This is a genomic window from Vibrio chemaguriensis (assembly GCF_012275705.1).
In the GTDB taxonomy this organism is placed as follows: Bacteria; Pseudomonadota; Gammaproteobacteria; order Enterobacterales; family Vibrionaceae; genus Vibrio; species Vibrio diabolicus.
Window position 1 is genome coordinate 115,343 of record NZ_SHOE01000005.1, and the last position, 57,671, is coordinate 173,013.

Consider the following 57,671-nt stretch of genomic DNA (forward strand, 5'->3'; position numbering starts at 1 on the left):
TGCTGCGCCGCCGACCGTACCAATTATTTTATTATCATCCGTAGGAGCAACTTGCTCCGTTACTACCACGTCTTTACATACTTGGTGTGGATTTTTCACCGTTTCAGTCACCGCTTCAACCAAAGTAATGTTTGCTTGGGTTGGAGCTGGTGGCGTTTTGTCTTTACAGCCTGCTAGTACAGCAACAACTGCCGTTGCAATTGCGATAGATTTCATATTCATGATTTACATCCCAGTATGGTTTGCTTTGATGAGCGGTATAGTAAATCGCAATTAGGAAATCACATCAGGCGAAAACAAACCCTCTGTCATTAACGAGTAAAGAAACACTGTTTTATAAAAGGTACGTCAAGAAACACTCAACAGAATGTCAACTAAGCTAAAACCGTATCATTACTGATTATGGTTAGGCTTGATTAACCTATGAGGCTTATTTTTAAGCCAAGCTTAAAAACAGTTCGTCATCCGTTAAATACTTATGACGGTGACTCAGGTTACGCACGTGCATAAACATAAAGTCAGGAAAACCAGGAGCAATAATATTGTTTGGTTCCCAGCATACACCGCCAACAAACACATATCGCCCTTGCTTGTCATCTTCGTGAAGGGGGTTATTAAGAGGAGAAGAAAACTCTGCGCGACAACCTTCAATCACACAAACAATTTGTCCTTTAAAAAGGCCGATCACGCGCTTAACAAGATTTGCCTTGATGCCACATTTCCATGCTTGACGAGTGGCCATCTCATAGCCATATTTTCGGATCGCTTTCTTTTGCAAATGTACTACTAGGTTCATTTTGACTCCTGATTCAAGCAATTACGCGAAGCCCAAAGTCATAAAAGCAGATAGACGTCTATACCCGAGTGACCTCATGGTACATGGGAATAAACTACGTGATTAGACTGAGTTTAGTGTCTGATGAAAATACACCTTCCACGATGCTGTAACGTATCGATTTACACCAATCATAGGCACATAGCACATCAAAAAAACAACCTCATTTTCGAGTGCTTTCCTACGCTGTATCTGGTTACTTCTGCGTATTACTATAACGAAATCACCCTCTACGTTTGTCTATATAAATTTGTCGTAACGATAGAGGGTGCTTATCAAGAAGGAGGGATAACGCCTACGCGTCGATGAGATAGTTTTGACCTTCAGTTTCTAGACGATCAATCAGTTTACGACACTCATTTAAATCAAGAGGTTGCTCGAAGCGGCGCTTGAGGTTCATCAAAAAGAAGATATCTTCACACATGGCTTTCTCAGGTTCGTCACTGATTTTTGCGACTGGTGAACCATTGCACGTGACCATTTTGATCACGATAGAAAGTGGCTGGTAGGCTTCACCCGCTTTATTGACATAATCACCCATATCATTCGCAAGAAAAGTACCGATACCAAAACTCACCTGAATACGTCCTTGGAAGTACTCGCAAATATCTAACGCTTGTTCGAAGTTAAGTCCGTCTGTAAACACCAGCGTTTTTGTTAACGGGTCTATATTAAGCGACTGATAGTGTGCAATCATTTTTTCACCCCAGCTATAAGGGCAACCACTATCGTGACGTACACCGAAATACGCGTTACTTAGCTCTTCATCAAAGTCTTTAAGGAAGGCATCGATACCAATCGTGTCGGTAAGTGCAATACCTAGTGCACCGTTAAACATTTTTTGCCAACGTTGCAAAGCCACTTTTTGCGAATCTCGCACATTCACCAGAGCTTGATGGCCCATAAACCATTCATGAGCAACGGTACCGATAGGCGTTAAATTCAGTTCTTTTGCTAAGTGGTAGTTGCTTGTTCCTGTCAAACATTCCGGCACTTCCTGGCACAAATATTCCAACATGGTGCGCTGAGCTTGAAAGGAAAAACGTCGACGCGTCGACATATCAGAAAACTTAAAGTTAGTGATGTTACGACGTTTTAGCTCGGATTTTAGGTACCGAATTTTCTCTTCTAAGACGGTGGTAAATTGCGCTACAGGGATATCTGACCAACGCTGACGGCTACGAACTTCAGACACGATGCTCATGATGATCGTTTCGTACAAAATAGTATCTCGCCACAAACCATTGATAGTAATGCGTAACTGGCTTGAGCCATCAGCCATGGCTTTATTATGGAAAGAGACATCACTTTGTGGATTGAAACAGAAATGGCGCAGTGCATCAACAAAGTCAGGATTCAGGTAAGGCGCGACACGCTTAATATATTCGATTTCTTCTTGCGTAAATTGAATGTCTTGCAGTTTAAGAACTTCTGCTTTTACCTCTGGTAGCAGTTCAGAGAGATCTTCCTCGCTACGCACAATAAATTTGTATGACACCATCGCATCAGGGTAAAGCGCTGTTACTGCGCTCATCATATTGACTTTGTAGACATCAAAATCCAAAGCGCTTTGAATGATGCGGGAAGAAAATAGTTTGGTGGTCATTAGGTGCCCTTCTACACGCCCTTCCTGGGTATATAACTTTTTGTTACTAACTAATTTGCGTAAACAATAAACACCCATCTATAGTTTGTCAACTTTTGTTACTAACCACTCATTTTTATAAGGTTTTTCTGTCTAGAATTCGCACACAGATTGTGAATAAGTCAGATTAATTCGTAGATTTATACTCAAGGCGTACTATGAAGCACTACCAAAAACGTTTCGCACAACTCGTTACTTACCCATTGATTGACCACTTGTTATGCGCTAGATTACTTACAAATCAATATTAGGACCCAACCATGATCGTATCTGTCGACATTATTCCATTCAGGCTATCTGGCTGTGCCGATAAAGGACTGGAAGTGTTGTTGATTAAACGTTCAAATCCAAATCGGCCATACCATGGAGTCTGGGCACTACCGGGCGGATTTGTCTTTGATAAAGACTTAACCAGTGAAGGAGGACGCCCGGCCGATGAAAACTTTGAGGCGGCGCGTCGCCGAATTTGCCGCGAGAAAATCCATACCTACCCTCGTCATTTTAGCGAAGCGTTTATCGACGGTGATCCAAAGCGTGATCCAGAAGACTGGAGCTTAAACATTACGCACTACGCCTTGGTCGATCGTAACAATGTAGAGCAAATCAACAATGCTGGTGTACCAGAGTGCCAACTAAAATGGTTTTCGCTACAAGCTATACTCAATGGAGAAGAAACTCTCGCGTTTGACCATCAAAAAACCATTGAAAAAGCGTGGCAGAAGCTTCGTGCATCCATTGAATACACATCGGTTCTTTTGTTTGCATTAGACAAAGAGTTTTTGGTTGCGGACATCATTTCTGCTTATCAAGAGTTTGGTATTGATATTAGCCGAATGACGATTAAGCGCCGCTTGATAGATTCAGGCGTACTAAAACCTACCAATAAAGTCGCTTCTACCAACAAAGGCAAAGGTGGAAAACCCGCAATGGTATATACGCTGACTAGCGACGAAGTAACCTTTTTTCAAAACTGTTTGCGTGGATAAACGCAGGCAATCAGACAGACAAGGAGTCTGCCATGACTGTTCGAGTAAACTATCAAACTACAGCAGTGATCGACGTTGATCCAGAGAAAGGCTTTAGTGAGTTATGTCCAAATGAACTGCCCGTTGCAGGTGCGTTGGAAATCGTACCGGAGCTTCTGAGTAATCATGCCAAAGGCCGATTAAAACTGGTGAGCCGTGACTTGCACCCACCGAAAGCAAAATGGGATGCAGAAACACCAGCCAACATGCTTGAACCCGTCGGTCTACCCAATGTGGATATAAAATGGAACCGCCATTGTGTGCTTGGCACAACAGGTTCTGAACTGCTAGACGGTTTACCACCTGTTTTGGACTATGATTTTCAAGTTAATAAAGGCATGGATCCTGATGCGCATCCTTACGGTATTTTCTTCCATGATATTGCCGATACTAAAACGACAGGCGCACATGAATTTCTAAAATTCAACGGGATTGATACCCTAGTGATCGGCGGTCTCGCGCTAGATTTTTGTGTGAAGAAATCCGTCATGCAAGCACTGGATCTTGGCTACAATGTGGTGGTCAACCTTGCTTCAACTCGCGCAGTGCTGCCTGATAATGTTGAAAATGTGCTGACAGAGCTCAAGGATCAAGGCGCATTATTTGTCGAAAAAGCGGATGACATCATCGTAGAAAAATTCGCCTAGAGGCATGAAACAAATGGATAGGGATTTCACCATGCATCAACATGAAAAATTGAATTACGTTGAATTTGGTTCCACCAATATTAACGCTACAAAACAATTTTTTGAGCGTACCTTTGACTGGACCTTTATCGATTATGGTCCTGAATACTCTGCATTTTCAGGACAAGGGTTAGATGGCGGATTCTTCAAATCTGAGTTTGTAAACCAAACCGCAAATGGTGGCGCACTTTTAGTGTTTTATAGCTCAGATATTCAGGCCACGCAGATAAAAGTTGAGCAGCATGGTGGAAAAATTATCCGCCCTATTTTCGAATTTCCCGGCGGCTGTCGATTCCACTTCACCGAACCAAGTGGAAATGAATTCGCAGTATGGTCGGAGAGCCATTAGTACTTACCCCAACACCACTTCCACACCTAGCTTTTTGATTTGCTCAAGGTCGCTTTTCGGAGCGGCTTTGTCGGTTAACAACACCGATATTTCGTTGGTATTGCCAATTGAAGAAGGATAAATCTGTCCAAATTTACTGGAGTCCGTCAGTACGATGTTACGTCTATTCTTTGCCAGAATGGCCTCTGCGATGTCGGCACGCATCATGTCCCGGCTAGTAAAACCAGTGTCTTGGTGAAATCCGTCGATACCCAAGAAAGCCGTGCTGAAGTGAATGTTCTCAATACAGAGTTTGGTGAGCGGGCCAACGAGGCTCTCGCCTTGATGCTGATACACACCACCAAGCAAGATGATGTTGGCAGAGGTGTTACGGATGAGATGGGCGATGTACGCCGATGGGGTAATGATGGTCACATCGCCGCGTTCAGCTAAAGTGCGAGCCAAGAGCGCATTAGCACTGCCGCCCTCGATCAATACGGTTTCGTTTGGTGATACCAAGTCCGCCGCTTTATTTGCAAGTGATTGTTTAATATCGAAACGGACTTCTAATCGGGTATCAATATCATCACTTTGCAATGCGGTAGCTGCGCCGTGTACGCGCTTTAGATAGCCCTGTTGCTCCAGAAAATTCAAATCCTGCCTGATGGTCACGCCCGACACGCCTATAATGTCAGAAAGCTCCGTGACTTGAACGCGTTTACGATCATTCACTAATTGCAGGATTTCATTTTGTCTTGGGTTCACAGGCTCGCTCCTTATTAATGAGCTTGCAGTATACACCCGAATACTTTCATATGAAAGCAGCCTATGAACGATAGAAATAAGCTAAGTCGCGTTACACCGTAAGCTCAAGACGGTTGCCGTCCGGATCTAAGATGCAGCTTTCGTAGTAACCGTCACCTGTTTGTCTCGGACCGTCGATCCATTGGTAGCCATCATCTACTAAGGTTTTGGTTAATTGATCCACAGCCTGCTCTGATTCTAAAGCGAAGGCAAAGTGTGCTAATCCTGTTACCTGCATCGCATGAGATTTTTCACAAGCGGTCACGCCTTCCATCGACATTAACTCCAATCGTGCTCCACTTTCAAACGAAAGAAAGTAAGATGAAAACTGCTTAGTTGGGTTGTGGTATTTATCGTTAGACACCGCGCTAAAATATTTCTCATAGAAGGCTTTTAACTCTTCCAAACGCTCTGTCCAAATCGCGATATGTTCAATTTTCATTAGGATTCCCCTTAGCTCTTAACTGCGCTCAATCTAACGAGGAAAAGCAGCACAAAAAAGAGAGCAAATCATCACCGAGTTGTTCCTTTTTTATGTCCGAACTGCTCATCGATGAGTCATTAACTCTATGGTTGGAGTTGTGTTTGAGCGAAAGTGATGTCCATAATGGCGCAAAGTTTTACAGGATAAAATGATGGAAGAGATTTACTTCGCAGGCGGCTGCCTTTGGGGCGTTCAAGAATTTATGCGTCACCTTCCCGGCGTAATTAGCACCGAAGCAGGACGAGCAAATGGCACGACGGATAACACTCAATCCGAATACGATGGCTACGCAGAATGCGTGAAAACCCAATTCGACCCTGAACAAGTTTCGGTTGAAACTTTAATGGGGTATCTGTTTGAGATCATCGACCCGCACAGTGTTAACAAGCAAGGTGAAGACGTCGGTGAAAAGTACCGTACCGGTGTTTATAGCCAAAACGAGCAACACCTAACGATTGCTAAAGCGTTTATCGCAGCAAGACCGGATGCCGATAAAATCGCCGTAGAAGTGCTGCCACTCACAAACTACGTGCCAAGTGATGATGAGCACCAAGACCGACTCACGCGCTTTCCAAACGACTACTGCCATATCCCGTTAGATTTGCTGCATAAATATAGAAATTAATGGCCAGCTTTTATCACTGTTTCTATTATCTCAAAACTAAGAGGCGCAACGCCTCTTTTTGCATCCTAACCAGGGCTATTGATCCTCCTCCAGTTCATTTTCATGTCCAGTTATTTATTTCAAAATAACTGGAATATAAATCACATAATAAATTTTATAATATTCCGCATTATTAATGACGGCTATCACACTTAAGATTGAGTGATACAAAAGTATAGTTATTGGTTTTTTTTTACTATTTCCGAAAACCACTTCATTAATTAAATTTGACTCATTACTTCAGTACCAATGAGTCACAAAATGATTACAGAACTAACAAACGTCAATTTAATTAACGGCAACTTTCAAGCAAATAATAAAAAAGAAGTCTTTGAAGAGCTAGCACAGATGCTATTCGAAAATAATCGAATCAGTAGCAAAGAGGCTTTTTTAACCGACATCGAAGCACGTGAAGCATTAAGCGTGACTTCAATGGATGGCATCGCCTACCCACACGCAAAAAGCAAAGCGGTTACAGAGCCTGCAATCGCCGTTGGCGTAAAGCACGAAGGCATCGAGTATGGCGACGAAGAGGGAGTCAAACCAACCGTATTCTTCATGATTGCTTCACCTGATAACGGTACCGACCACCATATTTATGTTCTTCAAGAATTATTCGGAAAATTTAGCGAAGAGTTTATTGAAGATATTCATAACGCAAAAGACGAAAACCAAATACTAAATATTTTAATTAATTCATAAGGCGTGAAATTATGAGTACAATCACAGCTCAAGCTAGTAATAATAGCGATTTCAAAAAAATCCTAAGTACCATGAAAGGTCACCTTTTATTCGGTACTTCTCACATGCTTCCATTTATCGTTGCGGGTGGTGTACTACTGGCTCTGGCGGTAATGGCATCCGGTAAAGGTGCGGTTCCTGCAGACGGGTTATTGGCTGATATTTCTAATATCGGTATTAAAGGTCTGGTGTTGTTCCCAATTATTCTTGGTGGCTTCATCGGTTACTCAATTGCAGACAAACCAGCACTAGCGCCAGCGATGATCTCTTCTGGCATCATGGCTGACATGGGCGGCGGCTTCCTAGGTTGTATCGTCGCTGGTTTTATCGCTGGTGGTGTAGTTCTACAACTTAAGAAGATCCCTCTTTCTGCTAACATGACTGCGTTGGGCGCTTACTTCATCTACCCACTTGTTGGTACGCTTATCTCTGCAGGTATCGTTCTTTGGGGTATCGGTGAACCAATCAAGATCTTCATGGCGTCTATGAACGAATTCCTAGCTTCTATGGCTGGCGCTTCTAAAGTGGTTCTAGGTACGATTCTTGGTGGTATGACTGCATTCGATATGGGCGGTCCCATCAACAAAGTAGCAACGCTATTCGCTCAAACTCAAGTTGACACTCAACCATGGCTAATGGGTGGTGTTGGTATCGCAATCTGTACGCCTCCTCTAGGTATGGCACTAGCAACATTTCTATTCAAGAAGAAGTTCACTAAGCAAGAGCAAGAAGCAGGTAAAGCAGCAGCAATCATGGGTTCTATCGGTATCTCTGAAGGTGCTATCCCATTCGCAGCAAACGACCCTGTACGCGTTCTTCCTTCAATCGTTGCTGGTGGTATCGTTGGCTGTGTGTTCGGCTTCCTAACAGACGTACTGCTACACGCACCATGGGGCGGTCTAATCACAGCTCCTGTATCAAGCAACATCCCAATGTACGTTGTGGGTATCGCACTAGGCTCACTAACAACAGCAGTTATCGTTGGCTTCTGGAAACCAGTTGCTGAAGAAGAAGCAGAAGACGAAATCGTAGAAGCAGCACCTGCACAAGCTCAAGCGGCTCCAGCAGCAGGCGAAGGCGAGTACGACATCGTAGCAGTAACATGTTGCCCATCTGGCGTAGCACACACATTCATGGCAGCGAAAGCACTAGAGAAAGCAGGTGCAGCAGCGGGTCTGAAGATCAAAGTAGAAACTCAAGGTCAAAACGGTATCCAGAACCGCATCACTGACCTAGATGTAGCAAACGCGAAGCTGGTTATTCTAGCTCACGATATCCAAGTAAAAGACGCTCACCGCTTTGCAAAAGCAAACGTTGTTGAGTGTTCAACGAAAGAAGCGATGCGTAACGCAGCGACTCTTGTGAAAGCTTAAACCTTAAGCTCCTCCCCCTAAGAGCCCTTTCCCCCAAAGGGCTCTATTTCAAGTTTTTAAGTTTTAGTAATACCCCTGATTTTTTTAATTATACAACCCTACAATTTACAAGGCCTTAAAAATGAAATTCAAACCTTCCCTACTCGCTTGCGCAGTTCTCAGTGGTCTAGTCGGTCTGACAGGCTGTAACGACGACACAACCAACATTTATGAAGGCGGTGACACCAACCCTGCACTGCCGGATATTCCTGACGGCGGCAAGCCAGTATGTCCTCCAGTTGGCGATGGCGACTGTGATGACAAGCCAAACCCAGAAACACCTGAAATCGACATGGGCGTTCACATCCCAGTAGATTTCGCCGATATGGACGTAACACGCTACGTCAACCCATTCATCGGTACAGGTAACCTAGGCAACACCTACCCTGGTGCAACCACACCACACGGCATGGTGCAGCTTTCTCCTAACAACGGTTCTAACGGCTGGGAATACATTTCAGGCTACTACTACCACGACGCACGTACTTCCGGTTTCTCTCATACCCACCTTTCCGGAGCAGGTGCTGGCGACTTGAACGACATTCTCGTCATGCCAATCAACTCACGTTCGGATTTCATGATTGATGAAGGTTCGGCAACGCTAAACCTAGAAGCGTCTCGCTTCCAACATCGTGACGAGCAAGCGACAGCAGGCTACTACAAAGTCGATCTATTGGATTACGACATCAAAGCAGAATTAACGGCATCTGATCGCGTTGGTGTACACCGCTACACCTTCCCTCGTGATGAGAAGTCAGAAATCATCGTGAATACTGGCTTCAAAATTAACTGGGACTACACCTCAGATTCTTACTTGAAATGGGACAAAGACAACAACCGTCTTGAAGGTCACCGTTTCTCAGATGGCTGGGCACCAAGCCAAAAAGAATTCTTCGTAATGGAATTCGACCAACCAATCAAAAACGTTCGCTTTGCTTACTACGATAAAGAGCAAGGTCGTTACATGGACGTGCCAGAAGGCATTACGGAAATCGGTAACGAAACACGTGGCAAGTACCAATACGCGCGCGCTTACGTTGAATTCGACACATCCAAAGACGGCTTAACGGTTGAAGCGAAATTGGCGCTATCAAACGTTGAGATCGGCGAGAACGGCAAGTCAGGTGCTTCTCTTAACATGACAGAAGTTGCGGGCATGAACTTCGACCAAGTACGCGAAGCGGCAACGAAGAAATGGGAAGACGAACTCGGCAAGATCCAAGTCTCTGGCGACGAGGATTACAAACAGACATTCTACACCGCGATGTACCACTCGTACCTAGGTCAAACCATTCACTCTGACTTAGATGGTCGCTACCGCCAAGTTCACCAAGGTCGCAATGCATACCCAGATGGCAACACACCTTGGGGCGACAAGATCGATACGCTGAAAGAGTCAATCCGCACTGCCGATGCCAACAAAGATGGCAAAGCAGACTTCACGCGCTACGACACTTTCTCTTTGTGGGATACCTACCGCGCAGTTCAACCGCTGTCTTCGATTCTTGAACCTGACCGCCTAGCCGACGTGGTGCTGTCTATGCTGTCTTACGCTGAAGAAGAATGGGTGGACGACAAAGGCAACGTGCGCAAAGGTCGCCTGCCGGAGTGGACATTCAAAGGCAACGAAACCGGCATGATGATGGGCATGCACTCAACACCTGTGATTCATGATGTGTTGTCGAAAGGCTCACTAGAAAAACGCATGCTCGACCTTGGCTTCACAGAAGCGGAGCGCAAAGACGTTAAAGAACGTTTAGTTGAAGCGATGATCACAGACGCACGCGCCGCAACGAGCCAAGGCGTAGCATGGATCAAAGAGTACGAAGAACAAGGTTACGTGCCAGCGCAATTGCACGACACTCCACCAGATTCTTACGGCGGTCACTCACCATTTAAAGACTCTTGGACAGCATCTTACTCGCTTGAATACTCAATGAACGACTGGGCAATCGCACAATCGATCAAAGAAGTGTTCGGTGAAGAGGACCCACGCTACACCGAGTTCGCTAACCGTTCTAAAAACTGGCAAGCACAATTCGACTTCGGTGGTAAGCAATACCAAGGTTGGTTCAAAGCCCGTGACTACGATGGCGAGTTTATCGATGCTGGTTGGGTAGACCCAATCACTGGTCGCGCGGTGGGTAAAGACTGGCGTCCAGACATGTTCAACTGGTCATTCTCTGAATCGAACGGCTGGCAATACTCGTTCAGTGTTCAGCACGACATTCACGGCTTGATTGACCTGATGACACGCTTCGACAAAACACAAAACCCTGAAGCAGAACGCGGTGACTTGTTCGCAGCGCGCTTGGATGAGTACTGGTCAACCTACCCAGACCGCAACGCAGGCGACAACCAATTCCCAGTGTTCAACACAGGTAACGTTGGTCAGCACGTTCAAGGTAACGAACCAGATATCCACGTGCCGTACCTGTACAACTACGTAGGTCAACCTTGGAAAGGTCAGGCAGCCATCGCCGCAGCAACCAACATTTGCTACAAGAATACCGCTGACGGCATTTGTGGTAACGACGACTTCGGTACGCTCTCTGCGTGGTTCGTGTTCCGTGCACTTGGCTTCTACCCAGTGAACGCTTCTTCTGGCATCTACGAAATCGGTACTCCGCTGTTCGAAAGCGCGTCTATCGATGTCGGCAACAACCAGAAGTTCACCGTTACCGCGAAGAACGTTAGCCGCGAAAACATCTTCATTCAATCGGCTCGCTACAACGGCAAAGACTTCAACCGCACTTACCTAACTCATGACGAAATCATGTACGGCGGTGAGTTGGAGTTCGTGATGGGCGACAAACCAAATCAACGTTGGGGCTCTCTAGAGCAAGATCTTCCACCAGCACAAGGCATCGGTGAGTTCTTGCATGAAGACGAGATGCCAGCAGGTTCTCGTTAATCCCAATAGTGACAGCTCAGCCGGGGGAGCGCATCTCCCGGCTATCCCTACAAGCAAATTTTATAAGCAGTCCTTTAGAAACAGTCTCTTATAAACACTTTTTATATACGAATAACGACAAAACGGTATGCACATGTTTAAACGTAATCTTATCTCTTTGGCTATCCTGGTTGGTCTGACGGGTGGCTTGGCTGGCTGTAACAGCGACAACGATTCTTCCTCTTCACTGCCGGGCGATCCAATTGTTGATCTTGCGGTGTTGAAATACGTCGATCCTATGATCGGCACAGCGGCTTCTGGTCATACATTCCCGGGCGCGACGGTACCGGCAGGTATGGTTCAACTGTCTCCAGATACTTTCATCGGCTCTAACACTGATCACGAGTCAGGGCTTAACCCTTGGCACTCGGCATCTGGCTACTGGGATTCATCCAACTACGAAACTGGCGAAGTAGTTAACACTGACGTTCCGCTGTACGGCTTCTCCCATACTCACCTTTCAGGTACAGGCGCAACAGACTTAGGCGACATCTTGGTTCTGCCATACGCAGACATGGCGAACACACAACTGAACTCTTTCGACAAAGCCAATGAAGAAGCAAGCGCAGGCTACTACAAAACCAAGCTGAACCAAGGTCAAATCGAAGTAGAACTGAGTGCGACCAAACGCGTTGGTTTGCACAAATACACCTTTGCTGATGGCGCAGACCGTAACGTGAAGTTCGATTTAGGTCACACCCTAATGAACAACAACGGCAAGTCTTTGAAGAACAAAGTAGAAGTGGTGGACGAATACACCATTCGCGGTCGTAAAACCTCAACTGGTTGGTTCCAAGGGCAAGATCACCAAGGTCAAGACATCTTCTTCTACGCGAAATTCAACCAACCAATCGCCAAAGCACTGCTGGGCGAACAAGATCTAGAACCAACGCGCGAAATGCGTAATGGCGCGGTTTACTCAGGCGATGATCTTACCGCTTACCTAAACTTCGGCACAGGCGAAGAGCCAATTGAAATCCGCGTGGGTATCTCTCCTGTTAACTGGCAAGGCGCACAGAAAAACTTAGAAGCGGAAGCGCCAAGTTTCGACCTAGCAAAAGTAAAAGAAGACGCAGAGTACGCGTGGGCTGAGAAGCTCGCGAAAATCAAAGTAGAAGGTGGCACAGATGCAGAGAAAATCAACTTCTACACTGGCATGTACCACATGATGATCGCACCAATCGAGTTTTACGATGTGGATGGTCAATACGTGGATATGCTTGGCACGGTGCGCACACTGAAAGATGGCGACACACCAAACTACTCGATTTACTCAACGTGGGATACGTTCCGCGCCGTTCACCCAATGTGGACCATCATCGACCCAGACCAAGCCACGCTATACGTGAAAGACTTGATTCGTAAATCCAACGACGAGTTTGGTCTATTGCCGAAATGGGAAGGTCACGGCTCAGAGACCGGCACCATGATCGGCTACCCATCGGCAGCGATTCTTGGCGATGCGGTGACCAAAGGCTTGATTGATGCAGAGCAGGCTTACACGGCGTCGGTGAAATCAGCTCGATACAAACCGCATGAGTACCCACAGATTCATGACGACATCCTAAGCTCACTCATGGCAGGTCAGCTGAATTACCACGAGAAAGAACAGTGTGTTCGTTACCCGAACTGGAACTCAGTGTCGTACTCGTTAGAATTCTCATTCTACGATTGGACGATCGCAGAAATGGCAAAAGCCGCTGGCGATATGGACGCGTATGAAGAGTTCAAAGCTCGTTCTTACAACTCTTTGAAACACTGGGATGCAAAAGCAGGTAACGCAGATGGCACAGGCTTCTTCGTACCAACAGAGCTGAAAGAAGGCGACCCATGTGCACTGAAATACGCTTCAACTGACTTCGACCCTTACAAATCTGACGCGTTCTACTACACAGAAGGTAACGCGTGGCAGTGGCAATGGGCGTTCATGCAAGACTTAGACAAGCTGACTGAAATCATGGGCGGCACGCAAGGTCTGAACGACAAGCTGAACAACCTATTTACTGCCGATCCAAATGGCGGCGAAGCGCACCAAGACATGACAGGCTACATCGGTCAGTACATTCACGGTAACGAGCCTTCGCACCACGTCATCTACTTGTACAACCGTACTGAAGAGTCTTACAAGGCGCAGGAATATCTAGACCAAGTTTACGACCAGTTCTACAAGCCGACGCCAGACGGCATCATCGGTAACGAAGACGTAGGTCAAATGTCGGCGTGGTACTTGATGTCAGCACTGGGCTTCTACCAAATCTCGCCAACCGATCCAACCTACAGCATCGGCCGCCCAATCTTCGACAAAGCGACGGTAGACATTGGCTCTGGCACCTTCACGGTAACGGCTGAGAACAACGGTCCAGACAACATGTACATCAAAGAAGTAACCATCAACGGTAAGCCTCTGGATGTGTACAACACCTTCCAGCACAGCGAATTCAAAGCAGGCGGCGAACTGCACTTCGTGATGACGGCTGACAAGTCTGAAGCAATGCAAGCCAACCTAGGCGAATAATGATTTTGAGGGGACCTCGTGTCCCCTTTTCTCGTGGAATAAAAACAATGAAACTAAAAAGAACCCTACTCTCTACCGCAGTGTTAACCGCCATGCTTGGTCTTGCTGGTTGTGGCAGCGACTCTGATCCGGAAACTCCGGTTATCTCTACCCCTACTTTGGATTTCGTTGATACCTTGATCGGCACTAAAGGTCTTGGCAACGTTAACCCATCTCCAGTGATGCCAGAAGGTATGATTCAACCGTCACCAGATAACTTCGATCCAAACGGTTGGAATGGGAAAGGCTCGCCTGTTGAATACGATCCTGTGCACAGCCTGCTTTCTGGCTTCTCAATGACCCACATTTCCGGCGCAGGTAAAGGCGACCTAAACGACTTCGCATTCTTGCCATACACAGGCTTTAATACCGATGCCGTGACCATGGATAAAAGCTCGGAAGTGGCAGAAGTTGGTTACTACTCGGTTGACCTTGTTGAAACAGGTGTAAAAGCAGAACTGTCGGCAACCGACCGCGTGGCGTTCCAACGTTATACCTTCAAACCGGGTGAAGACCGCAAAGTACGTATCGATCTTCAACACGAACTGTTGGAACAATATGGTAACCACTCTCGCAGCATCTACTACAAACGCGTTAACGATAACACCGTTGTAGGCGCGCGTACCTCAAACGAATGGGGTCAATGGCAAACCGTGTTCTTCGCGGCAGAATTCTCTGATCCAATCATTGAAGAAAACCTGTACACCAAGCTTGCTTCTGAAAGCAAACTGACTCCAACTGACGCTACCGAAGTCGGCTTGGAAGATTACCGTGGTTACGCAGAGCACAAACCAATGCCGGGCGAACCAGAACCTGATCCAGAACGTTTGGCAAAACGCGCAAACGATGTCCTGACGCATTTGAACTTTGGCAAGAGCGATGAGCCATTGGTGGTCAAAGTAGCGATTTCTGGCACTGGCGTTGACGGCGCACTGAAAAACCTAGAAGCAGACACCAACGGCTGGGACTTCGACAACGTCGTACAACAAAACCGCGTGGCTTGGGAAAACATCCTTGGCGAGTTTGAACTGGAAGGTGGCAACAATGCCGACAAAACCATGTTCTACACCTCGCTCTACCGTACGTTCGTTGCTCCATTCCTATACCAAGATGTGGATGGCAAATACCGTGGCATGGATGGCAAAGTGCACCAAGCAGAAGACGGCTTAGTGAACTACTCAGTGTACTCAATGTGGGATACTTTCCGCGCCGCACACCCACTGAAAACCATCATCGACAAAGACCGCGCGATTGAACACGCACGCGATCTATTGAACAAATACCAAACGGGCGGCGTGCTGCCAAAATGGGAACTGCACTCGGATTACACCGGTGAAATGGTCGGTCATCCAGCGGTCTCGGTTATTGCCGATATCATGGTCAAACACCCAGAAGCCTTTACCGCAGCTGAGTTTGATTTGGCGTTGAAAGCCGCTGACGAAACGGTCAACTTCAACCTTGATAAAACTGAAAGCTGGGTGCCTTACCAAGACGCTTGGAACGGTGACAAACGCTTCACGGTCATGACGCGTCATAACGACTACCAAGAAGACGTCGGCTTTATTCCAGCTAACACCAAATGGGCGCCGGATTCTGGCGACAAACCGGGTTACGTGGAAGGCTTAAAAGTCGATAAATACGACGAGCTTGTGAACGAATCGGTGTCTTACGGTCTTGAGAACGCTTACTACGACTGGTGTATCGCTCAGATCGCTAAACTTGCAGGCAACGACCAACAGTACGACCGCTACATGGCACGTTCTGAATCGTTCAAGAACTACTTCGATTACAACCCAGAACAATACGGCAAACTGCAAGACACCAAAGGCAACGCATTGGGTGCAACGGGCTTTATGCGTCCGGCTTACATGAACAGCGGCAGCAAGGTTTGGGCAAACAACCTGAAAGCCGAATGTTTGGACGAGAACATGGCGCTGTCTATCCCAGACGGTATGGACTACAACACCTGTAAAGACCGCAAAGCACTCAACGAAAGTGACGTGTTCTGGCCTTACCGCGCCGAGCACCGTGGTGAAGACTTCACCGAAGGCAATACATGGCAATGGACATGGTTTGCACCGCACAACTTGAACGGTCTAGCTAACGTGATGGGTGGCGAGCACATCGACCGCACTGACTTCTCTCTTCCTGAAGACGTAACCGAACAAGGCAAAGCGGCATTCTTAGCCAACTTGAATGCGCTGTTTAATGCGGACTCCAACGCCGATACGAGCCAATCACACGACATGTCTGGCTACATCGGTCAATTCGTGATGGGTAACGAGCCTGATCACCACGTTCCTTACCTATACAACTGGACGGCGGAACCTTGGAAGACACAAGAAATTGTCGACCAAGCGATGAACGAGTTCTACCACCCAACGCATGAAGGTCTGATCGGTAACGAAGACGTCGGTCAGATGTCGGCGTGGTACGTGATGTCTGCATTGGGCTTCTACCAAGTCACACCGGGCGAAGCAAGTTACACCATCGGTCGTCCTTTGTTCGACAAAGCCGTGATTCCAGTCGCGGACGGTAAATTCACTATCACCTCAGAAAATAACAGCCAAGAGAGCATCTACGTGAAGTCGGTGACCATCAACGGCAAACAATTGAGTGACAACTTCAGCTTCGCGCACAGCGATTTGAAAGACGGTGGTGAGCTGCATTTCGTCATGACTTCAGACAAATCTGAAGCGATGAAAGCGCAGTAGTCGAGACCTATCCAAATAACGAAAGGGGGCATCTAGCCCCCTAAAAAACTTCACTTCAGTGGAACCATAAAAATGAAACTAAAAAGAACCCTTATCTCTACCGCTATACTCGCTGCCATGTTTGGTCTTGCTGGTTGTAACAGTGATGACGACAACAGCAAATCTGGTACACCATCCCTCGATACCACACTAACTCAATACGTCAATCCATTGATTGGTACAGGTGCAGATGGTCACACCTTCCCTGGGGCGGTTGTGCCTTACGGTTTGGTACAACTTTCTCCTGATACCGAAATGGAAGGCTGGGGCTCTGCTGCAGGTTACTTCGACCACGGTAAGCTGACTGAAATCCCAGTGTATGGTTTCTCCCACACTCACCTTTCTGGCACAGGCATTACCGACCTTGGTGATATCTTAGTTCTGCCTTTCACCAAGAAAGAAAACGCCGTTTTCAACACCTTCGATAAAGACAACGAAACCGCAGAAGCGGGTTACTACGCGGTTGAACTGAACAAAGGCGAAATCAAAGCTGAGCTAACTACCACGCAACGTGTTGGCTTCCACCGCTACACCTTCAAAGAAGGCACCACGCCACACATCAAGTTCGATTTAGACCACACCCTCAACAAAGGTCACTTCAACAACCGCACCATGAAGGGTGATTTAGAGTTCATCGACGCTTACACCATTCGCGGTTTACGTAGCTCGAACGGTTGGGCGAACAACCAGCACGTGTACTTCTACGCCACCTTCAACCAACCTATCGTCAAAGCCATCGCTTTGGTTGACGGCGCAGAAACGGAAATCGATGTAAACAACGACAACATCGACGCAGTGAAAACCATTGCTTACCTAGAATTCGCCCCATCATCAACACCGCTAGAAATCCAAGTAGGCTTGTCACCAACAGGCACAGAAGGTGCGGAGAAAAACCTAGAAGCAGAAGCAAAAGACGTGTCATTTGATACTGCGCGCGCTCAAGCCAACGACGCATGGCACCAAGAGCTTAGCCGCATGATGGTATCTGGCGGCACAGAAGATCAAAAAGAAATCTTCTACACCGCGCTTTACCACGCTTCTATCGCGCCAATGATTTTCCAAGATGTCGACGGTCAATACCCTGCGATGCGTACTCGCATTCAAAAAGACGCGGGCGACACACCAAACTACTCTGTGTACTCCATGTGGGATACCTTCCGTGCAGCGCATCCACTGAAAACCATTATCGATCCAGAACGTGCCGAAGAGTTTGCCAACGACTTGATTCGTAAATACGAAGATGGTGGCATCTTGCCGAAATGGGAACTGCACAGCCATTACACTGGCACTATGATCGGCTTCCCTGCGGTCTCTATCATTGCTGACGCGATGGCGAAAGGTTTGGACATCGACCCACAACTGGCCAAAGAAGCGGCTGAGTTTACGGTGCGTTACCACGAGGCATCTGAATTCCCAGATTGGACGGAAGACAACAACATCGGCGCAGCAAACGTTGTGCAAGTGAAGGTGTACGAAGAAAACGGCTTTGTTCATCACGGCTACTGGAACAGTGCATCTTACACGCTTGAGTTTGCATATGGCGACTGGGCAATGGCAGAAATCGCGCGCATGGCTGGCGATGTAAAACTGCAAGAAGAGTTTATGACTCGTGCCGACAACTGGCTTAACCATTGGGATGCAGAGACAGGCTTCTTACGTCCGAAAAACCACCCGCTGAGCTCATCACCAAACAAACCGCCTTTGGAGTTCAACCAACCAATTGATGAAGAGCGTTTGGATGAGTGTGAAATGGTTGAATGGCCTGAAGGCTCAGGTGTGATGAAAGAGAAATGCCCACTGCTACCATTCGACCCTTACTACGTGGACGAGTTTGCCTACACCGAAGGGAACGCGTGGCAATGGAAGTTCCAACCAATGCACGATTTCAACCGTCTGAAACAAGAAATCTACCAAGCAGACTTGGCACAAGGCAAAGACACCACGCCAGAGAAAGCCTTCCGTGAAGACTTGGACGAGCTATTCAATGCGCGTTCTTCAAACACAGGTGAAGAGCTGCCAGATCTAACGGGTTACATCGGTCAGTACATGCACGGTAACGAGCCATCGCACCACATTCCTTACCTATACGCGCTAACGGATGAGCCATGGAAAGCGCAAGAGTACCTAGACCGCATCATGTCAGAGATGTACACCAGCGAACCAACTGGTTTGATTGGTAACGAAGACGTAGGTCAAATGAGCTCTTGGTACTTGATGTCGGCCATGGGCTTCTACCAAGTGACGCCTGCGGATCCGGTCTACACCATCGGTCGTCCTATGTTTGATGAAATCACCATTCCAGTGGAAGGCGGCGAATTCACAGTCATCGCAGACAACAACAGTCCACACAACAAGTACGTGAAGTCCGTAACCATCAACGGCAAACCGCTGGATGCCAACTTCACCTTCAAACACAGCGAAATCAAAGTGGGTGGCGAGCTTCACTTCGTCATGACGGGTGACAAGCAAGAAGCGCTTCAAGCTCAGTAACGTTTTATTTAATTCGTGTTTAAAGAATAAACAGATAGATTAACTCAGAGGCAGGACGTAACTCGCTTCCTGCCTAAGGAATCAAGATTATGAACTTTACGAAAACCGCTATCGCCACCGCAGTGATTGCAAGTGTTATTGGTTTGGCTGGCTGCAACGATGACGACGATAACACCTCACCAAGCGTCGATACTTCCAACCTAAAATACGTCGACCCATTCATTGGAACCGGCTTTAACGGACACACCTTCCCGGGGCCTGTTGTGCCAGAAGGCATGGTGCAACTGTCTCCAGATACCGAGCTGATCGGCTGGCACTCTTCATCAGGTTACCACTTCGATAAAAAGACCCTATTTGGCTTCTCCCACACTCACCTATCTGGCACGGGTATGGGCGGCTTAGGTGACATTCTGTTCCTGCCGTTTACCGAAGATAAAGCTAAATACATCGAAGACAGCGACGACTACCGCGAAGCGATTTCGGTCAAGATGGACAAAACCTCTGAAGTGGCAGAAGCAGGTTACTACTCTGTGAAGATTGCAGAAAACGGCATCAAAGCTGAGCTTACAGCTTCTGAACGTGTCGGCTTCCATCGTTACACCTATCCGCAAGGTCAACCACAACGTCTGAAGATAGACCTCAACTCCATCCTTAACAGCGACTGGGGTTCGACCTCTCTGCGCAACAAACTGACGGTGAGCGAAGACGGTCATACCATCACGGGCGAGCGCGATGCAGCGCACTTCTCTGGCTGGGCGAAAAACCAAAAAATCTTCTTCTATGCGACTTTCGATAAGAAGATCAAAGACGTCTACATCCTTGCTAATGGTAAGCCTGTTGACGGCCTAACGGCAGAGCACGTTTCTGAATTGATTTACGATGACCAAGGTAATCCAGTTAAGCGTGTCAAAGCGGACGTCACTGCCTACATCGAATTTGAAGATGAAGGCTCACAAGAATTGAATGCGCAAGTGGCGTTATCTGCGGTTGACCCACAAGGCGCAGAAAACAACTACGATGCCGAAGCGAATGTCTCTTTCGATACTGCGCGTAACAACGCACGTGAGAAATGGGCAAAAGCACTCAACTTCTCAATTGAAGGGGGCACGGAAGATCAAAAAGAGATCTTCTACACTGCGCTTTACCACACCAAGATTGCGCCTATGGTGCATCAAGATGTAGACGGTCGATTCCGTGGCATGGGCAAAGGCTCAATTCGTGAAGGCGAAGGGGAATACTCCATCGCTTACGGTCAAGCAACAGAAGAACAGCCAAACTTCTCGGTTTACTCTCTATGGGATACCCAACGCGCATTACACCCACTAAAAACCATCACAGAGCCAACCCGCGCGGTGCAATACGCGAAGAACCTAGTTCAGAAGTACACTGAAAGCGGCTTGCTGCCGAAATGGGAGCACTTAGGTGACGAAACCGGCACCATGGTAGGCTACCCAGCGGTAGCAGTGATTGCGGATGCAATCACCAAATTCCCAGAAGAGTTTACTCAACAAGAGAAAGAGCTGGCACTGAAAGCCGCAATCGACTCTTCGACTTACGACAACTACCCAGCACTGCAAGCCGATTGGGATCAGGGCGTATTGGATCGCACTTTAACCAAGCACATCGACTACATTGAGAAAAACGGCTTCACGCCAGCTATCCAACGTGTCGATGGTGAGCCAGTATTTGAAGACTACACGGTTGAGTCTGTTTCTTACGGTCTGGAAAACGCATTCTACGATTGGGCTATCGCACAAATCGCCAAAGCGGCCGGTGATACTCAAGCAGAAGAGCAATACCTTGAACGCTCGAAAGGCTACAAGAAGTACTTCGATTACAACCCAACGGAATACGCAGAACATGGCGTGACGGGCTTTATGCGCCCAGTGATGATTGATGAAACCTTCATGACGCCATTCGACCCATACGGTACGGAACACGAGACAGGCAACTACACCGAAGGTAACGCGTGGCAGTGGACTTGGTTTGTACCGCATGACATCGCAGGCTTAAAAACCATCATGGGTGGCGATGCTGAGTTCCAGAAGAACCTAGAAGCCACCTTCACCGCAGAAAGCCAAGGCACAGAAACACCGGATATGTCTGGTTTGATTGGTCAAGTTGCGTTTGGTAACGAGCCTTCACACCACATTCCTTACCTATTCAACTGGACCGCAGAACCATGGAAGACACAACAAGTCGTCGACCACATTCTGGATGACATGTATTTCGCTGCGCCAGAAGGCGTCATTGGTAACGAAGACGTGGGCGCAATGTCCGCTTGGTATGTGATGTCTGCATTAGGCTTCTACCAAGTGAACGCAGCAGAACCGATTTACACTGTGGGTCGTCCGCTATTCGACAAAGCGGTGATTCCGGTTAAAGACGGTACGTTCACCATCACCACAGAGAATAACGCCGATGACAACATGTACATCAAGTCTGTCACCATCAATGGTAAAGCGTTGGATAACGGTTTCTTCTTCGACCATTCCGAGTTCAAACCGGGTGGTGAGTTGCACTTCGTGATGACGGGCGACCAATCTGAAGCGATGAAAGCGCCTCAATAACCTTCACTTGAAATGTGTTCCTCAGGCCAAATTAGTCTGAGGAACATAAGCTCAAATCAATCCCTTCCACTAATGACAGTGTCATTTCTGCTGCCGAAACTTCTTTGCAACCCGACGAATTTTGTCCGCACCACAACGGCGTAAATTCATCTCGGTTTTGCTTCTCCATAAGCGCTCTTAACTGGGTCATTTCAATGGAAGCATATGGGAATTTCGGCGCAGACTCACAGATGTAGCCTAGCTCCGACATCGCGCGATTCACAATGCCTCGTGCAGGCCGGCCCGAAAAAACATTGGTCACCGCCGTATGCTGCGCACGCTCACTGGCAATCGCATATCGATGTAAAGACGATGTTTTCGCCTCATCACACAACAAGTAGGCGCTGCCAACTTGAACAGCACTTGCCCCTAACTTCAGCGCGGCTTCTACACCATTTCTATCGGCAATTCCTCCTGCTGCAATAACAGGCAAATTCACGCGCTTGACGATTTGCGGTAACAACGCCATCAAGCCTAATTGAGTAGATAAATCATCCGATAAAAACATGCCTCGGTGTCCACCAGCCTCCAAGCCTTGGGCGATAATGCCGTCAACGCCTTTTGCTTCCAGCCATAGTGCTTCATCCACCGTGGTCGCTGACGAAAGGATCTTCCCGCCCCACCCTCTAATTCGAGCTAACAGCTCATCGTCTGGCAAACCAAAGTGGAAACTAATCACTGGCGGTGCAAATGGTTCAATCGCGTCAGCAATATCATGATTGAAAGGCATTCTTGTCGGAGCGTTTGGCTGAGCCTGTACGGTTGCACCAACTTCAGAAAAATACGGTTGCAGCGTTTTTTGCCACTCTTCGTGCTTGTTGGCGTCATATTCCGGCATTTCATGGCAAAAGAAGTTGAGGTTGAACGGTCGGTTGGTTGCCTGTTTGATAAGTTGAAGTTCTTTTACGATGGCGTCTTTGTTCAGCATTCCACAAGGTAACGAGCCAAGCCCGCCAACATTACTGACAGCTATGGTCATTTGGCTGTCTTGCACGCCGGCCATTGGCGCTTGAATAATCGGTAACTCTGTTCCCAAAAGTGTATTAAATACCTTGTTTATCATGATCTTTCCTTGAAAACTTAACCTTTACCTGTGATGGCTCTGCGCCATAGTTATCCAGACTAGACTTTCACATGATTAACCACTTATAAAGTTAAAGTGATGCATTTGTGCGCTATGCACTTTTGATAGAAATGACAAAGGGAGCCTATGGCTCCCTTGATGTAGTGGCGAACAAGAATTGAAATGGCTATCGTGCTACATCTGATTCAAGCTCTAATTCTGCAACAGAAAGCATGGCAAACTCTTCCTCGGCGGTTGCTGCAACCAATTTGTTGCGGCTGTACAACCCATAATAAACACCACCGATAAGAAACAATCCCATTGTCATGAAAAAGGCTGAGGGATCAAAAGCATAAACACCTGTCATTGCGATCAAAGAAAGCACCAGAGAAATACTCGAAGTAATTATCCCGCCAGGCGTTTTATATGGGCGAGCTAACTCCGGCTGTTTAATTCGCAATAAAATATGGCTCAAGGACATTAATGCGTACGATACAGTCGCACCGACAACAGCCATCGCCAAGATTAAGTCCCCCTCCCCCGTAAGAGAAACCAAGAACCCAAAAACGCCCGGAACCAAAAGCGCACGAGAAGGCACTTTTTTGTCACTGGTTAATGACAAAGTTTGCGGCAAATAACCCGCGCGGGAAAGCGCAAACACCAAGCGACTGTAACCATAAATGATAGAGAAGAAAGAAGCGATAAGACCAGCCAATCCAAGTAAGTTCACGGCCATTGCTATCGTTGAATTGCCTGTAAGCTTCAGCGCGTCAACTAATGGCACCGCGCTATCGCCTATGACCTTTGAACCAACCGCACCAGCCAAAAGAACGACTACTAGAGTTGCGGTTAGTAATAAAAACAACATCGCACCAATGATGCCTTTTGGAACATCTTTTGCCGGATTTTTTGCTTCCTCTGCCGCTAAAGGTACACCTTCAACCGCAAGAAACAACCACATTGCAAATGGCAACGCCGCCCATACGCCATACCACCCAAACGGCAAGATTTCTGTTGCCTGAGCCGTCGCCGGAGCAATATCGAATAAGTTATTAACATCAAAGTGACCAATAAGCACAGCAGCAGTGATTAGAATAGCTAGCACAGCCAAACCGCTGATGACCATCATTACTTTGAGAGCTTCGCCAACACCTGCCATGTGAATAGCGATAAAGACGGCGTAGAAAAGTGCGTAAACAACAGGGCCATCGATACCAACCAATTCATTCACTGCTGAGCCAATAAAAATTACTATCGCAGCAGGCGCGAGCGCATATTCAATCAAAACTGATAAGCCAGTGAAAAAGCCACCTGTCGGCCCCATCGCCTGCCTTGCGAAGCTGTAACCACCACCCGCAGCAGGAATAGCCGCAGACATTTCAGCTAAAGACAATACTAGCGTGAAATACATTACTGCCATCGCGATAGCAGCAATAAGAAAGCCTCCCCATCCTGCTTGAGCGATGCCAAAGTTCCAACCGGCGAAGTCACCAGATATAACATACGAGACACCTAAGCCAGCAAGTAAAATCCAACCTGCGGTGCCTCTTTTTAGCTGCCTTTTGGCCAAGTACTCCTGATGTTTAGACATATTAAATCCTTCTACTTTGATGAAATTAAAAAGTTGTCACTGTGTTTATCTTCAACGCTTGCGCCACCTGGCTCATTGATGTCGGAGCGATCTTTCAGGTTCACTCCTGACAGTTGTAATTTTCGAGCCTCCTTGAGCAAGTAAAATGCGCGTTCACAGGCATCGTCATAATTGAGCCCCTGAGGGCGCACATTGGAAATGCAGTTTCTTTGGGAATCTTTAGAGCCTCGTTTAGCCCCCCAAGTGAGATACATACCCATGCTATCCGGAGAAGTTAGACCTGGCCTCTCTCCAATTAAAACCAGCACGACCTTAGCGTTAAAACATTCACCAACATCATCCCCTACCGCTACTCTTCCTTGCTTTACGATTGTGATAGGTGCGAATTTCCATTGATGTTCATCATCAGCGCTTAAAAGAGAAATCAATCGCGTAACAACAGGCACGGCATGGTTTTGAATTGCGACGGAAGAAAGTCCATCAGCAATAACAATCGCAAGATCAATGTCAGTGTTATGCTCATTTGCTATCGAGTTGAGCGTTTTCCAAGAAGATTCATCGAGCTGCCGTCCTAAATCGGGCCTTTGCAAGTACATAAGCCGATCACTCACTTGGCTGCTCACTACCACTGGAGGCTCTAAGGTATTTTCAAGAATCGAGTAAGAGTCCGACAAACCAGCAACGAGAGACTCAATATTCAAACTGCAATGCACTGCATCCATAGCTTGGGCATGATCCAGCTGAAATGAGAGTAACTCGTTGGTTGGTACACTGTTTCCGCTGCGACCCAGAGCGATCCGAGCAGAGGTGAAGTCGCGTAACTTGCCCCAAGGGTTGTGTGTGACAACTTCAGACTCGTCTTGTGTGGACTGAGAAATGGTGATCACTTTACCCATGAGAATACCCCTTATTCAGTTGATTAATTGCTCCCGAAAACGAGCGAGAGATTTGCTCACTTAACCGAACGTCTTGCACGCTCTCGAAAATCTGCATCTCCATTAACCATTGTTCAAACTCTGGTGCGGGCTTCAGACCGAGTACTTTTCTTGCGTAAAGGGCATCGTGAAATGAGGTAGTTTGATAGTTGAGCATGATGTCATCAGACCCTGGAATACCCATGATGAAAGAGCACTCGGCCACGCCTAACAGTGTCAGCAAATTATCCATGTCATTCTGATCGGCATAGGCATGATTGGTGTAACAGATGTCGCAACCCATGGGTAAACCAAGCAGCTTCCCACAAAAATGATCTTCAAGCCCAGCACGAATGATCTGTTTGCCATCAAACAGGTACTCTGGGCCAATAAACCCAACAACTGTATTAACCAACAAAGGATCGAACTGTTTCGCGACAGCATAAGCACGAGCTTCGCAAGTCTGTTGATCGACCCCATGAAATGCATTCGCAGACAACGCTGTACCTTGTCCGGTTTCAAAATACATCACATTGTTTCCTACACTACCTCGATTCAAAGACAACGCGGCTTCATGGGCCTCTTTCAAAATTGATAAGTCTATTCCGAAGGTATCGTTCGTTCCTTGCGTGCCGCCTATCGACTGAAAAACGAGATCGACTGGTGCACCCATTTCAATGGCTTCGATCGTGTTCGTTACATGAGTTAACACACAAGACTGAGTCGGTATTTGATAGTGTTGAATCACCTCATCCATTAAGTTCATTAACTTGATAGCTTGAGGCACATTATCTGTTGCCGGATTGATACCGATAACCGCATCGCCATTTCCGTACATCAGACCATCAAAAATGGTCGCTGCGATACCGTTGAGAGAATCAGTGGGGTGATTCGGCTGTAAGCGAGTAGACAGGCGACTCGGCAAACCAATCGTATTCCGAAAAGCCGTGACAACTTGGCATTTTTTAGCAACGAGAATCAAATCCTGGTTGCGCATAATCTTACTGACTGCGGCCACCATTTCTGGTGTTAAACCTTGACGAATTTTAGCCAACGTTTCACCATCGGCTTCTTCACTCAGCAGCCAATTTCGAAAATCTCCGACCGTCAAGTGCTCAATCGGTTTAAAGGCTTCAAGGTCATGCGTATCGATAATTAGGCGAGTGATATCGTCGCTTTCGTATGGAATAACCGCCTCGTTAAGAAACGTTTTAAGTGGTAACTCAGACAGCGCCATTTGTGCGACTACACGTTCTGCCGCTGACTGAGCACAAACCCCAGCTAACGCATCGCCTGATCGCTCCGGTGTCGCTTTCGCCATCAAGTCAGCTAATGACTTAAAGGTATAGACTTTACTTCCTTGTTGCCGACGATAAGTTGCCGTCATTGCTCTTCCTCTTCACTATTTGGTTCGCTTTTTGCTGAACTATCAATAAGCTTTAAGAAAGTATTGCCAAATGTGTTCCGTAGCGTTATCAAAAACTGGCAACATTTATAAAACACTAATAAACAATGAGTTACATAAAAACTGCTCCAACATGACTCACAAAAAAGGAATGAGCATCACAAGGATGAGTGACCAAACACCCCAAACCGCACCAATGCTGTGCATCCATCACACAAAGGATGCAAACCAACAAGCTGCAAGCCTAATAAACTGGCAACAGGAATACGATCAACTCAGCGATGGCCGATTTTTAGGTCAAATTCGAGAACGACGATTTCCCAATTTCCATGTATTTCGTGAAGACAGTAACCGCTCACTAAGACAGCAATGCAGGGTTGAAGAGGGAGGAATTTGGTTGGGCTTGAGTGCGGAAAATAAGCCGCTACACCTAAATCACAGTCAGTTTAATGCAAGCCAGCTTTTGCTTAGACAAGGTGGCGCTGATTTTGAGTTAATGACACCGGAGCAGTTTTCTATCTATGGAATAGTACTCGACAGAAAACTGGTTCAAATCATAGAAAAACAGCTTGAGCTTGGGAGTATCCAAAACAACACATTGCACTTAACGGGTTTGACGGAAAAACACATTCAACAACTTAAATACTACTTAGGCACGTTACTTGGTTCCGCCGAGCCAAGATGGTCTGAAACCACACATCAAGCAATCTTAAAAGATATTGTGCTGGAGTTGTTCTCACTCAGTTCACTGCACACGAGCCATCCGATATCAATCTCTCATCGTCAACACGTGATGCACCGTATAAAACAACAGCTACAGGATCTAGACTACCGTACACCGATAACCGTCAGTGAACTGTGTGACGCAGTACACGTCAGTCGTCGCACACTACAGTACACCTTTGAACATTGCTGTAATACTTCCCCAAAGCAATTCATACACCGAATTCGGCTGAATCAAGTACGTAGAGTGCTACAAAGCCCTGAAGATAATCGAACAATTGCAGAAATCGCTTTTGACTTTGGTTTTTTCCATCTCGGGCAGTTCAGTCAAAGCTACAAGCGGCTATTTGGTGAGACGCCAACTGAAACGAGAAAATGGGAGTCCAGCAAATAAAATGACAGGCAGTATATTCTTTCAGATCCTGCGTTGGGGCCATGTTATGCAGTCGCAATGATTTGCTGAAACTTAGCATGAAGCTCTTCAAGTGCCGCTTCAACATCCGGTTCTGCACGGCTCAAGTGCGAGATTAACGTCATAAAATAGCAGTCAAAAATCAGCGGTATTTTTCCCTCAAGGACGGAGCTTCCGTTTACAGATTGAAACAAAGCTTGGTTAAACGACTGATAATAATCCAAATCCCAAATCACTTCTTTCAACAAAGCTCGGCTCAACTCGACGTTCGCAAAATAGTAGCGATAGTATTTCTCCGTCAGCGCCAAACCAATGTCGATAGCTGTCTTACCTTCCACACTGACTAGCGTCTCTTGGCTGATCTGTTGCAGTTGCGTCAGCATCCCTTCGCGCAAAATCGACAGTTTGGTCGGGAAGTGGCTGAACACCGTACCATCGGCGACTCCTGCTTCTCTCGCAATCTGCCTTGTGGTCGTCATGTCATAGCCATTCTGAGCAAAAGATGCCCACGCGGCTTTTAGGATTTTGTCTCTGGTTTGTTGTCGCTTCGTCATTGATGTATCTGCTTAATGAGCCTGAAAGGATCATACCTTGAGCGGCTGACATTGACAAATTGAGCGCGCTCAATTATAAAAATGAGCAAGCTCAATTTTATATAAAAACAAAAGGAATCGCTCATGTACGTATTAAACAAACTAGGCCAAGGATTGATTTTCTTGCCGACCATATTCTGCTTTTCTTATATTTTAAGACCAATATTGATGGTGATTCTCATCCCAGGTGGGATCGCACTTTTGGCGTTAATCGGTGGGGCAGAAGTCAGAGCAGAACTCAAAGCCATGCTGCTTGAGGAGCTTTTTGGGGTCAGTCCATCGCACACCACCTCGAAAAAGGCGTGAGTGCGCGAGAAACGTTGGCAAGGTTAAGCAAAAAACAAAACGCGCAGGTATCGAGATATCAATACCTGCGCGATATAGATGTTCTGAAAAGAGGACTGGCGTTAGTCAGTATTCATGTTCTGACCGATTCGCCATAAAACGCCACTAGGGTCAAACAAACAACATTCGCGCATGCCCCAAGGTTGCTCGACCAGCTCAGTCAAACGCGAGCCAAATTCCTCATGGCCCACTTTGGATAAGTGCTGATGCCAGCTTTCTGCGTCTTCTACGAGCAAGTGCATCATGAAGTTGTTGCCGTGTTCTGGCTCATAAAAATTCTGTAAAAGGAACGCGCAGCTGCCTTGAGAGAAGTACGCCACATCACCGAAGTCTGACGCCATATCAAAGCCTATCGCCTCATAAAAACGTTTTGAGAGCGCGTAATCTTTCGCTGGAACAAATGATTTGATTTCAACAATATTGAGGTTTTCCATTTCCAATTTCCTAAGCCCTTTTCCATCAAACTGACTGACGTAATCACGCTCTACGCCTTCTATTCGCCTTGCGTATTTTGCTGCGATGGTAGTGGTACACACTCTACCATTTGCGTTTGTAACCACGTGATGAATTTATGTTCGAGTTCTGTACGCTTTTTATCTTGGCTCAATAAAACATAATTGCAACCTGATAGCACAAAACCAAATGGCGCGACCAAATTACCGCGCTTAATATCGTCCATAACAAAAGGATACGATCCCATCGCCGCGCCTAAGCCATCCACCGCGGCTTGTATGCAAAAATAAAAATGCGCAAATGATTGCTAAGTGCTGCCGTTGAAGGTTTCACAACGTGTTGATTGCTGCCAATCCGCCCAAGCATGTGGTGCGGGATTGGTCATTTTCGGCGCGATGCTGGGCTTAAAGACTTAATGCGCTTGCGATCAGATTTCGACCATAAAAAATGCGGCTACTAGAGCCGCATTACAATCCACAAACCTTCGGTCTGATAAGTGAAACGTTTATTGAGTGATAACGGTTAGCGTATCCCAATCAATCGTGAAGCGAATTTGTGCCTCAGTGTAGTGGCTTGTTGTACCTTGATCGTACCAGTTGCACGCATTGCGAGAGAAACCTTCTTCAACTTCTTTCATGCCAGCTCGTGCGATCATCTCCGTTTTTGGCTCTTCTCCGCGCTCAAATTCTGGTGTGAACACGTACTGGAATTTCGGTTTGAAACCGTAGATCAAACGCGGCAAGTTCTCTTCTGGTAATAGGTTTTCGTTTGAACAACCAGTGTAGTGGTAAACGCCCGCCCATTTACCGTAGTACTGGTAGTCGTTGGTGTAAATTTGGCTAAGAGAGGTGGTCCACTTAACGCCCATACCGCGTTCCATGGAAGCCTTTGGTTTGGCTGCGGTGACGTAATCCTTACTTGAGTAGCGAGACGTATAAGCCACACCGAGATCGGTCGTCAACGAGCCAGAAAAACTTGGTGCTGAGCCCGGTGTTGCAGTCGCGGTTAAGCCGATAGACGGAGCAACCGTGGTTGTCGATACGGAAACATCATTGGCTTCGTTTTGCGGTGAGTAATCCTCACTAAATACCGGCGTGCCACCAGCTTGATAGATACTGTAGTCGAACGCGACTGGATAGTTTTGAGTAAAACGGTCCACAATCGCAGCATCGTAAGTGTGTTTTACACCCGGATTACCTGGTACATAACCATTCCCTAGAGTGATCACGCGAGCCGCTTTTTTGTCGTTCTTTGAATTATGGAATAACTCAACCAGTAACTTCATTTGCACACGGCTACCACGAAACGCGTACGGGAAAAGCTCAGGCTCGCTTTGCATCACGACCTCATAGCTTTTCTTCACGTAACCTTCTAGCGCGATGTCATCAATCAAGACACTTTCTACAACCTTGTTATCAGAAGCAGCGGCAGTAGCGGAAATCCCTAACATTAAGGGAAGCAGTATTTTCTTATTCATTATTTTATTACCTTACTTGGGAACAGTCCCAATTTAAGCTAACACATTGAACAAGTAGCGACAATCAAACGAAAACGATTCACATTATCAATAATTTGACCTACACCCAGAAATGAAAAAAAACAGCCAACTTACGCTGGCTGTTTCGATGCAGTTAATGAATGACCCGTGCGTCCCCTTTAAATAACTGAGACAAATCGATAGTGAATATTGTCACTGTCGGACGTTTAGGCAGAGCATTTTCGATCGAAAACTCTGGCCCAGCTGGAACGAGGGGGAAGTGAATAGCCGTCGGCCACGTTGACGAAGCTTCATTACCGCTCGGCTCAGATATTGAGAAAGAAAACGCAGGTAAACGGGTCATAACACTTACCTCAAATGACTGATTCGCGGGCTCAAGCGAGCCCGCTTAGGTTTTGCAATGTTATTGTTGTTTTAACACTTACTTAATCACTAACGATTGGTAACGTTAGATATCAAGTTCTTTGTCTTCAACGTGGTTGGTGATCATCGCTTCAGTGGTGATCATCAAGCCAGCAACAGACGCTGCGAATTGAAGCGCTGAGCGTGTTACTTTCGCAGGGTCCAAGATACCCATTTCGATCATGCTGCCGTATTCACCTGTTGCAGCGTTGTAACCGTAATCGGCATCACCCGCTTTGACAGCATTCGCCACAACTGAAGCTTCGTCACCTGCGTTGGTTGCGATTTGACGAAGAGGCTCTTCCATTGCACGTAGCGCAACTCGGATACCCACGTTTTGGTCATCATTGTCACCTTTTAGATCCGCCAGTTCTTTCGCGATCTTAGTTAGGGCAACACCACCACCAGCAACAATACCTTCTTCAACCGCTGCGCGAGTAGCGTGTAGCGCATCGTCCACGCGGTCTTTCTTCTCTTTCATCTCAACTTCGGTTGCAGCGCCGATCTTGATCACCGCTACGCCGCCAGAAAGCTTCGCAACACGTTGTTGAAGCTTGTCTTTATCGTATTGAGAGGTGGTTGTTTCGATTTGTTTTTCAATCGAAGCCACACGATCAGCAATCGCGCTTGCTTCTGCTGCGCCACCCACGATGGTTGTTGTGTCTTTGGTGATGGTCACTTTCTTCGCACTACCTAGTTGCTCTAGCGTTGCTTTTTCAAGCTCTAGGCCGATTTCTTCAGAGATGACCGTACCTGCGGTTAGTACCGCAATGTCTTCCATCATCGCTTTACGGTTGTCACCAAAACCAGGTGCTTTCACCGCCGTCGCACGCACGATGCCGCGCATGTTGTTCACAACCAATGTCGCTAGCGCTTCACCTTCGATGTCTTCAGCAATGATCAATAGCGAGCGAGAAGATTTCGCCACTTCTTCTAGCACTGGCAATAGCTCGCGGATGCTGCTGACTTTTTTGTCCACCAATAGGATGTAAGGGTTGTCTAGCTCTACGCTGCCATTTTCTTGGTTAGTGATGAAGTATGGCGACAAGTAACCGCGGTCGAATTGCATACCTTCAACCACAGACAATTCGTTGTCTAGACCTTGGCCTTCTTCCACCGTAATCACGCCATTGCGACCCACTTTTTCCATCGCTTCTGCAATGATTTCACCGATCGCGCGATCGCTGTTTGCAGAAATGCTACCCACTTGGGTGATGGATTCTTTGTCGCTGCATGGCTTAGACATTTCACGTAGTTTCTCAACCGCCGCTTCAGTGGCTTTGTCGATACCACGTTTTAGGTCCATTGGGTTCATGCCAGAAGCTACCGCTTTAAGACCTTCGTTGATGAAAGATTGCGCCAGTACAGTAGCCGTCGTTGTACCGTCACCCGCTTCATCATTCGCTTTGGACGCCACTTGTTTCACCATTTGTGCGCCCATGTTTTCGAACTTGTCTTTCAGTTCGATTTCTTTCGCTACCGACACACCATCTTTGGTAATGGTTGGCGCGCCGTAAGATTTATCAAGCACAACGTTGCGGCCTTTCGGGCCTAGTGTTACTTTTACTGCGTCCGCCAGTAAGTTCACACCTTTCAGCATTTTTTGACGTGCGTCATTAGCAAATAATACGTCTTTTGCAGCCATAATTATCTCCTCAAAAACTACTACAAAAATAATTACTCAACGATTGCTAACACATCAGATTCGGACAGAATCAAGTATTCTGCGCCGTCAATTTTCTCGGTTTTCACGCCGTAACCGTCATTGAAAATGATTTGGTCGCCCACTTTGACTTCCATCGCAGCGCGTTCGCCATTTTCGAGGCGTTTACCTAAACCAACAGCAATGACTTTCCCGCGGTTTGATTTTTTCACCGACTGAGAAGTTAAAACGATTCCCCCTTCAGATTTATTTTCCACCTCTTGTCTTTCAACAATTAGCTTGTCATTTAAAGGACGAATTTTCATTTTTAAGTGCCTCCTACTTGGAACCAAAAATAAAAGACAGAATAAACATCAAGATGGATTTGCGAGTCGACCGCTCGCTTTCGATGAGAATAATAAGGTCGAAAAATTGGAGTTCAAGAGGTGGATTTCATAAAAATTTTTTATTGAATTGAATAAAATCTTCTATCGAAACTTTTGACATTCACGACCACTTAAAACCTCTTTATGATGGAAAATGTGTTCAATCAAATCTAGAGTGGTTACATACTCTTAAAAAGGATAATCAAACAATGAAAAAGGTCGTATCTCTGTTTCTTGCAACATTGTGCGTTGGCTTGCTTTCTTTCAGCGTTGCGGCTTCTGAGCGTGCTGAGCAAGGGTGGCAACTGATTGAGAAAGGCGCAATGATTGTCGATGTACGCACGCCGCAAGAATTCTCTGAGGGGCATTTAGACAATGCGGTCAATTTCCCTTTATCTGATCTTGATAAACATTTCCAAGACGTCGATAAAGATCAAGCGATCGTGTTGTACTGCCGCAGTGGTAACCGCTCTGGTAAAGCGTATCAATATTTGCAATCGCAAGGGTTCACGAATCTGCACAATGCAGGTGGCTTAGAAGAACTGCAAGACGCAAAATAATCATCTCTGTTCTAATTTCAAAAATAAAAGTGCAGAGGGCGTTGCAGACTTATTGCAACGCCCTCTGTTACTAAATAATTCTCTTCCGCTACTACTCTATTTGGGCCCGGCCTCAAACTGAGTCAGGTTATCCGATATCTCAAGCCACGGCGCTTTGGACGCGACAAAAATATGGAAATTTGGCTTGTGGGATGGAGCATCATCCAAGACACCTAGGCGAATATTGACAATCCCATTGTTCTTTTTCGAATACAGGCTCGATCCACAATGGCGACAAAAACATAACATGGTATTTTCGCTTTTCTGATAAGTTTGAATATCCTCTTTTCCTTGAGTAATGAGCAACTTATCCAAAGCAATACCGCCCGCCGATGAATAGTCAGAGCCAGTAAATTTTCGACATTCCGAGCAATGGCAATTTCCCATGTACTTGAATTCATCTGCCACTTCCAATTTCACCTTACCACACAGACATGAGCCTTTGAGTACTTCCATTTGAGTCCCTTTTTGTTATGAATCTAATTGAATTAGACGAATACACCGACACCATGCCACTGCAATGCGAAAAATTAAAGGCAGGTAATACAGGTTTTCAAAAATGAAACGAAAATGTAAAACACTCTACTCAGAGGAAAGATAGGTGTGCTCAGAACGTGAAAGCCCAAGCTATTGTCGATACAAAAACACCAAGCAAGACGCTTGGTGTTTTCTTAATATTTTGTCTAACACAGTCATCGCTCTTAATAAGAGACGCCGTGTTGAGAAAGTGTAGTGCTTAGAAAATGCAGTGCTTAGTAAAGCTGGTGGCTTCGTTTGCACTCCAGTCACCTTTTGGCTTATCTTTCAAGTTCTCACACCATTGCTCGCTGCCCACACCATCTTGAAGAACACAGTGCTTCGCAAAGTCTACTGCATTGTCTGCTGTCCATTCTGTTTTTGGCTTATCGCGCATGTCGTTACACCAGCCTTCAGTGCCCACTTCATCACTACAAGCGGTTAAAGCAGAAGCCGCCAACATCAGCATGACTAGTTTTTTCATAAATTTAAGGTTCCAGTTGCAAACAATATTAAAATAAAACTCAATCGCTTCAACAAATGCCCATTCAACGGTCTGAACTAAGCAGTCACTTGTTGAAGTGACTTTTGTATCAACTATAACGAAATTATCAGTCTACGTGTTAAGACACCGAAAAATTATTGAGCCAAGCTGCGTAAATGACACCATAAACACCTATAGGCAGCGCGCTTGCGTTAATGCGCTGATCTTAGAAGACCCCGTGCCAAAACATGATAAACGTAACTCTAACGCCATTTGCTCAAAGTGCTCGACCACCGCTTGAGTGCTTATGGTAGCCGCTTTCAAAACTGCGCCCGCTTGCCCAACGAGATTGGCGCCCAAATGTATGGCTTTCGCCGCTTCAAGTCCGTTATGCACACCACCTGAGGCGATCAAAGGTAATGTAGGATACTGTGCTCGTATTTGAGTCAAACATTTTGCCGTTGGGATGCCCCAATCGCGGAAAAGTTCGGCTGCACGCTGCATTTTCGGGTTATCTTGGCAATAGCCTTCAACCGCGCTCCAACTTGTGCCACCCGCGCCCGCTACGTCAATGGCATCCACACCGGCGTCAACCAATCGCTGCGCAACGTGACCACTAATACCAAAACCGACTTCTTTAATAATGATCGGAACATTCACGCGAGATTTAAGCTGCTCGATAGCGTGTAAGACCCCAATCCAATTATGGTCGCCATTTTTCTGAAACGCTTCCTGCATTGGGTTTACGTGTACAAACAACGCATCCGCTTGAATGGATTCAACCGCACGCTGCGCATTATCAAGTTTACCTTTGTCGCGCAATTGAGCGGCTCCAAGGTTAGAATAAAGCGGCACATCTTTGGCTAAATCACGAATGGTTTTGCCTAGACCTGCGTGTTGGCGATCTTCTAAGCTAATACGCTGCGAACCCACGCCCATCGCAATGCCTAATTCACTGGCAGCTTCAGCCAAACGACAATTGATCACTTCAGCGTCTTTCGCTCCACCTGTCATTGAGCTAATCAAAAACGGCAGCGCCAGTCGGTGGCCAAGAAACTCTGTCGATAGGTCGATCGCCTGAAAGTCACATTCTGGCAGCGCGCAGTGTTCAAACTCGACAGACTCAAAGCCCGCCGTTTTATGCTTCATGCTCATGTCATGATGTAAAACAGCGTCTAGATGTAAATCTTTTCGGTTAGTTTGCGGAGCCATAATGTCACCCTAAAGTAAAACAGTCGCGCAGTATTGCGATCCTTATCAGTAACGTCAATGCGAATTTTCTGAATTCACGAGATTACTTTTCCGAAACCAGTAATGAATCACGACTTACTCTGACATTATAGGAAGAGAAACTCGCCTTCCGTTTTAAACAAGCAGGCGAGTGTTTCACGAAGTTGAAGTAATCAGCGTGCGAGACACTACGATAAAAATGGGCCGCATACTTCTCTAATTTACTTTGCGCTTTCTGACAGAATCAGAGACACAACGGTGCTTGTGGTGGTTGGAGTAAACTGCTCAGGATCATCACAGAATTGAATTTTCCCTTTTTCTTCAACGTGAAACAACGGTACTACCGAGTTCCCTTTGTGGTGCGCTAAATAGTCTTGATACGTAAAGTTGTCGCTCAATTTCGTGTGTTTTATCTCTGCACCGCGGCTCAACAAACTGGCCAGCTGGGTATAGCTTACGTTACCGCCCATCAGCAATTTACCGTGGTACTCCTGAGCCACGGAGTGCTTCTCGCTACCATTGCCGTTGGTTTTCACTTTTTGCAAGCAGTGAACTTTATCTTCACCAAACTCGTCGACAAATTGCATGCAAGCCATAATGTTGAAATGCTGGTCAGGCGTTAATGCAACGACTTGTCCCACCCCTATCAGGTTCAAATTGTCATCTGCGTGACTAGAAATCGGATTCCCGTAGTAGTAATCCAGCCCCAACATACGAACTTGACTGATGTACTCCCAGTTAGAATCGGTCATCAATATGCGGCGGTCATAGCGTGCCAACGCTTGACCAATTTCTCTGGCTACTCGGTTAGCACCAATCAACAAGAAGCCGCGTGGCGCTGGCTCCGCGACGCCCAACATCAATGCGACAGGACGTGCCGTTGCACTTTGTAAAACAACCGTTCCGATGATCACCATGAAGGTCATAGGTACCAGTAAAATCGCTTCATCAATACCGTATTCGGTCAATTTGATCGCGAAAAGAGAAGAAATAGAGGCAGCGACAATACCGCGCGGTGCAACCCAAGACAGAAACAGTTTATCTTTAAGTCTCAAGTTACTGCGGATGGTTGAGAGGAAAATCGACAACGGGCGCGACACCAACTGCATAAATACAAACAGCAATAACGCGCCACTACCCAGCGCAGCAAAATCATCCAAGCTAATGCGTGCAGCAAGGAAAATAAATAGGCCGGTGATCAGCAATATGGTCAAGTGCTCTTTAAAGTGCAGAATTTGTTGAATATTGATGCCCTTTGCGTTGGCAAGCCACATACCCATTACAGTAACCGTGAGTAATCCGGCTTCAGACTCAATATGGTTGGAGACGGAAAATACGCCGAGCACGATCATCAAAACCGCAAATGGCTGCAAGTATTCCGGTAGCCACGCACGGCGCATAATCGTTGCGACTGCTGCGCCGGAGGCCGCACCAAGAATGACGCCCACGGCAATGAGCGTCCCGAACACTTCGACGCTATTTATCGCGCTGTGCGATACGATGAACTCATAAACCATCACAACAAAAAGCGCACCGAGTGGATCAATCAAGATCCCCTCCCAACGCAAAATATTAGCAAGCGTACTGTTAGGCCTTACCGTCCGAAGAAGTGGCACGATCACCGTCGGACCTGTTACCACGGTTAAGCTGCCGAACAACATGGCGAGCTCCCAAGTAAAACCGAGGAAATAGTGCGTCGCAATACTGGTTGCTGCCCACGAAATGATGGCCCCGATGGAAACGATACTCCAGACTGAGCCACTCACACCGCGAATTTCTTTAAAGTTTAGGGTCAAGCTGCCTTCGAAAAGAATCACCGCAACCGCCAATGAAACCAACGGAAAGAGCAAATTCCCTAAAATCTCATCTGGATTTAACCACTGCATAAATGGCCCGACAATCAACCCAGCTAGCAGCAAAAATAAAATCGCTGGTAAGCGCAATCGCCATGCCAACCACTGACAACCTAAACCAATGACCCCAACCGCTGATAGAACCAGCGCTTCATTACCCACTTGCATTAATAATTTACCTGTTTTGTCTTTTTTCGCGTGAATGCGCTATACCCAAATAACCTCGGGCGTGCGGTTCAATAAGCATGACTTAGCATGCAGACTAAACGGCTTACCTTCGACTCTTCGACAGCATGCCTCTGAAATACACATTTTTGAGGTCACTTGGGTATCGCATCAGAATTATGAATATAGTTGAACCCCAATGACTTAACGACTCATTTCTGTTCATCAGGTCTTAAAGTGACATACAAGTATGTCGCTTCGTCGAATTCATCATTACGCATTGAGTTTCATTATGTAGAATGATTCTTAAAGAAAGCGCGGAACCTAGCACTATATGAAGCTAAGGCAAAGCGCTTGGACTAAGCTTTAGCGTACGTGCTCAAAGTTAAGAATCGTGTGTCACGCGACGTACGCAAGGAGAAATGGATTGTACGTAATACTAGCACTATTCATGGCATTGCTCGCCATCCTCATCGGAGTGAAAGCCGCCAACCGAGCAGCACTTTTAGAAAAAGAGCTAACCAAACTTCGTGAAGAGGTAACATCACTGCGAGTCAGTCTAAATAAGGACTCGAACCAACCAACGCGCCAACAATCCAGTGTTGAAGAGGTAACAAAAGAGGCAAACTCCTCATCCTCTAAGGAGCATGACCCGATTACCGACCGAGCATCTTATCCAAACGCAACACATCAAGCTCAATACCAGACAAGCGAAGTTCAACTGGACGTTTTTAGTCAAGAACAAGAGTCTATATTGCCAAGTAGAGTGCAGAGTCTGTTTAGCAACATTCAAGAAAACTGGTTGGTTTGGGTGGGCGCGCTGGCAATGCTAATTGGTGGGGGGTATCTCGTACAGGTTATTGGTAGTCACATTGAGTTTTCGCCACTTATGCGTGTGTCCTTTGCGTTTGTACTCTCGTTACTTATGGTGCTTGTTGGCGAATGGTTCCACCGCAAAGAACAACAAAATCCTCAACGAGCAACACGAGCCCAAGGCTTTACTTATGTGCCTGCCGCCGTTACCGGAACCGGGCTAACTGGCATTTACTGCACGGTTATCTTTGCGTTTGTTGTTTATCAAATGCTGACGCCTAGTGTCTCGCTTATCATCTTAGCCGCTGCTGCATTTTGTAGCTTGGCTCTATCTTTACAGCAAGGACCATTGATGGCGGTGCTTGGTCTGATTGGTGGATATACCGCACCGTTATGGATTGGTGGAAGCGAGCCTAATTACTTCTTATTAGCTGGGTATATCAGCGCGATCTCGGTCGCGGCAACATTGCTAATGCAAAAAGTGCGTAGTGCATGGATTTCTCCAAGCATCGCGCTTCCACATGTTGTTTGGATGCTGTTGCTCATTGAAAGCATGCCGCTTGAGACGCTTTTTTCTTGGCTGGCTATTTATCTCTCAATTACTCTTTATCTTATTTTCGCCGTTCCAAGACTGGGTTGGACACTCAATCCTCGTTCTCATCACTGCCAGAATAAGTGGACAAATCCGCCGACCGCTACCTCTCTCGCGATTGCGTTATTGACCTTTTCGGCTGTCACTAGAATGCCAGAATTGGACACACTGCACATGGTGTACTGTTATGCGCTGCTCGTTGCGACAGTATGGCTCCCAGCGGTTCGCACAGGTTGGTCATTGCGCGTATTTTTGCCTTCCATATTGGTCTCTGCGACCGCACTTGTTATCCTCACTGTCGCGTTTGACGCTTTGTATATGCCAGAACATGGTGCCAGTATCTTACTCGCATTGGCCACCAGTATTGCACTGATCTGCTGTCGAACTTATTGCCAGTCACTCAGTGACCGATCGCAACTCAGTGGCGTGCTTCTGTTGGTACTGGCTCCAGCAATGAGTTTGATTACGTTGTTTTATGTCGACGAATTTATGCAAGGCTACCTGTGGCACTGGACTGCATTCTGCGCATTGGTGACCGTTTATTACGTTGTACTTGGTCAGCGCTTACATTCGCTAGCATTGGAATGTTCTGCCGTCATGCACGCTTTAATCGTAGGCATCGCCTTTGTTTGGTTAAGCGATACCTGGTTGACGACAGCAATCTCGATACAAGTTGCGGTAATGGCGTTGCAGACGCAATCAGGGTTATTTCGCCCCGCAAGTTGGGCGATTAAAGTGGCGATGGGGATACTGGTCATCCGCCTCACACTTTTACCCTTCATCCCTGAATGGCAACCCGTAGAAGCAGGACATTGGGCTTGGGTTATTGTGAGTTACCTACCGTCTCTCATCATCCTGCTCTATGCTCGAGCCACGCTAAAGCAAGTGGACCTCGAACTGACCAACTGGTTTGAAGGCGCATTTTTGCATGTATTCTTAATGGCGCTATTCACCCAAACCAACTACTGGTTAACTGGGCAGTACGGCTATTTGGGACACCTTGATTTCACAAGCGCCATCGTTTTTGCTAACCAAGCGTTGGTTATGGGTTTGGTGTACAGATACCGTAGCCAATTTGCACAACGCTTAAGCCGCATCTATGAAGCCTACAGCTACCTGCTTTGGTGTGCCTTCGCATTGCTGATAATTTTGCTTAATACGGCAGAGTCGCCATTGGTGACTGACAACGTCTCAGCCCAAGCTCTTCCCGTCATTAATATGCTAAGCGTCGGCTGGTTGCTGCCAGCTTGCATCCTACTTATCGCAACCTTTAGAGACTGGAATACGTTACAGGTTCATCGATTTGCGGTTGCTAGCCTAGGCTTTGCACTTGCTGCTATTTGGTTAGGTATGTCTATCCGTCAATTCTGGCAAACCACATCCATGATGTTGTACCAACCGACCAGCATGGCAGAACTGTTCAGTTATTCAGTAGCAGGTTTGCTCGTGGGTGGATTGCTTACTTGGCGCGGTGTGACACACAGAGGGTTGATGATGCAGCGCGTGGGTCTAGTGGTTTTAGCTTTTGTCGCACTCAAAGTATTCTTATGGGATGTTAGTTCTCTGGATGGGTTCTGGAGAGCAATCAGCTTCTTAGGTTTAGGAGCATCTTTAATCGCGCTTGGGTGGTTATTCCAGAAATTGAATCGCTCGGTGGCAAAAGCACTCGAACCATAAACGAATTAAAGAGAGATTCCCGACAATGCACCGTTCTCGTTATTGGGGGGCGATAGCGATGCAAAGCCGGGAATCATTGGAGTGTTCGTTATTTTAGCAACGCAACAACCGTATGACGACGCACGTTTGCTTGTGCATTCAACGCTTGAAAAGTCGAGGTAAACTCACCAGACTTCTGCACAAAACCATCCAGTTTTGCATTCACATCATCCACAGAAAGCTGCGCGGTTTTATTTTGAATTGAGCGCATTTGAGTATTCAACTCTCCATGAAATGCTTTCGCTTCCTGCAAGCTCGTTTGCACTTGTCTTAGGTGCTGGTTCACTTTGGCAATCGTCTGTTTCATGCCATCGCGTGATGCCAAATCAAACCCAAGTTCTGCAATACCATCTGGCTCTGACTTTAGATTCAGAACGTTCGGCTGGCCCGCAGGAAAACGGTGCCCTTCGCCCGTGACCATCACTTTCTGCTGCATTTGCTGATAAGCGTTGTCTCTGGCTTCAAATAAAATGCTGCCATCGTCAGCTAATGAGGCACGCATCCCTAAAGCAATCAAGCTTCGGTCAAGCATTTTGACAGTTCGAGCACCATCGGCTTGTCCATCGAACTGAATCATTACCGCTTGACCCTGAGGGAAATCCAAACGAATTTGCTCAGCCTTGTCACTTAAGCGATGCACGTTCAAGCCAGGAATAGAAAAGCGACGAATGTCTGCTTTATCTAGCTTTAAATGCAGTTCGTTGTTGAGCACTTTCTGGCCGTCGAAACGAGCATGCTCCACAACGTTCTGAATGGTGGCTTTAGAACGAACCAATGTATCCTGCAAGCCAGGTACATTTTGCACGCCTTGATTCACCGCTTGCGTCAAACCACGTTTAATTTGAGTCAGCTCTTTGCCAATCACCTGCAACGATTTCGATGCGATCTGCACTGCCGTCGCTTGCTGCTGACCTTGGGTCAGTTGAATCCCAGAGACAGAGTAGGCTGACGCAGTGTCAGCCTGAACTTGCGCCGGGCGCGGTTTAATTGCAGTACTTGAGTCTGCAGAACGGGTCGGCATGATAGAGGCTTGTTCTTGCCCACCCAAGCGTATGCTATGGGGTCTAACCTCTACTGTACTCATTACCATAAAAGAACTTCCTAACCTTATAGACGGTCAAACAACGATAGATCATTGATCTTTACATAGCTCGCTTGCGTTGCTTGCAAAGCCGCCATGTAATTGCTCAAGCGTACCGATGCTTCACCGTAATCCAGAGCTGAGAGGTCACCTGATACTTTATCGACGAACAGTTTATTCTCACCATGAGCACCGCCAACCAAATCTAGGTTATTGTGTCGGCCACCAATCTCCGTCATCGTGCCAAGTACGCTTGCCAACGTATCATCAATGGCACTCAGGCTTGCGTCCACTTCAGCTTGGAAATTCGGACTCGGGTTCTCAAATTCCGTAATTAGATTATTAATTTGATCCAGTACGTTTTTGCCGCCACCAAGGTCCAAAATATCCTTTGCCGTCATGTTGGAATCCATCGTTACGCCTTTCGCAATCGTCACGACACGTTTATCGCTGTTGCCCTCGATGACATAACTACCGCTTGCACTGTTTATAGCAGGGGTGTCAGTTTTGGTGCCTGAAAATAGGTAGTGCCCTTCTTCATCCTGAGCATTGAAAGACGACTCAATTGAATCACGATAGCTCTTTAGCTCCGTGATCATACCGGTACGGTCTTGATCAGTCAGTGAGCCATTCGCGCCCCATAATGCAATATCACGCATGCTCATCAGGCTCTCTTTCACTGAATCTAAATGTGTTTCTTGACTCGAAAGCGTGGTTTTGACGTTTGCGATATTGTTTTGATATTGGGCGATGGCGCTGTTTTCACGATCCAAATTAAGCAGCTTAATCGATGCCATTGGATCGTCAGATAGTTTAGTTAGACGCTCACCTGTCGTCATTTGTTGTAGCACGTGCCCCAGACCTGCATTGTTACCTTGCAGGCTTTGCAGCATCATTTGGCTAAATTGATTGTCACTGATTCGCATCTGGGTTTCCTTTAGAATAACTGCAATACAGAATCGAACAGCTGATTCGCTGTGCTGATCACTTTCATGTTGGCATTGTGTGCATTAGCAAACGTCATTAAGTTAGCCGCTTCTTCATCACTGTTAACGGCACTCACATTGTCACGAGCCGCATGTGCTTGCTTGTTCATGGCTAACTTAGCTTGGTAATCAGCGTCTGCTTGGCGTGCTTTAATCGCGGTTTGACCCACCATAGAACTGAATGCGTCATTCAAGCTCACTGAGCCATAGCCAGTCACAGAAACAGGCTTGTTGCTTAAATTAATCAACGACTGCAATACATCCGCATTACCTGGCGTACCATCACTTGAAAACGCAAGCTCACCTGGAGTCAACTCAGTGATATCCAAACTTGCCGCTGGGTTGGCAGGGTCGTAACTGAACAATGGTTTACCTGGGTTACCATTTAAATCTTGTCCAGTAGCGAGCACAGCGTTGTATTCATCCGCTAATGCTTTCGCCATGTCATTCAAAGCCAATTGGTTTGGTTTTAATACATCGGTTTGATAATCGTTAATCGCACCTAATTTGCCACCAAGAGAGTCACCAATCGCAAAACTTTGGCTTGAGAATGTTACGTGTAAGTCTGCTACGTAAGGGTCACTAGGGTCTGGAACGGCTGCGAGTTTGCCATGGTCCGTGCCCATCACAAGTGGCTGACCAGAGGTCAACGTTACCTGAACACTGCCGTCAGGCTGTTCTGTTGTTCTGATTTCGATGGTTTGAGATAACTCGCCGATCAATTTATCTCGTTCATCCATAAGTTGCGATGGGTTGCCGCCTGTTCCTTGCATTTCAACCAGCTGCTTGTTTACCTTCGCGATGTTTTCCATGAGGCTATTCGCGTGGTTAAGTGCCGCATTACGCTGATCGCTCATATCTTTATGTTGATTGTGCAAAGACTCGGTCAGCGTATTAAAGCGGCGTGCCAACGCTTCAGATTCGTTGATGATTTGTTGACGGTAAGGGATCGACTCAGGCTTAACCGTAGCATCGTTAAGCGCAGCGTTTAGAGAGTCCAAACCAGCAGAAATACTGAAGCCATCGGCCCCTAGCGTATTTTCCAATTGGCTCATGTTGCTAGTGTAACCAGAAGCGTACGCCGCCATACTGTTAGTTGACCACGTTTGCTTAATCAGAAATTGGTCTGTAACGCGGCGAATGCTGGTGACCTCTACCCCTAAACCAGGGCTTAAGCGGTTGGCTTTTCCGTCATCAACTGATGCCATCAACGCTTGTTGACGACTGTAGCCCACAGTATTCACGTTCGCCACGTTTTGTGCCGTTACGTCTAAGGCCACGCGGTTCGCGCCTAAACCTGAAAGGGCAATATTAACTAGGTTCATTTACAGCTCCATTTTCCTGATCAACGGCTGAGAAAACGCGGTAGTCATACCGGCCTCACCGAGCACCTGTTTTACAGAGGCGACGGCTTGAGAGGCGGTATTAAATAAGCTTGAGTTCCCCTCAATCTCGTTAGCATCAAGCTGTGAGATAGATTCAGAATTCGCACCTTTACCATCGTTTGCAGATGAGATGTTACGCGCAGCATCAAAGGCGACTTCGCGCATAGAGGGGCTAAGTTGCTGGATGAGCATATTGGCAATGCCGGAGCTCTGCTTTTTTGCCAGTTCCATTGCCAGTTGCCCATCGTACATATCGCGGAAAACACCTTGCTGCTGGCTTGCAAACGGGCTGTCTTTATCCGCTAGAACATCGCTGCTGCTGCGCATTTGACGCAGCACCATTTGTAAAAACATCGCCTCAAATTGACCCGCCACTACTTCAAGCGCGCCTTCCTGATCTCGACTCTGCTTGATGTTGGCAAGTGCGCTGTTGTCGTGATACAGCATCGAATTCAGTTGAGTTTGTTCATTGGTACTGTCTAGTTTCATCCTTAACTCCTTAAATCACGACCAATTCAGCGTTCAATGCACCCGCTTCGCTCAGTGCTTGCAGGATAGACATCAAGTCAGTAGGTGTGGCACCTAAGCTGTTTACCGCAGTCACAATAGTGTTGAGCTCCGTGCCTGGAGGCCAAATTACCATTTGAGCTAAATCTTCGTTCACATCAAGATCCGTTTGGTTAACGACTTTCGTATCGCCATTTGCAAACGCATTTGGCTGACTGACTTGTTGTGATTCAGAAATTCGCACGGTTAAGTTGCCATGGCTCACTGCTGCCTCACTCACTTTGACACTCTTACCGATCACGACCGTTCCCGTACGAGAGTTAAAGACAATTCGAGCCGGCTTGCGGCCTTCCACGACGCTCATTTCTTCAAGCATCGACATCATCACTACGCGCTGTTGGGTATCTTTTGGTGCACGCATATCAATGCGCGCTTTATTGATCGCAACAGCAACGTTAGGCCCAAAAGTGTTGTTGATTTCACGCGCGATATTTTTTGCCGTTGTGAAACTTGGTTTACGCAGGTTTAAGGTGACTTCATCACGCTGGTTGAAATCAGTTTTGATTTCTCTCTCTAACGTCGCACCATTCGGGACGCGACCTGCCGTTGGTGTATTAACTTCGACTTTGGAGCCACTTCGCCCTTCTGCTGATAAACCGCCCACCACGACGTTTCCTTGTGCAATGGCATACACTTCACCATCAATACCGCGTAAAGGCGTCAACAATAGCGTACCGCCACGGAGGCTTTTCGCGTCACCAATTGAAGACACGACCACGTCCAAAGTTTGTCCAGGGCCCGCCATTGGATCAACGGTTGCTGTCACGCTCACAGAAGCCACATTTCGTAGCTTAGGGTTCATACTGTCATCAATTTGAACCCCAAACTGACGAAGCATGTTGGTAATAGATTGAGAAGTAAATTTCACTTGGTTTCGGTCACCCTGGCCAGCTAAGCCAACCACCAAACCATAACCAACCAATTGGTTTTCTCGAATGCCGCGTACATCGACCAAGTCCATGATCGGAATTTCCACTTCAGCATGTGAAGTGGTTGGTAATCCCAAGGTCAACACCAATAGGAAAGACGTAAAGAAAGATTGCATTGTCTTCATTAGAAAGGTACCCATGGGCTGTTGAAGAATTGAGTTAGCCATCCGGCTGCGTTGCTGTCAGCCAAAGCTCCGCGACCCGCGTAGGTAATTCGTGCATCAGCAATTCGTTGAGAAGAAACTTGATTGCTGCGATTAATATCATCCACACGAACAATGCCAGTGAGACGAATAAACTCATCTCCCTGGTTAAGGCGCAGCCATTTTTCGCCACTGATACGCAATACACCATTAGGTAACACCTCGTGTACCGTTACGGTGATAGCACCTTGCAGCTTGTTACCCTGTGAGCTTGAAGCGCTGCCATCAAAGTTGCGGCTGCCATCGACACTAACCCCTAACTCATCGAACGTTTTCGTTCCTATGGTCGGCGCCGCGAAATTAACCGCTGAGCTTTTGCCAAACTTCGTACCCGCTTTTTTGCTCGATGAGGTTTCTTCTGATAGTTGAACCGTTAACACATCGCCAACTCGGTAAGCACGACGATCCTGAAACAGGGTCATCGTGTATTGGTGACGATAAAGGCTACCAGACTGGGTTTCCGGCAACGTGTAATCGAGCGTTGGTGGTGCGTATTCCTCGGCATTTGGCTCAGGCGGAATAAATTCCTGACGGCCGGCACATCCCACCAGCAACACGGCGGCTACTGCCCAACTCTTAGAAAGCCATTTCATTGCTTTTTCCTTCATCATCACCAATTTCATACTTACATTGATTGCGAAACAAACTTCAGCATGTCATCTGCAGCAGAGACCACTTTCGCATTCATCTCATACGCACGTTGAGTCGTGATCATGTCGACCATCTCTTCCACTACTTGTACGTTTGAACCTTCCAATGCACCTTGCTTGATGAGGCCTGCGCCATCTTCACCAGCAATCAGTTCATCTGCCGGGCCGCTGGCTTCCGTTTCACGGAACAAGTTACCACCCACGGCCTCTAAGCCTGCTGGGTTAATGAATTTTGCGAGCGTGATTTGACCAAGCTGCTGTGGCGTTGGATCGTCCGCCGTCGTTGTTGTTACCGTGCCATCAACACCAACAGAGAATGAAGAGGCATTATCTGGGATCTGAATTTGTGGCTCTAACGGCAAGCCTTGGCTATTAACCATCAAGCCTTCAGAGTTGACATGGAACTGACCATTACGTGTGTACATGATCTGTCCATCCGAGTTTTCGATTTGAAAGAAACCCTGTCCCATAACGGCAAGGTCCAACTCTTGTGTTGTATTTTGAGTGTTACCTTGCGTAAACACTTTTTGCGTGCCGACTACGCGAACACCGCTACCTAGCTGAATACCACTTGGCAATTCGTTAACTTGATCTACTTGAGCACCAGGTTGACGCTGAATGCTGTAGAAAAGGTCTTCGAATACAACTCGGTCACGCTTAAAGCCAACTGTATTTACGTTCGCTAGGTTGTTAGAAATGGCAGTCATCTTCGTGTCCTGCGCTGCCATGCCTGTTTTACTTACCCATAATGCTGAATGCATTTTTTATTACTCCTTGCGGGGCGAGACTTATCTCGCCGCCATTAATTTATTACCAGCTTGTGCCAACGTCTCGGCCGTTTTCATCATGCGAACTTGCATCTCGAAGTTACGCGTTAACGACATCACGCTAATCAACTCATCAATGGCAGATACGTTACTGCCCTCAATGTGCTCAGGAGAAAGTTGCACCGTTTCATCGGCAGCGAATGGCACGCCATCTACACTGTGCAGTAGGCTGTCACTCTCTTTTTGAAGTTGGTTCATTTCTGGTTTAACCAACTTCAACGTTCCCGCGACGATTTCTGCGCCACCACCTGGCGGAATCACGGATACTTGACCACGCTCGCTGATTTCAATCTTTTGATAATCAGGCACAACCAAAGGCCCATTTTCACCAAGAACAGGGAAACCATTGATGGTCATGGCACCAAAAGTGTCGACTTGGATATTGCCCGCTCGCGTGTACGCTTCGTTACCCGCAGGGGTTTCAACAGCAAGATAACCCTCACCCATGATGGCGACATCCAACGGGCGTCCCGTTTTCATAATGTCGCCAGAATCAAAGCGCGTTGAGGCAGAGTTGGTCACAACCATAGTGCGACCATCAAAACCTGGGCCTTGCATTTCTACACTGCGCACGCGCTCCATATCCGCTCGAAAGCCAGCAGTATCAGCGTTTGATAAGTTGTTTGAACGCACGTGCTGAGCCTTAAGAACTCGACTCGCACCTGACGTTGCAGTAAATAACAAGCTATCCATGCAAAACTCCCATTACACCGCGTTAAACAAAGCTTGAGTTAGCTTGTCGCTGGTAGAGATGGTTTTCGCGTTTGCTTGGTAGTTACGCTGTGCGGTCATAAGCGCCACAAGCTCACTGGTTAGGTCAACGTTAGAACCTTCTAGCGCACCTGGAGTTAAATCACCCAACGTACCTGAACCAGGGACACCCGTGATTGGCGCACCAGAGCTGAAGCTTTGAGTCCACGCCGTACCACTCACTTTTGCTAAACCTTGTGTGTTGGCGAAGTCTGCAAGTACAACTTGACCTTGCAGCTGTGATTGGCCGTTAGTGTAGGTCGCGTAAACCATGCCATTACCTTCAACGCGTACACCTGCAAGCTCACCGGATGTGTAACCGTTCGGGCTGTTAGTACTTACGCCGAATTTAGCACCAAACTGCGTGCTGCCTTTCAAGTTAATGTCGACACTCATCGCGTTTGCGCCTGCCGCAGGGAATGAAACATTAAACGGAGCCGTCGGTGAAGAAAGCGAACCGTCTTTGTCAAACGTTACTGGTACCGTTGTCACTGGTGTTGCGCCACCATCCACTTGAACATTCACTTCCCAAGAGTTAGAAGCGGTCTTAGTGAAGTACTGGGTTACCGTGTGCGAGTTACCCAGCGAGTCATAGACTTTTGTGGTGTAAGACGAATTGAATGAGTTTGGATCGTCCGGATTAAACGGCGTTACCGTTTTATCAATGGCAGACGCACTTGCATCAAAGTTTGCAACAAAATCAAGACCGTCTGTCGCTTTTGCATTCAGTGATGACGTAGATACTTGGATATTGCCCACAGAGCCTGTCATCAGGTTGTTGTTGCTATCCACACTGTAACCTTGCAGTTTTGCGCCACTGTTAGCGGTAACAAAGTTATCTTTATCTGTCGCGAATACACCTGAACGCGTGTATAGCGTTTGACCCATATTGTCTTTAGTGACAAAGAATCCGCCACCGTTGATCGCCAAGTCCATCGCACGGCCAGTTCCTGAGATACTGCCGTCTTTGTCGAAGTTCTGTGAAATTGACGCGACTTCTACACCACCAGGTTGCATGCCGTTGTATACTGCGGAGAATTCTGTGCGGCCACCTTTAAAACCATACGTTGATGCGTTGGCAATGTTGTGACTGATTGTGTTTAGCTCTGCGTTGGTCGCGTCCAGACCACTTAGTGCGATGTTAAAACTCATAAAAAGACCTCTGATTTCCCTATTTGGTTAAGCACCAAACTGAGTGATTTGATAGAAAGGAACGTTGCCAACGCCATGGACATTGACTAATGCTGCGCCGCCAGTATTTGGAATACGCACTTGCTCAACAGTGCCAGCCATGAGCACATTTGGACTTGCTTGCCCTTCTTGCACTTCTACTGCCACTGAGTATTTGCCTGGTTTAAGACCAAGTTCTTCAGGATTAATTGAAAAGTCGACGTCACCTTTGCCGTGAGCACCTAATGGCACTTTAGTAGATTGACCAAACTCATCTTTCACAACTAACGTCACTTGGTTTGAGCTATGAGCGAGTTCGATTTTTCCGTTCTGTACGCCTTCACCAAGCTCAAATTCTTTGGAGTTGACGTAAACAGTTTGTCCGACTAGCCCCGCTGTCGATAGCACTTGCATGTTGTCTAGGAGAATCATGCTCTGTTGCATTGTCTTGGACATATTCTCGGTACTTTGAACTTGAGAGAATTGAGCCAACTGACCAACGTATTCCGTGCCATCAAGTGGGTTAAGTGGATCTTGGTTTTGGATCTGCGCCACCATCAAAGAAATGAATTCGTTCTCTAATGAAGAAGCACTGTTCATATCTTTAGGATTTGGTGCAATGCCATTGTTCTCTTTTGCTTTAGTGCTCACCGGAGCATCAGACGATAAAGGTGTATATTGTGCGAGACTCATTAACTGCCCTGCCCTAATCTAAGCAGACCTTGCTGCATACTTTTCACATTTGATAACACTTCAACATTGGTTTCGAAGCTACGTGTCGCTGACATCATGTCTGCCATTTCAGCCACGACATCGATATCTGGGTAATACACATAACCTTCACCATTGGCCAACGGGTTGTTTGGCTCAAAGCGTTTCTCAGCTTCTCCCGCATTTTTCACAACGTCAACAATGCGAACTTCAGCATTGGGATAAACCCCGTTTTCCGTTGTCAGCTGCGCTTTTTGGTACACAGTCGCGAATACGGGCTTCAGCGCTTTATAAGCGTCATCTGGATTTGCAGACACCGCGTCCGCGTTAGCTAAGTTACTGGCGACCGTGTTAAGACGCACAGTTTGTGCCGTCATCGCGGATCCAGTGATCGAGTAAATATCAGTGAATGACATAATTAACGTCCCTCAATCGCTTTCGTTAAGCCATTAAATTTCATGTTGAGAAACGTCAGGCTAGTTTGAAAGTCCATGTTGTTTTGCGTGAATTTCGCTTGTTCAACACCCAGTTCTACAGTGTTGCCATCTTTGCTGTTCTGGTAAGGCACCGAGTATTGGGCCTGAACCTGAAACTTAGGCACTGGTTTGTTCACACCGCCTGCAGCCACCTGGTTCATTACGGTGGTGAAACTTAGGTCTTTCGCCAAATACCCAGGGGTGTCAACATTTGCTAGGTTACTGGCAAGGACTTTGGTACGCTGAACGCGAAAATTAAGTGCCTCTGGATGTACACCTAAAGCATTTTCAAATGTGATCGCCATGCATCTTCCTTACAGTTGGCTCGAATACGCCAACATACAAACAAGATGCGTGCCATAAAAAATAGTTATATATATCAATGATTTACAAACAAGGATGGAAGCCAAACTTCCGGCTCACGGAAAGCATTAAAAGCAAGGGGAAAGTGCTTACTTCCTCAACATTAATGCTAACTCTGCTTGCTCTAATACCAGGACAAACTTTCGCCAACACCTCTGGCAAAACCCTAAGCGTTGAGGAGATAAAATCTGTTGTAGCAGAGCATTTCAAACAAGAAGTGGCCCAAAATGCTCACTCTAACCAGTGGGGAGAATACCAACTGGATTTCGACATGTGGGTACCAGGCTCGGCGAATCACCTACCTGAGTGTGAATCGCCTCTGGTCATCACTGGTCGCGACAATCAAGCGTTGCCAGTTGGAAACCTTAAGCGCTCAGTAAGTTGCGATGACATCGCTTCACCCTGGCGAATTAACGTCACGATAAAATCTTCTCTGACACTGCCTGTCTTGGTTGCCACAACCACGGTCGGTCGAAATGAAGTTGTGACTGCCAAGCACGTTAAACTGGAAACGCGCACCATCTCGCGACAAGACGATTTTTATACTCGCCCAGGACAAGCAATAGGCTTAGAAACCTCTCGCCGTTTACGTGCAGGGCAAGTGGTCAACCCATCCAATTTATCGGCTCCACCTTTAATCGAAAAAGGCAATGAAGTCATAGTGATTGCGAGCAAAAATGGATTTAGCGCCAGCACGAAAGGAGTCGCCTTAGAAGATGGTGCGAAAGGGCAACAAATTGAAGTAGAAAACCTAAGTTCAGGCAAGGTCATTAGAGCTGTCGTAACCGGGTTAAACCAGGTTCATACTCAATTTTGATTTTGGACTCAGAGTAACATTTTTTAATTTTGGCTCTCGTCAGTAACGCTGAATTTCGAGTACAAAAAAAATATTTAATGTTTATCACATCCTAACCGCCTACTTAATTTAGAACATGATGATGAGGACCACAGCATGAAAATCGACAAAGTCGCGGGCGGTCATGTCCCACAAACAAAATTACAGCAAGCAAGCAAACAGCCTGTCGACGTCGTCGAACAGAGCAAAGTACACGAGCCTGCATTTCAAGCGAATACCGTAGCGATAGATCGCGCTCAAGCTGAAATGGCATCACTACCTGATGTTGATATGGAAAAAGTAGAACAAGTACGTAACGCATTAGCGCGTGGCGAACTTAGCTTAGATACCAAAGCACTATCAAAGGCGATCATGCAATTCCATACAGGTCACGAGTAATAACACACTAGGAAGAGATCATGGCAAGCGCAGTATCGCAGCGAATTCAACAATTTATTCGCTCAATACCTGAGGATATCAAGCTCTATCAACAACTTATCCCTTTGCTTCAACAGCAAAAAACGTTGTACTTAAAGTTTGATGGTGAGGCACTGAGCAACAATGTTCAGAAACAAATGCCAATACTCAATAAACTTAGCCGCTCAGCCAGTGATAGAAGCCAGTGTATGCGAGAGCTGGGGTTAGCGTGTAATGACGCCAGCGTAAAACGAATTTTCAATGCTTTGCCTGCCCAAATAGGTATGCAAGCTAGAAAACAATGGGCGCTATTGGAAACGTTGGTAAGTCAGTGCCAACAATACAATCAGAGCAATGGCCACAGCTCTGCGGCGTTCCATGAGTTGGTCAGTCAACTCAAACAACCTGTGCAACACACTTATGAAGATAAATCGTTCTAAACGATGTTCGTCTTGCCTACAGATTCAGTCGCCATCTCGGCTGAGTACTGTAGGCCTTTTTATTTTTATCGCCTTACTATCCTGCCTTTCAATCACCTGTCAGGCGAAACCAAGCCCAGCTGATATTCAAACGCAATATCAAGTTTTAGCCCCATACAAGCCACAAATTGCCAAACGTCTCGATTCATCCAGCCTGGTAATTCATCACATTTTCAAACAACTGCAAAGCCACTCTTTACCAAAGAGTCTAGCCTTAGTGCCAATGTTGGAATCCTCTTACAACCCCAAAGCCGTTTCTCATGCCAACGCCGCCGGACTTTGGCAACTGATACCAGCAACAGCTCAACGATTCGGATTGACTGTAGATACAAAACAAGACGATCGTTTTGATACAGAAGCAAGCACAGCTGCAGCACTCAAGTATCTGACGTTTTTATACAACAAATTCGATCAAAACATGGCGCTGACATTAGCGGCCTACAATGCAGGTGAAGGGCGTGTCGCACGCGCTATTCAGCGAGCAGGCAGTAACGACTTCCAGAAGCTCACACTACCTAAAGAGACTCGCCAATACGTTAGTCGATTCTTCGCGCTGGAAAAGTTGATAGATATCGGTCAGTTACAATCCTCATCATTTCAACCTTTACTCTTATTTTCTTCAGATGCTCCGATGGTTTCGCAACCGCTGATCGACTTTAGTCCACTACCTCCGTTGGTCAATTTGTGATAAAAATCACGACAAAATCCAATGTCAGAAAAACGTAAAATTACAAGATCGTGTTCGGCCAATTTGAAAACTCGTGATCTCTATGCAAACGTGTGCAAAAAAGTTGAGGTAAGGTATCTCAAAGATAAGAAAGAGTAGTGGTTTATTAAAAGGTACCCAAATTGCGCTTGCCAATTGGGTAGATATGCGTCACATTGCGTTTGCAAAAAACATGAAAACCAATGGTTGGACCTAATAATTATTTACACACTAAATGTAAAACAGCTATTGTTTTCATAGTTCGAAACAAATTTAAAATATCAAGATGACGCTTCGCTTGCGCGTCTGGAATAAGTCCGGGTTCCGGGGGGGAGTCCGGACTTTTTTTATCGATTTAAAAGCTGACCTATCAACAGAACAATGAGTGGGTAAGTCACTATGAGGCGAGCTAAGTTATTTATAGTAATTCTTTAGAAATCAACTGAAGCAAAAACGTTTCGCGCTCGATGCTCATGCCTTTTTTTGGGCTTTCTGCCATGGTCTTTTCATTGTGCGCTATCGCTTCGTGGATGCTCATCCATACTGGACGCATTCCATTTTTAACTTCATAGTCTTCATAAGCCGTTTCGCCTAGCTCACGATCGATTTTACATGTATAGCAATACGACACCATGTGCATTACGTCAGCGTCGTCTTTGTACCAAGGACGAAATTCCTCAAAGATCCCGAAAGGCTTAATACCATGGATATTCTGCGCGCCGGTTTCTTCTTCTAGTTCACGAACTAGTCCAGCAATCACATCTTCACCATCATCAATACCACCGCCTGGCAAAGTGTAGTCATGGTAACGCTCTGTATAGAGCAACAACACATCTTCACCATCTAGTACGATGGCGCGTGCCGCATTGCGCTGGAAAATAATTTTGTCGTCCAAGTGCTCAATGTCCGGATGAACGGTCGATTTTAAGTGTCTCATCGAAAATACCACTGTCATGTTTTGCGCGCATATTACCGAACTTCACGCTTTAAATCATCGTTGTCGGTCCAAATGCGTTCAAGACATTGGTTTGAACGCAACGGTTCTAACCTTCGTAACAATCCGCAACAAATAGAAGTGTGACGTGATAACCAGTAAAAGATGAGAATATCTAAATTCTTATACGTCCCTCTTACTTTTAACATCGATAAGACAATAATCTCTGAAAGTTGCCTATAATCAATACAATACTCGCCCACCCCATGCGGAGATAAAGAATGAAAAAGACAAATTTAATGATGGCTATGGCTGCAACGTTGGTACTGGCTGGTTGTTCAACTTACGAAGGTGCCACTCGCTCGACTGAGTATACCTCCGTCGCAAATCCTGCAGCCGTTTACTGTGTTCAGCAAGGTGGTGAGTTGGATACCGTTTCGGAAAATGGCGAACGTGTGACTTACTGCGTGCTGTCTGACGATAACCGTGTCGAGCAATGGGAATACTATCGCGACAATCATAAAGAAAGTGAGAGTGGCGACTACTAAATTTTTTTGTCGACACGTCAGATTCCCTCTATCACTTAGGAGCCTTTAGGCTCCTTTTTTATTTGATTTATCAAAACTTTCTCACTTCATTTTTACATACCTCTGACTTTACCGCACATCGATACTATATCGAACAGTGTTCTATTCTTGACATTCCTCTGACATAACTTTCCACTTGGACAATAAAATCCCAAACACAGATCACACTAATTCACATTTCTTCCACATTTTCTGGAACAGGTGAGCAAGATGAAAACACAAATAGTAAAAGAAGCCGAGTCAGCCCCAAGCAACGTTGTTACTGAAGAGTCAAAGCGCATCATTTATAAATCGAGTTTAAGTGCATTGATGATTGTCGCTATCAGTATTCTCGTTAACCTCAGTCTTCGCCTTGATTATGTCGTGTTGGGTTCAAGCCTTGGTGAGCTTTCCATAACAGAAACACTCCAGCTTGTGATGCTCGCGATTGCGTCATGGTCATTTTTCAGCCTATCTAAACAACAGCCTCAGCTAAAGCATGCGGCCATTTTGATTGCCGGCTTTTTCGCGGTGCTCATTATTCGTGAAACAGACTATTGGACAGACATGATTCGTCATGGTTCTTGGGTTTTCCCTGCGCTCGCTGTAACCGCACTGGCTTGCGCCAAAGCTTACCAAGGTGGTAAAGGTACCATGAACGAAATGGCGACCATCTTAACGGTGCCCCACATGAAACTGTTAATTGGTGCCGTGATGCTATTGTTGGTCTTCTCTCGCTTGTATGGCATGGGCAGTTTTTGGCAACAAGTGATGGACGAGAACTACATCCGTGATGTTAAAAATATTTCAGAAGAAGGCATGGAACTCCTTTGCTACTGTTTGATCGCATTGAGCGCAGTCCGCACAAAACGCGAACTTAATGAATAGACTCAGGATCCAAGCGGCGGTTCAATGCAGTTAATATCGGATGAACGATCCTTAACGCTTGTTCCGCAGCTCCTACAGATTCATCCAAGGCCGTCATTTCGATGGCCTTTTTCATGTCTTCAATCTGTTGCAAACTATCTTTATCGAGTGGTAAAGCGAGCAATTGCTGAATGGCATGTCTCGCGATCATAAGCGGCTTCTTTCGGACAACCGATAAGTCTCGTAAAAATGCTCCCTGCTTGACCCCTTCTAAATAAACTCGGTAAGTCGTGAGTTCATCCAGTAATAAAAATGCCGCTGCCATAGGCCCTTTATGTGGGTATGGTACGCTGATATGTTTGTTGATATCCAATGGTAAGTTGAGAGTAACGCCCATGGATACGCACTCAGATTTTAGTACTCGTAATAATCCCTGCTCATCCATCAAGGTTTGGATTTCTATGATTCGCTCAAGGTGGTAGTCATTCGACAACAAGGTGACCTCAACCGAACGCGCTGACCATAACTGGAACAAACCACTATCACACAAAACGCGAGAAGCGTAACGCATGTTCTGGAACGTATTCAAAGATCGATTTTCTAAAAGTATTTGATGTTCAGGGAACGGATGCACAGCGGCCGCATTTAGAGATTTAAAATAACTGTACATTGCATCTGCTTCAGAAATGCATTGGCCTTGCGTTAATCCACCACAAAAAATAATCGCCGTTCGCTCTGTGGGCAATGACGCAATCGCATTAGATAAGGCTTCGACTCTTGTTACCCCCTCAACGGTCAATCTGCTATTGACGAGGCGTTTACCTAAAACGATGACCACATTGTCTAACTTCATTTCAAAATCTCGCGCTTAGTTGGCAGTGTTACAAAAATCTTCTTTCACTCCCGGCCTACAGGCTTTAACATCTAGTTAACAACACTGTTCTAGAGACCTTTATAAAGGTTCACTGCTAAAGGAAGTCAATTATGCTGTCGATTTTCGATATATTTAAGATTGGTGTCGGGCCTTCTAGCTCCCACACTAATGGTCCTATGCTTGCCGGATTCCATTTCACTCAACTAGTTAGCGACTCTATGGCGAAAGTGCATCGGGTGCAAGTGGACCTTTATGGCTCATTATCGCTCACTGGGAGAGGGCACCACACAGACCGAGCCACTGTCCTTGGTTTGATGGGAAATAAACCCGATACCATTAAAATGAGTAGCGCTAAAAGTGCGCTACAAAATACGATAGACAACAACACGCTGCTGCTCGCTGGTACGCACCAGATTGAGTTTAGCTACGACCATGACATCGTCTTTCATAGTGACAACCTTCCCCTGCATGAAAACGGAATGACGATTACTGCACTAGACGCTGCGGGAGACCAAGT

General features: G+C 46.5%; 55 protein-coding genes and 1 pseudogene (2 of these 56 running past the window's edge). 22 read left to right on the plus strand and 34 right to left on the minus strand.

From position 1 onward, the window contains the following. From EX191_RS07050 to pncB, 3 genes are all read right to left on the minus strand, one after another. On the minus strand, positions 1–222 hold the 5' end (the start) of the coding sequence (locus EX191_RS07050) for a glycine zipper 2TM domain-containing protein (RefSeq protein ID WP_005392659.1). It extends 297 nt beyond the left edge of the window; the window shows 222 of its 519 coding nt (coding positions 1–222); it begins with the start codon at positions 220–222; its stop codon lies beyond the left edge, outside the window. A gap of 214 nt (positions 223–436) precedes the next feature. Further along, on the minus strand, positions 437–796 hold the full coding sequence (locus EX191_RS07055) for a hypothetical protein (protein WP_006741341.1): 360 nt from the start codon (positions 794–796) through the stop codon (positions 437–439). Between the two features lie 334 nt (positions 797–1,130). Then, entirely contained in the window at positions 1,131–2,441 is a 1,311-nt protein-coding gene (gene pncB, locus EX191_RS07060) for a nicotinate phosphoribosyltransferase (protein WP_182037065.1), read from the minus strand. A 299-nt stretch (positions 2,442–2,740) separates the two neighbouring features. On the opposite strand from pncB, the gene EX191_RS07065 reads away from it, so the two are divergent. The 3 genes from EX191_RS07065 to EX191_RS07075 are packed head-to-tail and all read left to right on the plus strand — an operon-like array spanning position 2,741 to position 4,540. Further along, complete coding sequence (locus EX191_RS07065) at positions 2,741–3,466, plus strand: NUDIX domain-containing protein (RefSeq protein ID WP_005373953.1); 726 nt, start codon at positions 2,741–2,743, stop codon at positions 3,464–3,466. Between the two features lie 32 nt (positions 3,467–3,498). Further along, positions 3,499–4,152, plus strand: a complete 654-nt coding sequence (locus EX191_RS07070) for an isochorismatase family protein (RefSeq protein ID WP_005392655.1) — start codon at positions 3,499–3,501, stop codon at positions 4,150–4,152. Positions 4,153–4,183: 31 nt separating this feature from the next. Continuing rightward, positions 4,184–4,540, plus strand: a complete 357-nt coding sequence (locus tag EX191_RS07075) for a VOC family protein (RefSeq protein ID WP_048624733.1) — start codon at positions 4,184–4,186, stop codon at positions 4,538–4,540. Positions 4,541–4,543: 3 nt separating this feature from the next. Here EX191_RS07075 and EX191_RS07080 read toward each other — a convergent pair whose 3' ends face one another. Continuing rightward, on the minus strand, positions 4,544–5,284 hold the full coding sequence (locus EX191_RS07080) for a DeoR/GlpR family DNA-binding transcription regulator (RefSeq protein ID WP_053808097.1): 741 nt from the start codon (positions 5,282–5,284) through the stop codon (positions 4,544–4,546). Between the two features lie 91 nt (positions 5,285–5,375). Then, positions 5,376–5,765: a VOC family protein gene (locus EX191_RS07085; protein ID WP_193447440.1), complete on the minus strand. Its 390-nt coding sequence runs from the start codon at positions 5,763–5,765 to the stop codon at positions 5,376–5,378. A 193-nt stretch (positions 5,766–5,958) separates the two neighbouring features. On the opposite strand from EX191_RS07085, the gene EX191_RS07090 reads away from it, so the two are divergent. The 8 genes from EX191_RS07090 to EX191_RS07125 all read left to right on the plus strand — a co-directional run bounded on the left by EX191_RS07090 (position 5,959) and on the right by EX191_RS07125 (position 21,944). Next, entirely contained in the window at positions 5,959–6,432 is a 474-nt protein-coding gene (locus EX191_RS07090) for a peptide-methionine (S)-S-oxide reductase (RefSeq protein ID WP_193447441.1), read from the plus strand. A gap of 300 nt (positions 6,433–6,732) precedes the next feature. After that, positions 6,733–7,173 carry a PTS sugar transporter subunit IIA gene (locus EX191_RS07095; protein WP_167427256.1) on the plus strand — a complete coding sequence of 147 codons (441 nt, stop codon included), beginning with the start codon at positions 6,733–6,735 and terminating at the stop codon, positions 7,171–7,173. An 11-nt stretch (positions 7,174–7,184) separates the two neighbouring features. After that, positions 7,185–8,585 carry a PTS fructose transporter subunit IIBC gene (locus tag EX191_RS07100; RefSeq protein ID WP_048624728.1) on the plus strand — a complete coding sequence of 467 codons (1,401 nt, stop codon included), beginning with the start codon at positions 7,185–7,187 and terminating at the stop codon, positions 8,583–8,585. Between the two features lie 121 nt (positions 8,586–8,706). Next, positions 8,707–11,538: a GH92 family glycosyl hydrolase gene (locus EX191_RS07105; RefSeq protein WP_193447442.1), complete on the plus strand. Its 2,832-nt coding sequence runs from the start codon at positions 8,707–8,709 to the stop codon at positions 11,536–11,538. Positions 11,539–11,671: 133 nt separating this feature from the next. After that, positions 11,672–14,092: a GH92 family glycosyl hydrolase gene (locus tag EX191_RS07110; protein WP_053812076.1), complete on the plus strand. Its 2,421-nt coding sequence runs from the start codon at positions 11,672–11,674 to the stop codon at positions 14,090–14,092. Between the two features lie 47 nt (positions 14,093–14,139). Further along, complete coding sequence (locus tag EX191_RS07115; protein ID WP_193447443.1) at positions 14,140–16,845, plus strand: GH92 family glycosyl hydrolase; 2,706 nt, start codon at positions 14,140–14,142, stop codon at positions 16,843–16,845. A 72-nt stretch (positions 16,846–16,917) separates the two neighbouring features. After that, complete coding sequence (locus EX191_RS07120) at positions 16,918–19,374, plus strand: GH92 family glycosyl hydrolase (protein ID WP_193447444.1); 2,457 nt, start codon at positions 16,918–16,920, stop codon at positions 19,372–19,374. An 89-nt stretch (positions 19,375–19,463) separates the two neighbouring features. Continuing rightward, on the plus strand, positions 19,464–21,944 hold the full coding sequence (locus EX191_RS07125) for a GH92 family glycosyl hydrolase (protein ID WP_193447445.1): 2,481 nt from the start codon (positions 19,464–19,466) through the stop codon (positions 21,942–21,944). A 31-nt stretch (positions 21,945–21,975) separates the two neighbouring features. Here EX191_RS07125 and EX191_RS07130 read toward each other — a convergent pair whose 3' ends face one another. From EX191_RS07130 to EX191_RS07145, 4 genes are all read right to left on the minus strand, one after another. Then, the gene (locus EX191_RS07130) at positions 21,976–23,046 is read right to left on the minus strand and encodes an NAD(P)H-dependent flavin oxidoreductase (protein WP_193447446.1); all 1,071 of its coding nucleotides are present in this window, start codon (positions 23,044–23,046) and stop codon (positions 21,976–21,978) included. Between the two features lie 187 nt (positions 23,047–23,233). Further along, a complete protein-coding gene (gene eat / locus EX191_RS07135; protein WP_005398344.1) occupies positions 23,234–24,637 on the minus strand; it encodes an ethanolamine permease in 1,404 nt (467 codons plus the stop codon). 11 nt (positions 24,638–24,648) lie between these two features. Continuing rightward, entirely contained in the window at positions 24,649–25,533 is an 885-nt protein-coding gene (gene eutC / locus EX191_RS07140) for an ethanolamine ammonia-lyase subunit EutC (protein ID WP_193447447.1), read from the minus strand. Then, the gene (locus EX191_RS07145; RefSeq protein ID WP_005388715.1) at positions 25,526–26,938 is read right to left on the minus strand and encodes an ethanolamine ammonia-lyase subunit EutB; all 1,413 of its coding nucleotides are present in this window, start codon (positions 26,936–26,938) and stop codon (positions 25,526–25,528) included. The genes eutC and EX191_RS07145 overlap by 8 nt, the downstream gene beginning before the upstream one ends. Before the next feature lie 184 nt (positions 26,939–27,122). On the opposite strand from EX191_RS07145, the gene EX191_RS07150 reads away from it, so the two are divergent. Then, a complete protein-coding gene (locus tag EX191_RS07150) occupies positions 27,123–28,073 on the plus strand; it encodes a helix-turn-helix domain-containing protein (RefSeq protein ID WP_193447448.1) in 951 nt (316 codons plus the stop codon). A 44-nt stretch (positions 28,074–28,117) separates the two neighbouring features. On the opposite strand, the gene EX191_RS07155 is transcribed toward EX191_RS07150, so the two are convergent. Continuing rightward, positions 28,118–28,645 (minus strand): TetR/AcrR family transcriptional regulator, encoded by a 528-nt coding sequence (locus EX191_RS07155; protein WP_005395271.1) that lies wholly within the window; start codon positions 28,643–28,645, stop codon positions 28,118–28,120. A 123-nt stretch (positions 28,646–28,768) separates the two neighbouring features. On the opposite strand from EX191_RS07155, the gene EX191_RS07160 reads away from it, so the two are divergent. Further along, complete coding sequence (locus EX191_RS07160) at positions 28,769–28,990, plus strand: hypothetical protein (RefSeq protein WP_062858646.1); 222 nt, start codon at positions 28,769–28,771, stop codon at positions 28,988–28,990. 101 nt (positions 28,991–29,091) lie between these two features. Here EX191_RS07160 and EX191_RS07165 read toward each other — a convergent pair whose 3' ends face one another. From EX191_RS07165 to EX191_RS07190, 6 genes and pseudogenes are all read right to left on the minus strand, one after another. Then, positions 29,092–29,463: a VOC family protein gene (locus EX191_RS07165; protein ID WP_005395273.1), complete on the minus strand. Its 372-nt coding sequence runs from the start codon at positions 29,461–29,463 to the stop codon at positions 29,092–29,094. 59 nt (positions 29,464–29,522) lie between these two features. Continuing rightward, positions 29,523–29,852, minus strand: a pseudogene (locus tag EX191_RS07170) (type 2 periplasmic-binding domain-containing protein); the annotation flags it as partial. A gap of 135 nt (positions 29,853–29,987) precedes the next feature. Beyond that, entirely contained in the window at positions 29,988–30,959 is a 972-nt protein-coding gene (locus EX191_RS07175; protein WP_006741319.1) for a leukocidin family pore-forming toxin, read from the minus strand. A 154-nt stretch (positions 30,960–31,113) separates the two neighbouring features. Then, positions 31,114–31,323 (minus strand): hypothetical protein, encoded by a 210-nt coding sequence (locus tag EX191_RS07180; RefSeq protein ID WP_005395278.1) that lies wholly within the window; start codon positions 31,321–31,323, stop codon positions 31,114–31,116. A 105-nt stretch (positions 31,324–31,428) separates the two neighbouring features. Then, the gene (gene groL / locus EX191_RS07185; RefSeq protein ID WP_005395280.1) at positions 31,429–33,027 is read right to left on the minus strand and encodes a chaperonin GroEL; all 1,599 of its coding nucleotides are present in this window, start codon (positions 33,025–33,027) and stop codon (positions 31,429–31,431) included. Positions 33,028–33,059: 32 nt separating this feature from the next. Then, positions 33,060–33,350 (minus strand): co-chaperone GroES, encoded by a 291-nt coding sequence (locus EX191_RS07190; RefSeq protein ID WP_005373989.1) that lies wholly within the window; start codon positions 33,348–33,350, stop codon positions 33,060–33,062. Between the two features lie 269 nt (positions 33,351–33,619). Between EX191_RS07190 and EX191_RS07195 the strand changes: the two genes are divergently transcribed. After that, positions 33,620–33,970, plus strand: a complete 351-nt coding sequence (locus EX191_RS07195) for a rhodanese-like domain-containing protein (RefSeq protein WP_134645406.1) — start codon at positions 33,620–33,622, stop codon at positions 33,968–33,970. 96 nt (positions 33,971–34,066) lie between these two features. Here the strand turns inward: EX191_RS07195 and EX191_RS07200 are convergent, their stop codons facing one another. The 4 genes from EX191_RS07200 to EX191_RS07215 all read right to left on the minus strand — a co-directional run bounded on the left by EX191_RS07200 (position 34,067) and on the right by EX191_RS07215 (position 38,260). After that, positions 34,067–34,465 carry a GFA family protein gene (locus tag EX191_RS07200; protein ID WP_046873838.1) on the minus strand — a complete coding sequence of 133 codons (399 nt, stop codon included), beginning with the start codon at positions 34,463–34,465 and terminating at the stop codon, positions 34,067–34,069. A 280-nt stretch (positions 34,466–34,745) separates the two neighbouring features. Continuing rightward, entirely contained in the window at positions 34,746–35,009 is a 264-nt protein-coding gene (locus EX191_RS07205; RefSeq protein ID WP_005395285.1) for a DUF3012 domain-containing protein, read from the minus strand. Positions 35,010–35,201: 192 nt separating this feature from the next. Then, entirely contained in the window at positions 35,202–36,221 is a 1,020-nt protein-coding gene (gene fni, locus EX191_RS07210) for a type 2 isopentenyl-diphosphate Delta-isomerase (RefSeq protein WP_193447449.1), read from the minus strand. 239 nt (positions 36,222–36,460) lie between these two features. Next, positions 36,461–38,260: a cation:proton antiporter gene (locus EX191_RS07215; protein ID WP_193447450.1), complete on the minus strand. Its 1,800-nt coding sequence runs from the start codon at positions 38,258–38,260 to the stop codon at positions 36,461–36,463. A gap of 448 nt (positions 38,261–38,708) precedes the next feature. Here EX191_RS07215 and EX191_RS07220 point away from each other — a divergent pair, with 448 nt between their 5' ends. Next, a complete protein-coding gene (locus EX191_RS07220; RefSeq protein WP_414718286.1) occupies positions 38,709–41,339 on the plus strand; it encodes a DUF2339 domain-containing protein in 2,631 nt (876 codons plus the stop codon). A gap of 88 nt (positions 41,340–41,427) precedes the next feature. On the opposite strand, the gene EX191_RS07225 is transcribed toward EX191_RS07220, so the two are convergent. The 12 genes from EX191_RS07225 to flgB are packed head-to-tail and all read right to left on the minus strand — an operon-like array spanning position 41,428 to position 51,418. Then, positions 41,428–42,468, minus strand: coding sequence for a hypothetical protein (locus EX191_RS07225; RefSeq protein ID WP_012842382.1), 1,041 nt, complete (start codon positions 42,466–42,468; stop codon positions 41,428–41,430). A 17-nt stretch (positions 42,469–42,485) separates the two neighbouring features. Then, complete coding sequence (gene flgL / locus EX191_RS07230; RefSeq protein ID WP_005395290.1) at positions 42,486–43,385, minus strand: flagellar hook-associated protein FlgL; 900 nt, start codon at positions 43,383–43,385, stop codon at positions 42,486–42,488. A gap of 11 nt (positions 43,386–43,396) precedes the next feature. Then, a complete protein-coding gene (gene flgK, locus EX191_RS07235) occupies positions 43,397–44,770 on the minus strand; it encodes a flagellar hook-associated protein FlgK (protein WP_005395291.1) in 1,374 nt (457 codons plus the stop codon). Continuing rightward, positions 44,771–45,319 carry a rod-binding protein gene (locus EX191_RS07240; protein WP_005395292.1) on the minus strand — a complete coding sequence of 183 codons (549 nt, stop codon included), beginning with the start codon at positions 45,317–45,319 and terminating at the stop codon, positions 44,771–44,773. Between the two features lie 10 nt (positions 45,320–45,329). Further along, positions 45,330–46,451 carry a flagellar basal body P-ring protein FlgI gene (locus EX191_RS07245; RefSeq protein WP_031780462.1) on the minus strand — a complete coding sequence of 374 codons (1,122 nt, stop codon included), beginning with the start codon at positions 46,449–46,451 and terminating at the stop codon, positions 45,330–45,332. Further along, on the minus strand, positions 46,451–47,122 hold the full coding sequence (gene flgH / locus EX191_RS07250; RefSeq protein ID WP_005395295.1) for a flagellar basal body L-ring protein FlgH: 672 nt from the start codon (positions 47,120–47,122) through the stop codon (positions 46,451–46,453). Before flgH ends, EX191_RS07245 begins: the two co-directional genes overlap by 1 nt. Before the next feature lie 32 nt (positions 47,123–47,154). After that, positions 47,155–47,940, minus strand: coding sequence for a flagellar basal-body rod protein FlgG (gene flgG / locus EX191_RS07255; protein WP_005395297.1), 786 nt, complete (start codon positions 47,938–47,940; stop codon positions 47,155–47,157). 27 nt (positions 47,941–47,967) lie between these two features. Next, on the minus strand, positions 47,968–48,699 hold the full coding sequence (gene flgF / locus EX191_RS07260) for a flagellar basal-body rod protein FlgF (protein ID WP_006741308.1): 732 nt from the start codon (positions 48,697–48,699) through the stop codon (positions 47,968–47,970). 12 nt (positions 48,700–48,711) lie between these two features. After that, positions 48,712–49,908 (minus strand): flagellar hook protein FlgE, encoded by a 1,197-nt coding sequence (flgE, locus tag EX191_RS07265; protein ID WP_193447452.1) that lies wholly within the window; start codon positions 49,906–49,908, stop codon positions 48,712–48,714. A 27-nt stretch (positions 49,909–49,935) separates the two neighbouring features. Further along, a complete protein-coding gene (gene flgD / locus EX191_RS07270) occupies positions 49,936–50,619 on the minus strand; it encodes a flagellar hook assembly protein FlgD (RefSeq protein ID WP_005395303.1) in 684 nt (227 codons plus the stop codon). Next, a complete protein-coding gene (gene flgC, locus EX191_RS07275) occupies positions 50,619–51,053 on the minus strand; it encodes a flagellar basal body rod protein FlgC (protein ID WP_005395305.1) in 435 nt (144 codons plus the stop codon). The genes flgD and flgC overlap by 1 nt, the downstream gene beginning before the upstream one ends. Positions 51,054–51,055: 2 nt before the next feature. Further along, on the minus strand, positions 51,056–51,418 hold the full coding sequence (gene flgB, locus EX191_RS07280) for a flagellar basal body rod protein FlgB (RefSeq protein ID WP_005395306.1): 363 nt from the start codon (positions 51,416–51,418) through the stop codon (positions 51,056–51,058). Positions 51,419–51,495: 77 nt separating this feature from the next. Here flgB and flgA point away from each other — a divergent pair, with 77 nt between their 5' ends. From flgA to EX191_RS07300, 4 genes are all read left to right on the plus strand, one after another. Further along, complete coding sequence (flgA, locus tag EX191_RS07285; RefSeq protein WP_193447453.1) at positions 51,496–52,293, plus strand: flagellar basal body P-ring formation chaperone FlgA; 798 nt, start codon at positions 51,496–51,498, stop codon at positions 52,291–52,293. A gap of 135 nt (positions 52,294–52,428) precedes the next feature. Further along, a complete protein-coding gene (gene flgM / locus EX191_RS07290; RefSeq protein ID WP_006741305.1) occupies positions 52,429–52,710 on the plus strand; it encodes a flagellar biosynthesis anti-sigma factor FlgM in 282 nt (93 codons plus the stop codon). A 20-nt stretch (positions 52,711–52,730) separates the two neighbouring features. Then, positions 52,731–53,168: a flagellar export chaperone FlgN gene (flgN, locus tag EX191_RS07295; protein ID WP_006741304.1), complete on the plus strand. Its 438-nt coding sequence runs from the start codon at positions 52,731–52,733 to the stop codon at positions 53,166–53,168. Beyond that, positions 53,149–53,895, plus strand: a complete 747-nt coding sequence (locus tag EX191_RS07300) for a lytic transglycosylase domain-containing protein (protein WP_109168871.1) — start codon at positions 53,149–53,151, stop codon at positions 53,893–53,895. The genes flgN and EX191_RS07300 overlap by 20 nt, the downstream gene beginning before the upstream one ends. A 436-nt stretch (positions 53,896–54,331) precedes the next feature. Here the strand turns inward: EX191_RS07300 and EX191_RS07305 are convergent, their stop codons facing one another. Then, positions 54,332–54,850 carry an NUDIX hydrolase gene (locus EX191_RS07305; RefSeq protein ID WP_109169003.1) on the minus strand — a complete coding sequence of 173 codons (519 nt, stop codon included), beginning with the start codon at positions 54,848–54,850 and terminating at the stop codon, positions 54,332–54,334. A gap of 278 nt (positions 54,851–55,128) precedes the next feature. Between EX191_RS07305 and EX191_RS07310 the strand changes: the two genes are divergently transcribed. Then, on the plus strand, positions 55,129–55,395 hold the full coding sequence (locus EX191_RS07310) for a putative hemolysin (RefSeq protein ID WP_005395313.1): 267 nt from the start codon (positions 55,129–55,131) through the stop codon (positions 55,393–55,395). A gap of 249 nt (positions 55,396–55,644) precedes the next feature. After that, positions 55,645–56,301, plus strand: coding sequence for a hypothetical protein (locus tag EX191_RS07315; RefSeq protein WP_048624711.1), 657 nt, complete (start codon positions 55,645–55,647; stop codon positions 56,299–56,301). Here EX191_RS07315 and EX191_RS07320 read toward each other — a convergent pair. Next, a complete protein-coding gene (locus EX191_RS07320; RefSeq protein WP_109168870.1) occupies positions 56,291–57,133 on the minus strand; it encodes a YdcF family protein in 843 nt (280 codons plus the stop codon). The genes EX191_RS07315 and EX191_RS07320 overlap by 11 nt on opposite strands. A gap of 131 nt (positions 57,134–57,264) precedes the next feature. Between EX191_RS07320 and EX191_RS07325 the strand changes: the two genes are divergently transcribed. Further along, a protein-coding gene (locus tag EX191_RS07325) for an L-serine ammonia-lyase (RefSeq protein WP_005395319.1) crosses the window boundary here: on the plus strand, positions 57,265–57,671 show its 5' end (the start). Its footprint extends 964 nt past the window's final position; 407 of the gene's 1,371 nt are visible here — the first part of the coding sequence; it begins with the start codon at positions 57,265–57,267; its stop codon lies off the right edge, out of view.

Coding starts and splice junctions, on each gene's coding strand:
- EX191_RS07055 (WP_006741341.1), bottom strand. CDS start 796: ATGAACCTAGTAGTACATTTGCAAAAGAAAGCGATCCGAAAATATGGC.
- pncB (WP_182037065.1), bottom strand. CDS start 2,441: ATGACCACCAAACTATTTTCTTCCCGCATCATTCAAAGCGCTTTGGAT.
- EX191_RS07065 (WP_005373953.1), top strand. CDS start 2,741: ATGATCGTATCTGTCGACATTATTCCATTCAGGCTATCTGGCTGTGCC.
- EX191_RS07070 (WP_005392655.1), top strand. CDS start 3,499: ATGACTGTTCGAGTAAACTATCAAACTACAGCAGTGATCGACGTTGAT.
- EX191_RS07075 (WP_048624733.1), top strand. CDS start 4,184: ATGCATCAACATGAAAAATTGAATTACGTTGAATTTGGTTCCACCAAT.
- EX191_RS07085 (WP_193447440.1), bottom strand. CDS start 5,765: ATGAAAATTGAACATATCGCGATTTGGACAGAGCGTTTGGAAGAGTTA.
- EX191_RS07090 (WP_193447441.1), top strand. CDS start 5,959: ATGGAAGAGATTTACTTCGCAGGCGGCTGCCTTTGGGGCGTTCAAGAA.
- EX191_RS07095 (WP_167427256.1), top strand. CDS start 6,733: ATGATTACAGAACTAACAAACGTCAATTTAATTAACGGCAACTTTCAA.
- EX191_RS07100 (WP_048624728.1), top strand. CDS start 7,185: ATGAGTACAATCACAGCTCAAGCTAGTAATAATAGCGATTTCAAAAAA.
- EX191_RS07105 (WP_193447442.1), top strand. CDS start 8,707: ATGAAATTCAAACCTTCCCTACTCGCTTGCGCAGTTCTCAGTGGTCTA.
- EX191_RS07110 (WP_053812076.1), top strand. CDS start 11,672: ATGTTTAAACGTAATCTTATCTCTTTGGCTATCCTGGTTGGTCTGACG.
- EX191_RS07115 (WP_193447443.1), top strand. CDS start 14,140: ATGAAACTAAAAAGAACCCTACTCTCTACCGCAGTGTTAACCGCCATG.
- EX191_RS07120 (WP_193447444.1), top strand. CDS start 16,918: ATGAAACTAAAAAGAACCCTTATCTCTACCGCTATACTCGCTGCCATG.
- EX191_RS07125 (WP_193447445.1), top strand. CDS start 19,464: ATGAACTTTACGAAAACCGCTATCGCCACCGCAGTGATTGCAAGTGTT.
- EX191_RS07130 (WP_193447446.1), bottom strand. CDS start 23,046: ATGATAAACAAGGTATTTAATACACTTTTGGGAACAGAGTTACCGATT.
- eat (WP_005398344.1), bottom strand. CDS start 24,637: ATGTCTAAACATCAGGAGTACTTGGCCAAAAGGCAGCTAAAAAGAGGC.
- eutC (WP_193447447.1), bottom strand. CDS start 25,533: ATGGGTAAAGTGATCACCATTTCTCAGTCCACACAAGACGAGTCTGAA.
- EX191_RS07145 (WP_005388715.1), bottom strand. CDS start 26,938: ATGACGGCAACTTATCGTCGGCAACAAGGAAGTAAAGTCTATACCTTT.
- EX191_RS07150 (WP_193447448.1), top strand. CDS start 27,123: ATGAGTGACCAAACACCCCAAACCGCACCAATGCTGTGCATCCATCAC.
- EX191_RS07155 (WP_005395271.1), bottom strand. CDS start 28,645: ATGACGAAGCGACAACAAACCAGAGACAAAATCCTAAAAGCCGCGTGG.
- EX191_RS07160 (WP_062858646.1), top strand. CDS start 28,769: ATGTACGTATTAAACAAACTAGGCCAAGGATTGATTTTCTTGCCGACC.
- EX191_RS07165 (WP_005395273.1), bottom strand. CDS start 29,463: ATGGAAAACCTCAATATTGTTGAAATCAAATCATTTGTTCCAGCGAAA.
- EX191_RS07175 (WP_006741319.1), bottom strand. CDS start 30,959: ATGAATAAGAAAATACTGCTTCCCTTAATGTTAGGGATTTCCGCTACT.
- EX191_RS07180 (WP_005395278.1), bottom strand. CDS start 31,323: ATGACCCGTTTACCTGCGTTTTCTTTCTCAATATCTGAGCCGAGCGGT.
- groL (WP_005395280.1), bottom strand. CDS start 33,027: ATGGCTGCAAAAGACGTATTATTTGCTAATGACGCACGTCAAAAAATG.
- EX191_RS07190 (WP_005373989.1), bottom strand. CDS start 33,350: ATGAAAATTCGTCCTTTAAATGACAAGCTAATTGTTGAAAGACAAGAG.
- EX191_RS07195 (WP_134645406.1), top strand. CDS start 33,620: ATGAAAAAGGTCGTATCTCTGTTTCTTGCAACATTGTGCGTTGGCTTG.
- EX191_RS07200 (WP_046873838.1), bottom strand. CDS start 34,465: ATGGAAGTACTCAAAGGCTCATGTCTGTGTGGTAAGGTGAAATTGGAA.
- EX191_RS07205 (WP_005395285.1), bottom strand. CDS start 35,009: ATGAAAAAACTAGTCATGCTGATGTTGGCGGCTTCTGCTTTAACCGCT.
- fni (WP_193447449.1), bottom strand. CDS start 36,221: ATGGCTCCGCAAACTAACCGAAAAGATTTACATCTAGACGCTGTTTTA.
- EX191_RS07215 (WP_193447450.1), bottom strand. CDS start 38,260: ATGCAAGTGGGTAATGAAGCGCTGGTTCTATCAGCGGTTGGGGTCATT.
- EX191_RS07220 (WP_414718286.1), top strand. CDS start 38,709: ATGGCATTGCTCGCCATCCTCATCGGAGTGAAAGCCGCCAACCGAGCA.
- EX191_RS07225 (WP_012842382.1), bottom strand. CDS start 42,468: ATGGTAATGAGTACAGTAGAGGTTAGACCCCATAGCATACGCTTGGGT.
- flgL (WP_005395290.1), bottom strand. CDS start 43,385: ATGCGAATCAGTGACAATCAATTTAGCCAAATGATGCTGCAAAGCCTG.
- flgK (WP_005395291.1), bottom strand. CDS start 44,770: ATGAACCTAGTTAATATTGCCCTTTCAGGTTTAGGCGCGAACCGCGTG.
- EX191_RS07240 (WP_005395292.1), bottom strand. CDS start 45,319: ATGAAACTAGACAGTACCAATGAACAAACTCAACTGAATTCGATGCTG.
- EX191_RS07245 (WP_031780462.1), bottom strand. CDS start 46,451: ATGAAGACAATGCAATCTTTCTTTACGTCTTTCCTATTGGTGTTGACC.
- flgH (WP_005395295.1), bottom strand. CDS start 47,122: ATGAAATGGCTTTCTAAGAGTTGGGCAGTAGCCGCCGTGTTGCTGGTG.
- flgG (WP_005395297.1), bottom strand. CDS start 47,940: ATGCATTCAGCATTATGGGTAAGTAAAACAGGCATGGCAGCGCAGGAC.
- flgF (WP_006741308.1), bottom strand. CDS start 48,699: ATGGATAGCTTGTTATTTACTGCAACGTCAGGTGCGAGTCGAGTTCTT.
- flgE (WP_193447452.1), bottom strand. CDS start 49,908: ATGAGTTTTAACATCGCACTAAGTGGTCTGGACGCGACCAACGCAGAG.
- flgD (WP_005395303.1), bottom strand. CDS start 50,619: ATGAGTCTCGCACAATATACACCTTTATCGTCTGATGCTCCGGTGAGC.
- flgC (WP_005395305.1), bottom strand. CDS start 51,053: ATGTCATTCACTGATATTTACTCGATCACTGGATCCGCGATGACGGCA.
- flgB (WP_005395306.1), bottom strand. CDS start 51,418: ATGGCGATCACATTTGAAAATGCTTTAGGTGTACATCCAGAGGCACTT.
- flgA (WP_193447453.1), top strand. CDS start 51,496: ATGATTTACAAACAAGGATGGAAGCCAAACTTCCGGCTCACGGAAAGC.
- flgM (WP_006741305.1), top strand. CDS start 52,429: ATGAAAATCGACAAAGTCGCGGGCGGTCATGTCCCACAAACAAAATTA.
- flgN (WP_006741304.1), top strand. CDS start 52,731: ATGGCAAGCGCAGTATCGCAGCGAATTCAACAATTTATTCGCTCAATA.
- EX191_RS07300 (WP_109168871.1), top strand. CDS start 53,149: ATGAAGATAAATCGTTCTAAACGATGTTCGTCTTGCCTACAGATTCAG.
- EX191_RS07305 (WP_109169003.1), bottom strand. CDS start 54,850: ATGAGACACTTAAAATCGACCGTTCATCCGGACATTGAGCACTTGGAC.
- EX191_RS07310 (WP_005395313.1), top strand. CDS start 55,129: ATGAAAAAGACAAATTTAATGATGGCTATGGCTGCAACGTTGGTACTG.
- EX191_RS07315 (WP_048624711.1), top strand. CDS start 55,645: ATGAAAACACAAATAGTAAAAGAAGCCGAGTCAGCCCCAAGCAACGTT.
- EX191_RS07320 (WP_109168870.1), bottom strand. CDS start 57,133: ATGAAGTTAGACAATGTGGTCATCGTTTTAGGTAAACGCCTCGTCAAT.